Raw genomic sequence first — 56,758 nt, 5'->3', positions numbered from 1 at the left:
GAGGCAGCATTTACCGTTGCCCGCAGCGCCTGGCCGCAATCCACCCACTGGCTGATTTTGTGCGGACACGGCAATAACGGCGGGGACGGCTACGTCGTTGCCCGTCTTGCGGTAACTGCCGGTATTCGCGTTACGCTGCTGGCGCAGGAAAGTGATAAGCCCCTGCCGGAAGAGGCCAGCGCAGCACGGGAGGCATGGCTGAATGCCGGCGGTGTGATTCATGCGCCTGATATTGTCTGGCCGGAGGATGTCGATCTGATTATTGATGGTCTGCTGGGTACCGGCCTGCGCAGTGCTCCCCGCGAGAATATTGCCGCGCTGATTGAACACGCCAACAGACATTGCGCCCCGGTAGTGGCGCTGGATATCCCTTCAGGCCTGAACGCGCAAACCGGCGCGACGCCTGGCGCCGTCATCCAGGCTGCGCACACCGTGACCTTCATTGCTTTGAAGCCGGGTCTGTTAACCGGTAAAGCACGGGATGTGGTCGGCGTATTACACCATAACGCGCTCGGGCTGGAGGGCTGGCTAGCCGGGCAGGAAATGCGCATCGCCCGTTTTGATGCATCGCTGCTGACTGAGTGGTTTCCGCCACGCCGTCCGACATCCCATAAGGGCGACCACGGCAGGCTGGTGATTATTGGTGGCGATCGCGGTACGGCAGGGGCGATTCGCATGACCGGCGAGGCAGCATTACGCAGCGGTGCTGGTTTAGTGCGAATTCTCACTCGTATTGAGAACATTGCACCGCTAATCACAGCCCGACCGGAGCTGATGGTTCATGAGCTTACGCCCCAGACGCTTGAGGAAAGCCTCGAATGGGCGGATGTTGTGGTCATTGGCCCAGGGCTTGGGCAACAGGGATGGGGTAAACAGGCCCTGCAAAAAGTCGAGAATTTTCGTAAACCGATGCTGTGGGATGCCGACGCGCTTAACCTTCTGGCAATAAACCCGGATAAGCGTCACAATCGCATCCTGACGCCACACCCCGGCGAAGCCGCGCGCCTGCTTAACTGCAGCGTCGCAGAAATTGAAAGCGATCGCTTACTTTCTGCTCAGCGTCTGGTAAAACGTTACGGAGGTGTTGCCGTTTTGAAAGGGGCAGGAACCGTCGTTGCCAGTGACGAGGCGCTGGGCATTATTGATGCCGGAAATGCGGGCATGGCGAGCGGCGGTATGGGCGACGTGCTTTCCGGTATCATCGGCGCATTGCTTGGACAGAAACTTCCCCTTTATGATGCAGCCTGTGCGGGCTGCGTGGCCCACGGTGTCGCGGCAGATAAACTGGCGGCGCGATATGGGACACGCGGTATGCTGGCCACCGATCTTTTTTGCACGCTACGGCGTGTTGTTAACCCGGATGTGATTGACGTAGAAAATGACTAATCGAGCGATTCCTTTACCTGATGAACAAGCCACTTTAGATCTCGGCAAGCGCGTGGCGCAGGCCTGTCAGGGGGCAACCGTCATTTATCTGTATGGTGATTTGGGGGCGGGTAAAACCACTTTCAGCCGGGGTTTTTTGCAGGCGTTAGGGCATAACGGGAATGTGAAAAGCCCAACCTACACGCTCGTCGAGCCGTACACCCTCGACAATCTCATGGTGTACCACTTTGATTTATATCGCCTTGCGGATCCTGAGGAGCTGGAATTTATGGGGATCCGTGATTATTTTGCCAATGATGCCATCTGCCTGGTGGAGTGGCCGCAACAAGGTGCGGGTGTGTTACCTGACCCGGATGTCGAAATTCACATAGATTACCAGGCACAAGGGCGTGAGGCTCGCATCAGTGCGGTTTCCTCATCAGGGTGTTCCTTACTGGCGCGTCTCGCCGGTTAAGCGTAGGGATGACGGGATGAAAAATCGCGTTAAAGGTTGGCTGTTAGCTGCTTCGGTGCTGCTGTGCGCGCAGGCCGGGGCGGCAAGCCTTTCGGATATTCAGGTGTCGAACGGCGAAAGCCAGGCCCGGATCACGTTTAGCTTTATGGGTGACCCTGAATACGCTTTTTCACAGCCAGACAGCCACAGCGTGGCGCTGGATATCAAACAGACCGGGGTGATTCAGGGGCTCCCGCTTCGGTTCAGCGGTAACAACCTGGTGAAAAGTATCCGCTCGGGTAACCCACAGGACAGCCAGTCATTGCGCCTGGTGGTGGATCTCACCGAAAAGGGCAAAACGAAAGCGGTTAAGCAGCAAAACGGTGCGAACTATACGGTAGTTTTTACCATCAATGCCGACGTTCCGCCGCCGCCTCCGCCGCCACCGGTTGTCGCGAAACGCGTAGAGGAGCCTGTGTATACTCCGCGTCCATCGGAACCCGCGCGTAATCCGTTTAAATCGCAGAACGATCGCATTACCGCAGCAACCAGCAGCAATACGGTAACGCGTCCGGCGGCCAGTGCGCGCCGCGCGGTCAGCGGTGATAAAGTGATTATCGCCATTGATGCCGGACACGGTGGTCAGGATCCTGGTGCGATTGGCCCGGGCGGCACGCAGGAGAAAAACGTCACAATTGCCATTGCCCGCAAGCTGCGCGCGCTGCTGAATGACGATCCTATGTTTAAAGGCGTGTTAACCCGCGACGGCGACTATTTTATTTCCGTTATGGGCCGCTCAGACGTGGCGCGTAAGCAAAATGCCAATTTCCTGGTCTCTATTCATGCGGATGCTGCGCCAAACCGCAGTGCCACGGGTGCGTCTGTGTGGGTGCTGTCAAACCGCCGGGCAAACAGCGAGATGGCAAACTGGCTGGAAGAGCATGAGAAACAGTCAGAACTGCTGGGCGGTGCGGGTGATGTGCTGGCAAACAGTCAGTCAGACCCGTACCTCAGCCAGGCGGTACTGGATTTACAGTTCGGTCATTCCCAGCGCGTCGGGTATGATGTCGCCACTAACGTGTTGAATCAGCTGCAGGGCATCGGGGCATTGCACAAGCGTCGCCCGGAACATGCGAGCCTGGGCGTGCTGCGTTCGCCGGATATTCCGTCAATTCTGGTGGAGACCGGCTTTATCAGCAACAACGCCGAAGAGCGCCTGCTGGGAAGCGACAGCTATCAGCAGCAAATTGCCGAAGCGATTTATAACGGTCTGCGTAAATACTTTGACGCGCACCCGCTGCAGTCCGCGCCGTCGGGCGGAGCAGGCCAGGTGGCCAACGCTTCACTGCCGGGTGGGATGACCGCGACCAACTAAGGAGACAACATGCCGATTCAGGTTCTACCGCCGCAGCTTGCGAACCAAATCGCCGCCGGTGAGGTGGTGGAACGTCCTGCATCGGTGGTGAAGGAACTGGTGGAAAACAGCCTCGATGCGGGAGCTACCCGCATTGATATTGATATCGAACGCGGCGGGGCGAAACTTATCCGCATTCGCGATAACGGCTGTGGGATAAAAAAAGACGAGCTGGCGCTGGCGCTGGCGCGTCATGCAACCAGTAAAATTGCCTCTCTGGACGATCTTGAAGCAATAATCAGCCTCGGCTTTCGCGGCGAGGCGCTCGCCAGTATTAGTTCGGTTTCCCGCCTGACGTTGACCTCTCGTACCGCTGAACAGCAGGAAGCCTGGCAGGCATACGCCGAAGGACGCGACATGGATGTGACGGTTAAACCCGCGGCGCATCCTGTCGGTACCACGCTGGAAGTGCTGGATCTATTCTACAACACCCCCGCCCGACGCAAGTTTATGCGTACCGAAAAAACCGAATTCGGCCATATCGACGAGATCATTCGTCGTATCGCGCTGGCGCGTTTTGACGTCACCATTAATCTCAGCCATAACGGCAAGGTGATGCGCCAGTATCGCGCGGTGGCGGAAGGTGGGCAGAAAGAGCGCCGTTTAGGGGCTATCTGCGGGACGCCATTTCTGGAACAGGCGCTGGCGATAGAGTGGCAGCATGGCGATCTCGCTTTACGTGGCTGGGTGGCCGACCCGAACGCCAGCAGTGCGGCTTTCTCTGAAATTCAGTATTGCTACGTGAATGGCCGCATGATGCGCGACCGCCTCATTAACCACGCCATTCGCCAGGCCTGTGAAGACAAACTCGGGGCCGATCAGCAGCCAGCTTTCGTCCTTTATCTGGAAATCGACCCCCATCAGGTGGATGTAAACGTTCATCCTGCCAAGCATGAGGTGCGTTTCCACCAGTCGCGTCTGGTGCATGATTTTATCTATCAGGGCGTGCTGAGCGTATTGCAACAGCAGGTTGAGCCTGCATTGCCGCTGGAGAAAGACGATTCCTCACCGCGTCCCATCCCGGAAAACCGTGTCGCTGCGGGCCGCAACCATTTTGCGCAGCCTGCTGTCGCGCGAGAGCCGGAAACGCCTCGATTCTCAACCGGTGCGAGCACGACGCGTCCGACGGGAGCAAACTATCCGAACGCTCAACCCGGCTATCAAAAGCAGCAGGGGGCGTTGTACCGTAAGTTGCTGGAAACGCCTGCTGTTGAGCGCAAAGATCACGTTGCAGTGGCGACACCGTCCCTTGAAGGGCACAGCCAGAGTTTCGGGCGAGTGCTGACGATTATCGCACCGGATATGGCATTGCTAGAACGCGACGGCAAATTGCAGCTTCTGGCGTTACCGGTTGCCGAACGCTGGCTCAAACAGGCGCAACTGACGCCAGGGGAAAATGCGGCCTGTGCGCAGCCGTTATTGATCCCGGTTCGTCTGAAAATATCCGCTGAAGAAACGCGGGTATTGCAGCGTACAGAGGCCCTACTGGCGCAAATGGGCATTGAAATGGTGCTCGAACCACAACATGTGACAATTCGCGCAGTGCCTTTACCCTTACGCCAACAAAATTTACAAAACTTGATTCCTGAACTGATAGGCTACCTGGCGCAGCAAACATCGTTTGAGGCCGCCAACACCGCGCAGTGGATCGCTCGCCATCTGGCCAGCGAACATACACCGTGGAGTATGGCGCAGGCGATTACCGTGCTGGCGGAGGTCGAACGCCTCTGCCCACAGCTGGTGAAAGCGCCGCCGGGTGGGTTATTACAACCTGTTGATTTGAAAACGGCGATGACCGCCCTGAAACATGACTGACGTAAGTAAGGCGAGCCTGCCAAAGGCAATTTTTTTAATGGGCCCAACGGCCTCCGGCAAAACGGCGTTAGCCATTGAGTTACGCAAAGTTTTGCCTGTAGAGTTGATTAGCGTTGATTCCGCCCTCATCTATCGGGGGATGGACATTGGTACGGCGAAGCCTGGCGCAGAAGAACTGCGTGCGGCACCGCACCGTTTGCTGGATATTCTCGACCCGGCAGAGGCTTACTCCGCAGCGGATTTCCGCCGGGATGCCTTAGCCGAGATGGCCGAGATTACGGCGGCGGGACGTATACCGCTGTTGGTTGGCGGCACCATGCTCTACTTTAAGGCGCTGCTGGAAGGATTATCACCTTTACCTTCCGCAGATCCTGACGTGAGAGCAAAGATTGAGCAACAGGCGGCAGAGCAAGGATGGGACGTGTTGCATAAGCAACTGGCAGAGGTTGACCCGGTTGCGGCAGCGCGAATCCATCCAAATGATCCGCAAAGGCTTTCCCGGGCACTGGAAGTTTTTTTCATTTCGGGTAAAACTTTAACGGAACTGACGCAAACGTCAGGAGACGCTCTGCCGTATCAGGTGCATCAGTTCGCCATCGCCCCGGCGAGCCGTGAACTGCTCCATCAACGAATTGAGCAGCGTTTTCATCAGATGTTAGCTTCAGATTTTGAAGCAGAAGTGCGGGCGCTATTTGCCCGTGGAGATTTGCATACGGATATGCCTTCCGTTCGTTGTGTGGGATACCGCCAGATGTGGTCGTATCTTGAAGGTGAGATTTCATACGATGAAATGGTTTATCGAGGTGTTTGCGCCACGAGACAGTTAGCGAAGCGCCAGATCACCTGGTTGCGCGGTTGGGAGGGAGTTCACTGGTTAGACAGTGAAAAACCGCAACAGGCGTTAAACGAGGTGATTGAGGTTGTTGGTGATATCGCCCACTGAATGTGTACAATTGAGACGTATCGTGCGCAATTTTTCAGAATCGCAAGGTTCTAAGTACAAAACAAGCATATAAGGAAAAGATAGAATGGCTAAGGGGCAATCTTTACAAGATCCGTTCCTGAACGCATTGCGTCGGGAACGTGTTCCAGTTTCTATTTATTTGGTGAATGGTATTAAGCTGCAAGGTCAGATTGAGTCTTTCGATCAGTTTGTGATCCTGTTGAAAAACACGGTCAGTCAGATGGTCTACAAGCACGCTATCTCTACTGTTGTTCCGTCCCGTCCAGTCTCTCATCACAGCAATAACGCTGGCGGCGGCACTGGCAGTAACTACCATCATGGCAGCAACGCGCAGGGTTCTTCAACGCCAGCGCAGGACAGCGACGAAACCGAATAAGGTTTCAGCTGTTATCCACACGGGGAGCCAGGGATCCTGCGTTCCCCGCTGATCTTTTTAGAGAGGTTTACGCTTGTTTGACCGTTATGATGCCGGTGAGCAGGCGGTGCTGGTACACATCTATTTTTCGCAAGACAAAGATATGGAAGATCTCCAGGAGTTTGAATCTCTGGTCTCTTCCGCCGGTGTCGAAGCAATGCAGGTGATTACCGGTAGCCGTAAAGCGCCGCACCCAAAGTATTTTGTTGGTGAAGGTAAAGCAGTAGAAATTGTGGATGCCGTAAAAGCAACCGGCGCGTCAGTCGTGTTGTTTGATCATGCGCTGTCTCCAGCCCAGGAGCGCAACCTGGAAGCTCTCTGCGAATGCCGTGTGATCGACCGCACGGGATTGATTTTAGACATTTTTGCTCAGCGTGCACGTACCCATGAAGGGAAATTGCAGGTTGAGCTTGCACAGCTGCGCCATCTGGCGACGCGTCTGGTGCGTGGCTGGACCCACCTTGAAAGACAAAAAGGCGGGATCGGTTTGCGCGGTCCGGGTGAAACCCAACTCGAAACCGACCGTCGTTTACTGCGTGGCCGTATTACCCAGATCCTCTCGCGTCTGGAACGTGTAGAGAAACAGCGTGAACAGGGGCGTCGGGCGAGAACCAAAGCTGACATCCCGACCGTGTCGCTGGTGGGTTATACCAACGCCGGTAAATCCACCCTGTTTAACCAGATAACCGAGGCCCAGGTTTATGCCGCAGACCAGCTGTTTGCGACCCTGGATCCTACGCTGCGTCGTATTGACGTAGCAGACGTGGGTGAAACGGTGCTGGCGGATACCGTAGGGTTTATCCGCCATTTGCCACACGATCTGGTGGCGGCGTTTAAAGCGACGTTGCAGGAGACGCGACAGGCGACCCTGCTGCTGCACGTGATTGATGCGGCTGACGTACGCGTGCAGGAGAACATCGACGCGGTGAACGTGGTGCTGGAAGAGATTGATGCCCACGAAATTCCCACGCTGTTGGTGATGAACAAGATCGATATGCTGGAGGATTTCGAACCGCGTATCGACCGAGATGAAGAGAACAAACCGATTCGGGTCTGGCTTTCTGCTCAGACCGGTATTGGTGTGCCACTGCTTTTCCAGGCTTTGACAGAACGTCTTTCCGGTGAGGTAGCGCAGCACACGCTGCGCCTGCCGCCACAGGAAGGCAGGCTGCGCAGCCGGTTTTATCAGCTTCAGGCGATAGAAAAAGAGTGGATGGAGGATGACGGCAGCGTGGGGATGCAGGTGCGTATGCCGATCGTTGACTGGCGTCGCCTCTGTAAACAAGAACCTGCGCTGGCGGACTATATCGTCTGATCAGAAAGGGGAAGCCTGAAAAATTCGCCCTTGCATAACAAATATGGAGCATATACATGGCGTGGAATCAGCCCGGTAATAACGGACAAGACCGCGACCCGTGGGGAAGCAGCAATAATCAAGGCGGCAACTCTGGGGGAAATGGCAACAAAGGTGGTCGCGAGCAGGGGCCGCCGGATCTGGATGATATCTTCCGCAAGCTGAGCAAAAAGCTTGGTGGCCTGGGCGGAGGAAAAGGTTCTGGCTCAGGGGGTAATTCCACTCAGAGTCCGCGCCCGCCAATGGGTGGCCGCGTAGTGGGCATTGTGGCCGCTGCGGTGGTAATCATCTGGGCAGCCAGCGGGTTCTACACCATTAAAGAAGCAGAACGCGGCGTGGTCACCCGTTTCGGTAAGTTCAGCCATCTGGTTGAGCCGGGCCTGAACTGGAAGCCGACCTTCATTGACGACGTGACAGCGGTAAACGTGGAGTCCGTCCGTGAACTGGCCGCCTCTGGCGTGATGCTGACGTCTGATGAGAACGTGGTACGCGTTGAGATGAACGTCCAGTACCGCGTGACCGATCCTGAACGTTATCTGTTTAGCGTAACCAGCGCCGATGACAGCCTGCGTCAGGCGACTGACAGCGCCCTGCGTGGTGTGATTGGTAAATACACCATGGACCGCATTCTGACCGAAGGTCGTACCGTTATTCGTAGCGATACCCAGCGCGAGCTGGAGGAGACCATTCGTCCGTACAACATGGGTATCACCCTGCTGGACGTTAACTTCCAGGCTGCTCGTCCGCCGGAAGAGGTGAAGGCCGCATTTGATGATGCAATTGCTGCCCGTGAAAACGAACAGCAGTACATCCGTGAAGCGGAAGCGTACACCAACGAAGTTCAGCCACGTGCTAACGGTCAGGCGCAGCGTATTCTGGAAGAAGCACGCGCGTATAAGACGCAGACCATCCTGGAAGCACAGGGTGAAGTGGCTCGCTTCGCGAAGATTCTGCCGGAATATAAAGCAGCGCCAGAAATTACCCGTGAGCGTCTCTATATCGAGACCATGGAAAAAGTGCTGAGCCATACCCGCAAAGTGTTGGTTAACGACAGCAAAGGTGGAAACCTGATGGTGCTGCCGCTGGATCAGATGCTGAAGGGCGGTTCTGCACCGGCCGCGAAAGACACCAGCGGAGCGAACAACCTGCTGCGTCTGCCGCCAGCGTCATCGGGCAGCGCCAGCGCGAACACAACGCCTTCTTCGAACGATGGTGACATTATGGACCAACGCCGTGCTAACGCGCAGCGTAACGACTACCAGCGTCAGGGGGAATAAGGATGCGTAAGTCAGTTATTGCGATCATCGTCATCGTACTGGTCGTGCTGTATACCTCGATCTTTGTGGTGAAAGAGGGCGAGCGTGGGATCAAGTTCCAGTTCAGCAGCGTCGTGCGTGACAGTGACAAACGTCCGGTGATTTACGAACCGGGTCTGCACTTCAAGGTGCCGTTCATTCAGTCAGTGAAAACGCTGGATGCGCGTATCCAGACTATGGATAACCAGGCTGACCGTTTCGTGACCAAAGAGAAGAAAGACCTGATCGTTGATTCCTACATCAAATGGCGCATCAGCGATTTCAGCCGTTACTTCCTGGCCACCGGCGGTGGCGACGTTTCTCAGGCGGAAGTGCTGCTGAAACGTAAGTTCTCTGACCGTCTGCGTTCTGAAATTGGTCGTCTGGATGTGAAAGACATCGTGACCGACTCCCGCGGTCGTCTGACCCTGGAAGTGCGCGATGCGCTGAATTCCGGTACCGCGGGCACGGAAGACGAAGTGGAAACGCCAGCAGCGGATGACGCGATTGCGAAAGCAGCTGAACGCGTTCAGGCTGAAACCAACGGTAAAGTGCCGGTGATCAACCCGAACAGTATGGCTGCGCTGGGTATCGAAGTGGTTGACGTGCGTATCAAGCAGATCAACCTGCCAGCTGAAGTGTCCGAAGCGATCTACAACCGTATGCGCGCCGAGCGTGAAGCGGTAGCCCGTCGCCACCGTTCACAAGGCCAGGAAGAGGCTGAGAAGCTGCGTGCGGCAGCGGACTACGAAGTTACCAAGACGCTGGCGGAATCTGAGCGTCAGGGCCGTATTCTGCGCGGTGAAGGTGATGCGGAAGCGGCGAAGCTGTTCGCTGATGCCTTCAGCCAGGATCCCGACTTCTACGCCTTTATCCGTAGCCTGCGTGCTTACGAGAATAGCTTCCAGAGCAACCAGGATGTGATGGTGCTCAGCCCGGACAGCGATTTCTTCCGTTATATGAAGACGCCGACTAACGCAACACGATAAACTCTGGCACGTTTGAGTATTCAAACCACCGCTCCCTCCGGAGCGGTGGTTTTCTTTTATAAGGAATAAAAATGAATTCAACCATTTGGCTGGCGCTGGCCCTGGTGTTAGTGCTGGAAGGCCTGGGACCGATGCTTTATCCGCGTGCCTGGCGCCGCATGATCGCGACCATGAGCCAACTTCCGGATAATATTTTGCGCCGTTTCGGCGGTGGACTTGTGGTTGCTGGCATCGTGATCTACTACATGTTGAGGAAAACGATTGGCTGATCAAAAAGTGGTCGGATTTGGCGTATTTTGAGGTCAAAAAGTGCTGTATATCTGAAAAAGCGATGGTAGAATCCATTTTTAAGCAAACGGTGATTTTGAAAAAAATGGGTAACAACGTCGTCGTACTGGGCACCCAATGGGGTGACGAAGGTAAAGGGAAGATTGTTGATCTTCTGACTGAACGGGCTAAATATGTTGTACGCTACCAGGGCGGTCACAACGCAGGCCATACTCTCGTAATCAACGGTGAAAAAACCGTCCTCCATCTTATTCCATCAGGCATTCTTCGCGAAAACGTCACCAGCATCATCGGTAACGGCGTTGTGCTGTCTCCCGCTGCGCTGATGAAAGAGATGAAAGGTCTGGAAGACCGTGGTATCCCTGTTCGTGAGCGTCTGCTGCTCTCCGAAGCCTGCCCGCTGATCCTGGATTATCACGTGGCACTGGACGTCGCGCGTGAGAAAGCACGTGGTGCGAAAGCGATCGGTACGACCGGTCGTGGTATCGGCCCGGCTTATGAAGATAAAGTGGCACGTCGCGGTCTGCGCGTGGGCGATCTCTTCGACAAAGCCACCTTCGCTGAAAAACTGAAAGAAGTGATGGAATATCACAACTTCCAGCTGGTGAACTTCTACAAAGCTGACGCTGTTGACTACCAGAAAGTGCTGGATGACGTCATGGCGATTGCAGACATTCTGACCGGTATGGTTGTTGATGTGTCCGATCTGCTGGACCAGGCGCGCAAGCGTGGCGATTTCGTTATGTTCGAAGGTGCGCAGGGTACGCTGCTGGACATCGACCACGGTACCTATCCGTACGTAACCTCTTCTAACACCACCGCAGGTGGCGTGGCGACCGGCTCTGGCCTGGGTCCACGTTATGTGGATTACGTTCTGGGCATCATCAAAGCTTACTCCACGCGTGTGGGGGCAGGTCCATTCCCGACCGAGCTGTTCGATGAAACCGGCGAGTTCCTCTGCAAGCAGGGTAACGAGTTTGGCGCGACCACCGGTCGTCGTCGTCGTACCGGCTGGCTGGACGCGGTTGCTGTGCGTCGTGCCGTGCAGATCAACTCCCTGTCTGGCTTCTGCCTGACCAAGCTGGACGTGCTGGACGGCCTGAAAGAAGTGAAAATCTGCGTCGGCTACCGTATGCCAGACGGCCGTGAAGTGACCACGACTCCGCTGGCCGCTGATGACTGGGAAGGCATTGAGCCAATTTACGAAACCATGCCGGGCTGGTCTGAGACCACTTTCGGTGTGAAAGAGCGTAGTGGCCTGCCACAGGCGGCGCTGGATTACATCAAGCGTATTGAAGAACTGACCGAAGTGCCGATCGATATTATTTCTACCGGCCCGGATCGTACTGAAACGATGATCCTGCGCGACCCGTTCGACGCATAATCTTCGTGAATGCTGGCCTGCGGGGAAACTCGTAGGCCGGATAAGCGTAGCGCCATCCGGCGACCGCTCCTGGATCTCCGCTTTTTCGCCCCGTCTGTCAAATAAATTAGCCGCTATCTATCTGGCTGGTTTATCATCATTAATGAATATCTCTGCGGTTTGACCGCGTTTTCCCTTTTTCCTGAGGTTGATGTGCAGTTAACAAGTTTCACCGATTACGGCTTACGTGCGCTGATTTACATGGCGTCGTTACCCGATGGGAAGATGACCAGTATCTCTGAAGTGACGGAGGTATACGGCGTATCTCGTAATCATATGGTCAAAATAATCAATCAACTTAGTCGTGCCGGATACGTTGCTGCCGTCCGCGGGAAGAATGGGGGGATCCGTCTCGGTAAACCGGCGCAGAGTATTCGCATCGGGGATGTGGTACGCGAACTGGAGCCCTTGTCTCTGGTGAACTGCAGCAGTGAGTTTTGCCACATTACACCCGCTTGCCGCCTGAAACAGGCGCTTTCTAAGGCTGTGCAAAGTTTTCTCAAGGAACTGGATAACTACACGCTGGCCGATTTGGTTGAAGAGAATCAACCGCTTTATAAATTATTGCTGGTGGAATGAAGAAAATTTCCACCGGAGCTGACAACGGAGGAACCGACATGTCACAAGATCCTTTCCAGGAACGCGAAGCCGAAAAATACGCGAATCCTATCCCCAGCCGCGAGTTCATCATTGAACACTTAACAAAACGCGAAAAACCCGCCAATCGTGAAGAACTTGCCGTTGAATTAAATATTGAAGGTGAAGAGCAAATTGAAGCCCTTCGCCGTCGCCTGCGTGCCATGGAGCGCGACGGGCAACTGGTCTTTACCCGCCGCCAGTGCTACGCGCTGCCTGAACGCCTCGACTTGCTGAAAGGCACCGTGATTGGGCACCGTGATGGCTTTGGCTTCCTGCGCGTGGAAGGCCGCAAAGATGACCTGTATCTGTCATCTGAACAGATGAAAATGTGTATCCACGGCGACCAGATCCTGGCGCAGCCGCTGGGTGCTGACCGTAAAGGTCGCCGGGAAGCGCGCGTGGTGCGCGTACTGGTGCCAAAAACCAGCCAGATTGTTGGCCGTTACTTCACTGATGCGGGTGTGGGCTTTGTGGTGCCGGACGACAGCCGTCTGAGCTTTGACATCCTGATCCCGCCTGAAGAGGTGATGGGCGCACGCATGGGCTTTGTGGTTGTGGTAGAACTCACTCAGCGCCCAACGCGTCGCACCAAAGCGGTTGGTAAAATCGTGGAAGTCCTGGGCGATAACATGGGCACTGGCATGGCCGTTGATATGGCATTGCGCACCCATGAGATCCCCTACATCTGGCCGAAAGCGGTTGAAGATCAGATCGAAAGTCTGCGTGAAGAAGTGCCGGAAGAGTCCAAAGTGGGCCGCGTGGATCTGCGCTCCCTGCCGCTGGTCACCATTGATGGCGAAGATGCCCGCGACTTCGATGATGCCGTTTACTGTGAGAAAAAACGCGGTGGCGGATGGCGTCTGTGGGTGGCGATTGCGGACGTGAGCTACTATGTGCGCCCGCACACCCCGCTGGATAACGAAGCGCGCAGCCGTGGTACCTCGGTGTATTTCCCCTCTCAGGTAATACCGATGCTGCCGGAAGTGCTCTCTAACGGCCTGTGCTCCCTGAACCCGCAGGTTGATCGCCTCTGTATGGTGTGTGAGATGACCATCTCCACCAAAGGGCGCTTAACCGGCTACAAGTTCTATGAAGCGGTCATGAGTTCCCATGCGCGTCTGACCTATACCAAGGTCTGGCATATGCTGCAGGGCGACCAGGATCTGCGCGAACAATACGCGCCGCTGGTCAAGCATATTGAAGAACTGCATAACCTCTACAAAACGCTGGATCAGGCACGCGAAGAGCGCGGCGGGATCTCGTTCGAGAGCGAAGAAGCGAAGTTTATCTTCAACGCAGAGCGTCGCATTGAGCGTATCGAGCAGACCCAGCGTAATGATGCGCACAAGCTGATCGAAGAGTGTATGATCCTGGCGAACATCTCGGCAGCGCGTTTCGTTGAGAAAGCCAAAGAGCCGGCGCTGTTCCGTATTCACGATAAGCCGTCAACGGAAGCCATCACCGCGTTCCGTTCAGTACTGGCGGAACTGGGTCTGGAGCTGCCTGGCGGCAACAAGCCTGAACCGCGCGATTACGCCGAGCTGCTGGAGTCCATTGGCGACCGTCCTGACGCAGAAATGCTGCAGACGATGCTGTTGCGTTCGATGAAGCAGGCGATTTACGATCCGGAAAACCGGGGACACTTCGGCCTGGCGCTGCAGTCTTACGCGCATTTCACCTCGCCGATCCGTCGCTATCCTGACCTCTCTCTGCACCGCGCGATCAAGTATCTGCTGGCGCAGGAGCAGGGCCATAAAGGGAACACTACCGAAACCGGCGGTTATCACTATTCGATGGAAGAGATGCTGCAGCTCGGTCAGCACTGTTCCATGACCGAGCGTCGTGCTGATGAAGCCACGCGCGACGTAGCGGACTGGCTGAAGTGTGACTTTATGCTGGACCAGGTGGGCAACGTCTTTAAAGGCGTGATTGCCAGCGTGACCGGCTTTGGTTTCTTCGTGCGTCTGGACGAGCTATTTATCGACGGTCTGGTGCACGTCTCCAGCCTGGATAACGACTACTACCGCTTCGACCAGGTTGGTCAACGCCTGATTGGCGAATCGGGCGGCCAGACCTACCGTCTGGGCGACCGTGTGGAAGTGAAAGTTGAAGCCGTGAATATGGACGACCGTAAAATCGACTTCAGCCTCATCTCCAGCGAGCGTGCGCCGCGTAACGTCGGTAAAACCGAGCGTGAACGGGCGAAAAAAGGCGGAAACGGTAAACCGGGCGGCGGTAAACGTCGTCAGGCGGGTAAGAAGGTAAACTTCGAGCCAGACAGCGCGTTCCGCGGCGAGAAGAAGCAAAAGCCGAAGGCGGCGAAGAAAGACGCTCGCTCAGCGAAAAAACCTTCTGCGAAGACGCAGAAAATCGCTGCTGCCACTAAAGCAAAACGTGCAGCGAAGAAAAAACAGGCGGAGTAAGTTCCGCCCCTCACCCTGACCCTCTCCCCAGTGGGGAGAGGGGAAAGAACAGTCATAATGAGAACCATCAATGAGTGAAATGATTTACGGCATCCACGCGGTGCAGGCCCTTCTCGAGCGCGCACCGGAGCGTTTTCAGGAAGTGTTTATTCTGAAAGGGCGTGAAGACAAACGTCTGATGCCGCTGATCCACGCGCTGGAAGCGCAGGGCGTGGTGATCCAGCTGGCGAACCGTCAGTACCTGGATGAGAAAAGTGAAGGCGCGGTCCACCAGGGCATTATTGCGCGCGTGAAGCCGGGCCGTCAGTATCAGGAAAACGATCTGCCGGATCTTATTGCCGCACTGGATAACCCGTTCTTCCTGATCCTTGATGGCGTAACCGATCCGCACAATCTCGGCGCATGCCTGCGTAGCGCGGATGCGGCAGGTGTGCATGCTGTGATTGTACCGAAAGATCGCTCCGCGCAGCTGAACGCGACAGCGAAGAAAGTGGCCTGCGGCGCAGCGGAAAACGTTCCGCTGATCCGCGTAACCAACCTGGCGCGTACCATGCGTCTGCTGCAGGAAGAGAATATCTGGATCGTCGGTACCGCGGGTGAGGCAGATCATACCCTGTACCAGAGCAAAATGACCGGACGTCTGGCACTGGTGATGGGTGCGGAAGGTGAAGGTATGCGCCGTCTGACGCGCGAGCACTGCGACGAGCTGATCAGCATCCCGATGGCGGGCAGCGTGTCATCCCTGAACGTATCTGTGGCGACGGGCATCTGCCTGTTTGAAGCGGTGCGTCAGCGCGGAGAATAAACAGCAAGGCCGTCCAAGGACGGCCTTTAGTGTTTTCTCCCTCTCCCCGTGGGAGAGGGCCGGGGTGAGGGCACCAGACGGTGACAAACTCACTCCTCTAACGACCGCAAATGGTCATCCTTTCGCAGCGTCATCAGCGCGAAAATACTCACTACCGCCGTTGCCATCACATAATATGCCGGAATATCCAGGTTGCCCGTCTCTTTAATTAATCCGGTAATAATCAGTCCCGCACAGCCCGAGAAGATCGCGTTTGACAGGGAATACGCCAGCCCCAGGCCGGTATAACGCACGCGCGTCGGGAACATTTCAGACAGCATTGCCGGCCCCGGTCCTGCCAGCATCCCCACCAGTCCGCCCGCAATTAGCACCACCATCGCTTTAACGGCCAGCGGGGCGGACTCAGCCTGCAACATTTTCAGCAGCGGCAGGGCGAGGATCAGCAGCAGGGCGGTGGCAATCATCATCACCGTGCGGCGGCCAATCTTGTCGCTCAGGATACCCGAGGGAATGATGGTCAGCGCAAAGCCGATATTCGAAATCACCGCTATCAGCAGTGCCTGATTAAACCCGGTGTGTAGCGCCGACTGGAGATAGGTCGGCATAATCACCAGGTAGGTATACCCTGCCGCCGACCAGACCATGACCCGGCAAATGCCCATCAGAATCGTTTTGAGCGTGGCGGAGGTGCTGGCCTGAGCCACAACCGGTTTTTCCTTCTGCTGCACAAAGCTCGGCGTCTCTTCCATACTCACACGCAGCCATAACGCGACAGCCCCCATCGGCAGCGCAAGGAAGAATGGAATACGCCAGCCCCAGTCATGTAATGCCTCAGGCGTGAGAAGGGCGGAGAGCAGTGCCACAATCCCCGCGCCCGCTAGCAGCCCGAGCGCCACGGTAAAGGACTGCCACGCGCCATACAGACCGCGCTTGCCGCGTGGAGCGAACTCTGTCATCAACGAAACTGCACCACCGTACTCTCCGCCTGCGAACAATCCCTGCAAAATGCGCAGCAGCGTAACGATCAGGGGTGCGGCAATGCCTATACTGGCGTAGACGGGCACAAGACCAATGGCTGTGGTGGCGAGCGTCATCAGTACCAGCACAATGATCAGCGTCGGTTTCCGGCCAATCCTGTCGCCGATGCGGCCAAATATCACCGCACCCAGGGGACGGAAGAAGAACGCGATAGCAAACGAGGCCCAGGTGAGGATCAGGCTGGTCAGTCCCGCTTCTCCCTCGAGCTGGAAGAAGTTCCTGGCAATCACGGTCGCCATAAAACCGTAGACCGCAAACTCATACCACTCGATGAAGTTACCAATGGAGCCTGCAATTAATGCTCGCTTGTGCGCATCCGGTTGCATAACGATCCTCACTGAAAAGGGTAAGAATAAATTATTCAACAAAAGCGAAGTGATGAAATAGTTTATTCTTATGTTCTGTGAGCTATTTCACGAATGATATCAGCGGGATCGCCAGCTTGTGACCCCCCTCCCATGCAGCGTGCACGCGGCCTGTCCATACTTATCCTCATTGCCACTGAAGGAGGGAGACATCATGCACTGGCAGACCCATACCGTTTTCAATCAACCGGCACCGCTTTCAAACAGCAACCTTTTCCTTTCCGACTGCGCCCTGCGTGACGCGGTTTCCCGCGAGGGGGCCGAGTGGGATAGCGAGCTGCTCGCCAGTATCGGGCAGCAGTTAGGGACCGCAGAGTCGCTGGAGCTGGGCAGGCTGGCCAACGTCAACCCACCGGAGCTGTTACGCTACGACGCCACCGGAGAGCGGCTGGACGATATTCGCTTTCACCCCGCCTGGCATCTGCTGATGCAGGGGCTCTGTGCCAACCGGGTACATAACCTGGCGTGGGAAGAGGAGGCGCGAAGAGGTTCCTTTGTGGCCAGAGCGGCACGGTTTGTTTTGCATGCGCAGGTTGAAGCCGGCACGCTTTGCCCCGTCACCATGACCTTCGCCGCCACGCCGCTGTTGCAACAGTCGCTACCTAAACCGTTTCATGCATGGTTAACGCCGCTGATGAGCGATCGCTACGATCCCCATCTCGTGCCGGGTGGGCAAAAACGCGGGTTGCTGATCGGCATGGGGATGACGGAAAAGCAGGGGGGATCCGATGTCCTGAGCAACACCACCAAAGCGGAAAAATGCAGCGACGGTAGCTACCGTCTGGTAGGCCATAAATGGTTTTTCTCCGTCCCGCAGAGTGATGCGCATCTGGTGCTGGCTCAGGTAAAAGGTGGATTATCCTGCTTTTTTGTCCCGCGCTTTTTACCTGACGGACAACGTAACGCCGTACGGCTGGAGCGCCTGAAGGACAAGCTCGGGAACCGCTCCAACGCGAGCAGCGAGGCGGAGTTTCTTGATGCCTCCGGCTGGCTGCTGGGGGAAGAAGGGGAAGGGGTACGGCAGATCCTCAAAATGGGCGGTCTTACGCGCTTCGACTGCGCGCTGGGCAGCCACGGTTTAATGCGCCGGGCGCTGTCTGTGGCGTTGTATCACGCTCATCAGCGGCAAACCTTCGGTAAAAATCTCATCGATCAGCCGTTAATGCGTGAGGTCTTAAGCCGCATGGCGCTGATGCTGGAGGGGCAAACGGCACTGCTGTTCCGTCTCGCCCGCGCGTGGGATAAACGTGTGGATCCGCAAGAGGCGGCCTGGGCACGGCTGTTTACTCCGGCCGCGAAATTTAGCGTCTGCAAAGCGGGTATCCCGTTTGTGGCAGAGGCGATGGAGGTGCTGGGCGGCGTAGGGTACTGCGAGGAGAGTGAGCTTCCCCGCCTGTATCGCGAAATGCCGGTGAACAGTATCTGGGAAGGCTCAGGCAATATCATGTGCCTGGACGTGCTGCGCGTGCTGACGAAGCAGCCCGGGATCCACGACCTGCTGGCCGATGAGTTTGCGCAGGTCAAAGGGCAGGACAGACACTTTGACCGCAGCTGGCGCCAGCTTCAGCAAAAGCTGCGTAAACCACAGGAGGCGCAGGGGCGGGAGATCGCGCAGCAGCTTTTCTTGCTGGGGGCCGGGAGCCAGATGCTGCGGCACGCATCGCCGCCCGTGGCGCAGGCGTGGTGCCGCATGATGCTGGATACCCGTGGCGGTACGCTGATGAGCGAGCAGGTGCAAAGCGATTTGCTGCTGCGCGCCACGGGCAGGGTTGGCTAGCGTTTAAGCTGGAACAGACTGACCAGTTGGGTAAGATGTAAACCTTTCTCGCGCAGCGTGTGTGCGGTTTGTTCGCTGCGCGAGACGCGATCGGCGTTGATGTGTGACGCTTCACCAATGTGGGTCATGGCGAGATTCACCTGGCCAATCCCCGCGGATTGCTCGCGCGATGCGTGGTTAATTTCGGTGACCAGCTGGCTGATGTTATCGATATGAACGATGATGGAATCCATAGCCAGACGCGTCTGTTCAGACAGCGCGTGACCTTCGCTCACTTTTCTCAGCGTATCGCCAATCAGCTGTTCTATCTCTTTCACCGCGTTGGCGCTCCGGCCCGCCAGCGCGCGAACTTCCTGGGCAACCACCGCAAAACCTTTTCCGTGCTCGCCTGCACGTGCCGCTTCTACCGCCGCATTCAGCGCCAGAATATTGGTCTGAAACGCGATGGACTCAATCACGCGGGTAATATCTTCGATACGTTTTGACGCTTCGCGAATGTCATCCATCGTGGCAACCGCATGGGTTACCGTTTCACCACCCTCGTGAACCGCGCGTGAGGTTTCTCCCACCAGTTGCTGCGTTTGCTCCATGTTGGCGGCATTTTGCTGTACGGTCGCGGCCAGTTGCTCCATGCTGGCTGAGGTCTCCTCCACGCTGCTGGCCTGCTTGTTGATCTGCTCTGAGATCTCGCCGGTATCGGAGGCCAGCGCGTTAGTCCCCGTCTGGATCTCACCTGCTGCCTCGCGAACCTGCAGAACAATTTTTTGCAGCCCGCCGCCAATGCCGTTAATGGCGTCAATCAGCTGTCCGACCTCGTCCCGGCGCGTCACGGGAAGGCTGGAGCGAAGATCGCCGTCGGCATACTGCCGTGCAAGCTGGATCACGTTGCGCAGCGGTTGCGTCAGCATACGGCGAATAAGGACCACGAACAGGCCTGCAAAGAGGACTGACAAGACCACACCGGCCAGCAGGAAGCGATCGCGCATGGCGGTGACGCTTGAAAGCAGCACTGACTTATCCACTTCGCCCACGATAGTCCAGTTCCAGCCGGGTAGCGGGGTATAGGCCATTTTCAGCGTCCGTCCGTCGTCACTTCCGCGCTCCAGGGTGCCGGGTTTATCATCCAGAAGCTGCTGTTGTGTCGCGCTGTCCCACTTCGGCAGTTGTCCCTCTTCCGTGGTGTGGAACAGGTATTGCCCGCGTGTTTTGCCGTTGCTGCGATCCAGCACGAAGAAGTGACCGCTCTCGCCCAGGCGGCGGTTGAGGATTTTCTCGCGCATGACGTTCCAGGAGTGGCTAATGTCCACCCCGACAAAGACGATCGCAATGACCTGACCTTCGGCGTTTTTCACCGGCTGGTACTGGGTGATATAGCGTTTGCCAAACAGCAGCGCCAGGCCACGGTAGACATCACCTTTATTGGCGGCGGCAAAGGCTGGGCTGGAGGTATCCAGAACGGTCCCCATTGCCCGCTCGCCATTCTCTTTACGCAGGGAGGTGGCGACGCGAATAAAGTCGTTACCGCTGCGAACAAATAGCGTGGAGATGGCCCCCGTTCGGTTCAGGAAGTCGTCAGAAAAAGTGGTATTTTCATGGAGTTCCGTTTCCCCGCCTTTCAGCAGAGGAACATTGAGCCCGTTAATTGTCCGGGTCTGAAGCGTATCGACGCTAAATGGCTGGGGCAAAAATGTCGTAAACAGTCTGGTATAGCTTTCGACTTCTTCACTCAGGCTGGTGTTGAACATTTGCACCATATCGACCATACCGGTGGACTGGTTATGCAGGTCTTCTACCGCGAGGGCTTCAAGCTGCTGGCTGGCTTTTTGGCTGAGCAGGAAAGTGAAAAGCAGAAACAGCACGGCAACACTGACGCCCGTCAGCAGCGATAGCTTTGTCCCGAGGCCCGCACGGCGGAAAAGATTGATCATAAATTGCTCATCATTGAAAAGGTATGGTTCTTCAACGGCAGAGCGGGGATTACGTTTACTGAATTAGTGTAACAAAATGTTATTGAGTTGTTTTTATATGGTTTTGTAAAAGATAAAAAATTTGCAAAAACGAAAAGCCACTAAAAATAAGTGGCTTTTATCAGGAAGGTGCTTAGACGTAGAGAATGGCCTGTACCCGCCAGTGGTCGACATGGTTATCTTCCTGCATCTGGATGATGCGATACCATGAGGCACCCTGTTCATCGGCTTTTAATGCCACGATACGTTCAACATCTTGCGGGCTCCCCGAAATGTTATTGACGGAGATGTGGCCTATTTCATTCAGACCTGTTACGCAATCCGCGCTGGCAAATTCTGCTGACTGCGCGGTGGTGCTCACCAGGCCGGCTGAGAGCAACAGAGAGGTCAAAGCAAGAGTTCGTTTCATCGTCAGCTCCATTTCACATATCTCCGGTATCCGCCGGGCAATCCTTCGCGAATAAACTCCTTTCCATTGACGCGGGCATGGAGTTTATTGTGGACAGGAAAATGTCTATGGACGCAAAGCAGTGTAAATGTCGTTCAAAGGAAAACCATTACTGACGGTATAAAATGGCCTGTGAATACCACTGCCCCGTAATGATGGTTTCATCGACCATGATAATGACGTAATAATCTGCTTTGGCGGCGACGGCTTGTGCCTTTATTGCCTCTTCTGCGTCATCCGGAGAACCGCGAACCAGCGCGGAGACGGTGCCCATTCGTTGTAATCCTTCTGTCTGATTACGACGAATCTCCTGCGGGTGATCGGCAACCGGGGGAGCGGGTTGCGGCGTTCCCTGCAGTGCGCTACAGCCACTGAGAAGAAGCACCAGCAATAAAGCTGCAAACCTGTGCATAACCATATCTCTTTTCCTGATAGCCATAGTGTAGTTGTCTGCGAATTTCGTTTTGGGGGAATGTTCCCGAAGTGTTATCTGGGGCGTAATTTTCGAATGAAAATAGCCTGAAACCGTAACCCAGTTCTCAACATTATGAATCATTCATTCGTACAGGGTCGACAATGATTGAAATTGAAATACGCCGTCTCGGCGACCATGAAATTTTACACGCCATGCCGACGGGGAAACGTGATAAACCGCTGCCAGTTGTGGTTTTTTATCATGGATTTACCTCGTCAAAGCTGGTTTACAGTTATTTTGCGGTGGCGCTGGCGCAGGCCGGTTTTCGTGTCGTCATGCCGGATGCCCCCGATCACGGTGCGCGCTTTACGGGGGATGAACAGGCGCGGCTTGGTCAGTTCTGGCCCATTCTGCACGGCAGTCTGACCGAGTTTTCCGGGATGCGCGATGCGCTTTATGACGCAGGGCTGGTGGCCGATAACCGGCTGGCGGTTGCCGGGGCCTCGATGGGCGGCATGACGGCGCTGGGGATTATGACGCATCATCCTGAAGTGAGATCCGTCGCCTGTCTGATGGGCTCCGGCTACTTTACGTCACTGGCGAAGACGCTTTTTCCCCCGCAAGATTTGACGGAAATGACGGCGAGGCTGGCTGACTGGGAAGTGACTCGCGCACTGCCGCGCGTGGCCGATCGTCCGCTTCTGCTGTGGCACGGTGACGCAGATGACGTGGTACCGCCTGACGGCACATTTCGCCTGCAGCAGGCGCTAAAGCGTGAAGGACTGGACGGCAATCTGACCTGTTTGTGGGAATCGGGCGTCCGCCACCGCATTACGCCAGCGGCGCTGGAGGCCACGGTGGCGTTTTTCCGCCAGCACCTTTAAACCCGCAGGATTTTAACGCCCTGATCTTCCAGTTTCTGGAGGATCTCGGGGTTAGCCCCTTTGCCGGTGATCACCATGTCGATCTGTTCTGCGCGGCTAAACAGCATGCCTGCGCGTTCACCGACTTTACTGCTGTCGACCAGCACGACGAGTTTGCCCACAACGTTCAGCATGTTTTGTTCGGCCATCGCAGTCAGCATATCGGTTTTATATAAACCGTCTGCAGTCAGGCCTTTGCCGCTGGTAAACATCCAGTGCCCGGCGTAAAGACTGTTTTCACTGTCCTGGGGGCTAAGGGTGATGGACTGGCTCTTATTGTACTGGCCGCCCATGATCACCACGCTGTCATGCTCCTGGTCGATAAGATAGTTGGCGAGCGGTAGGTAGTTGGTGATGATCTGCACCGGCTTGCCGCACATCTCGCGGCCCAGCAAAAATGCCGTAGACCCGCAGTTGATGACGACGCTCTCACCCGGGTTCACCAGCTGTGAGGCGGCTCTGGCGATCCGCACCTTTTCATCGTGATTCTGCGCCTGATGGATATTCATCGGCGACCAGCGTGGACGCTGCTGGCTGATGGCTTCTGCGCCGTTGCGGACTTTTTTCAGTTTGCCGCTCTCATCCAGCTTGTTAATGTCCCGCCGCGCGGTGGCGGGGGAGATGCCTAAACGTTCGATCACTTTCTCGACGGTGATAAACCCTGTTTGCGCCAGGAGTTCCAGTAAAATTTGATGCCGTTGCGCTTCCGTCATGAGCTATTCCGATAAGAATTGATTTGAAAAGATGATATTTGAAATAGCGTGAAATTACTAAAATAAATATGAAATCGCCAGACTCAGGGTCTGGCGATGTGGCCGGATAATCAGAGGAAGGACTTAAACGGCAGGTCTGGCTCAATAGTAAAGCAATCATCGAAACCGCGTGGGTAGTGGTACTCAAGATTGTCTTTATCCAGCGGCCAGGTGAACTTGCCGCCTACCTGCCAGATAAATGGCTTGAAGCCGTACTTCAGGCGGTCTTTTTTCATCTCCCACAGCACGCGAATTTCCTGCGGATCGGCCTGGAAGTTTGACCAGATGTCGTGGTGGAACGGAATCACGACCTTGGTGTTCAGCGCCTCCGCCATACGCAGCATATCGGCGCTGGTCATCTTGTCGGTAATGCCACGTGGATTCTCGCCGTAGGAGCCCAGCGCCACGTCAATCTGATGCTCATTACCGTGCTTCGCGTAGTAGTTGGAGTAGTGTGAGTCGCCGCTGTGGTACAGGGAACCGCCAGGCGTTTTGAACAGGTAGTTGACGGCGCGCTCGTCCATGCCGTCCGGCAGAACGCCTGCGGCTTTCTGGTCAGCCGGCAGCGTAATCAGTGCGGTACGGTCAAAGGCATCCAGGGCGTGAATTTCAATGTCTTTGATTTTCACCACGTCGCCCGGTTTCATCACGATGCAGCGCTCTTTTGGCACGCCCCAGCCAATCCAGAGATCCACGCAGGTCTGCGGCCCGATAAACGGCACGTCGTCCGCGCAGTTTTGCATTACTGCCGCCGCCACGTTCACGTCAATATGATCGTTGTGATCGTGGGTGGAGAGCACGGCATCGATTTGGCGAATGGCAAAAGGATCGAGCACAAACGGCGTGGTACGCAGGTTCGGTTGCAGTTTTTCCACGCCGGCCATGCGCTGCATCTGGTGGCCTTTTTTCATCAACGGATTGCCGTGGCTCTGTTTGCCTGTGCCGCACCAGAAATCGACGCAAATATTGGCGCCACCCTCGGATTTCAGCCAGATACCGGTGCAGCCCAGCCACCACATGGCAAAAGTACCAGGAGCAACCTGTTCCTGTTCGATCTCTTCGTTCAGCCAGCTACCCCACTCCGGGAAGGTGCTCAGAATCCATGATTCACGGGTGATGGTGTTCACTTTACTCATCGTTTTGACTCCTGGTTTTAATCAAAAGTAATCATATGGTGATTTGTTGTGATTAACTCTGGCACCATTTGACGTGCTTTGCAATGACAAAAGTGCGTAATTTTAACTGTGCGATATCACAGATACTTCGCTTTATCCTTGTTAGACTATCCGCTGTTAATGATTAATTGCATGAATTATAAAGAATAATTCATTTTGTTTGTGCGGTAGTGAAAATCATTACTAACACCATGGAAATAATTTGCGTGATGCGTCACAAATAATCAAATTCAATCTTGTGATGATTATTTGTGATTACTAGAGTGATGACACCAACCACACAGGGATTGCCCCTCGTGTTCTCATTTCTGGAGAGAGTTATGGAGATCCTCTACAACGTCTTTACCGTTTTCTTCAATCAGGTAATGACCAACGCCCCGCTGCTGCTGGGTATCGTGACGTGCCTGGGTTACATCCTGCTGCGTAAAAGCGTCAGCGTGATCATCAAAGGCACGATTAAGACCATTATCGGTTTTATGCTGTTGCAGGCGGGGTCAGGCATCCTGACCAGCACGTTTAAGCCAGTCGTCGCCAAAATGGCGGAGGTCTACGGTATAAACGGTGCAATTTCCGATACTTATGCCTCAATGATGGCCACGATTGACCGCATGGGTGACGCCTACAGCTGGGTGGGTTACGCGGTTCTGCTCGCGCTGGCGCTGAACATTATCTACGTGTTGCTGCGTCGCATTACCGGTATTCGCACCATCATGCTTACCGGTCACATCATGTTCCAGCAGGCGGGTCTGATCGCGGTTTCTCTCTATATCTTCGGTTACCCAATGTGGACCACGATTATCTGCACCGCGGTGCTGGTCTCGCTCTATTGGGGCATCACTTCCAACATGATGTACAAGCCGACCCAGGAAGTGACCGACGGCTGTGGCTTCTCCATCGGCCATCAGCAGCAGTTTGCGGCCTGGGTTGCCTATAAAGTTGCGCCATACCTGGGGAAAAAAGAGGAGAGCGTTGAAGACCTCAAGATGCCCGGTTGGCTGAATATCTTCCATGACAACATCGTCTCGACGGCGATTGTGATGACCCTTTTCTTCGGCGCCATTCTGCTCTCCTTTGGCATTGACGTTGTGCAGGCGATGGCGGGCAAAACGCACTGGACGATTTATATCCTGCAGACCGGTTTCTCCTTCGCGGTGGCCATTTTCATCATCACCCAGGGCGTGCGTATGTTCGTCGCCGAGCTCTCTGAAGCCTTCAACGGCATCTCTCAGCGCCTGATCCCGGGAGCCGTTCTGGCAATTGACTGTGCGGCCATCTATAGCTTCGCGCCAAACGCCGTCGTCTGGGGCTTTATGTGGGGCACCATCGGCCAGCTGATTGCGGTGGGTATCCTGGTGGCCTGCGGCTCCTCAATCCTGATTATTCCTGGCTTTATCCCGATGTTCTTCTCCAACGCCACCATCGGCGTCTTTGCTAACCACTTCGGCGGCTGGCGTGCAGCGCTCAAGATCTGCCTGGTGATGGGGATGGTGGAAATCTTCGGTTGCGTGTGGGCGGTCAAGCTCACCGGTATGAGCGCCTGGATGGGCATGGCGGACTGGTCAATCCTGGCGCCGCCGATGATGCAGGGCTTTGCGTCCGTCGGGCTGGTCTTTATGGCCGTCATCATCCTGATTGCACTGGCTTATATGTTCTTCGCTGGCCGTTCGCTGCGAGCAGAAGAAGATGCAGAAAAACAAACAGCAGAAGTTTCTGCTCACTAAGGAGTTTCGATTATGACCGTACGTATCCTGGCTGTGTGTGGCAATGGGCAAGGCAGCTCCATGCTCATGAAGATGAAAGTGGACCAGTTTTTAACCCAGTCAAACATCGACCACACGGTAAACAGCTGCGCAGTGGGTGAATACAAAAGTGAGCTGAACGGCGCAGACATCATCATCGCGTCAACTCACATTGCCGGCGAGATTAGCGTGTCGGGCAACAAATATGTGGTGGGCGTGCGCAACATGCTGTCGCCTGCGGATTTCGGACCAAAACTGCTGGAAGTGATCAAAGAACACTTCCCACAAGACGTGAAGTAAGGACCCGACATGAAACTACGAGATTCGCTGGCAGAGAATGACTCCATCCTTTTGCAGGCTGACGCCAGCACCTGGCAGGAAGCGGTGAAGCTGAGCGTGGATCTGCTGGTTAAGGCGGATGTTGTCGAGCCGCGTTATTACCAGGCCATTCTGGATGGCGTGGCGCAGCACGGCCCCTATTTTGTGATTGCCCCGGGGCTGGCTATGCCGCACGGCCGCCCGGAAGAGGGCGTGAAGAAAACCGGCTTTGCGCTGGTCACGCTGAAAACGCCGCTGGTCTTCAACCATGAAGATAACGACCCGGTCGATATCCTGATCACCATGGCGGCCGTCGATGCCAATACCCACCAGGAGGTGGGCATCATGCAGATCGTCAATCTGTTTGATGATGAAGCCAATTTTGACCGTTTACGCGCCTGCCGTACCGCGCAGGAAGTGCTGGATTTAATTGATAACGCCACTGCGGCGGCCGTTTAAGAGGAATTGAACATGTCATTACCAATGTTGCAGGTTGCGCTGGATAACCAGACGCTGTCCGATGCTTATGAAACCACCCGCCTGATCGCCGAAGAGGTAGACATCATTGAAGTGGGTACCATTCTGTGCGTGGGCGAAGGCGTTCGCGCCGTTCGTGACCTGAAGGCGCTCTACCCGCACAAAATCGTACTGGCTGATGCCAAAATCGCTGACGCGGGCAAAATCCTCTCCCGCATGTGTTTTGAAGCCAACGCCGACTGGGTCACCGTGATCTGCTGCGCGGATATCAATACCGCCAAAGGCGCGCTGGATGTGGCAAAAGAATTTAACGGCGACGTGCAGATTGAACTGACCGGTTTCTGGACCTGGGAGCAGGCACAGGCGTGGCGCGATGCGGGGATCCAGCAGGTGGTGTACCACCGCAGCCGTGATGCGCAGGCCGCTGGCGTGGCGTGGGGCGAGGCGGACATCAGCGCGATTAAACGTCTGGCCGAAATGGGCTTCAAAGTGACCGTGACCGGTGGCCTGGCGCTGGAAGACCTGCCGCTGTTCAAGGGTATCCCGATTCACGTCTTTATCGCGGGTCGTAGCATCCGTGACGCGGCGTCTCCGGTGGAAGCCGCGCGTCAGTTCAAACGCTCAATCGCTCAGCTTTGGGGCTAAGGAGCGGGTATGTTGTCAAAACAGGTTCCGCTTGGCATCTATGAAAAGGCACTCCCTGCGGGGGAGTGCTGGCTGGCGCGGTTACAGCTGGCGAAGCAGCTGGGTTTCGATTTTGTCGAAATGTCAGTGGATGAGACGGATGAACGCCTCTCTCGCCTCGACTGGAGCCGCGAGCAGCGTCTGGCGCTGGTGAGCGCCATCGCTGAAACGGGCGTGCGCGTGCCGTCCATGTGCCTGAGCGCTCACCGTCGTTTTCCCCTCGGCAGCGAAGATGATGCCGTGCGGGCGCAGGGGCTGGAGATCATGCGCAAAGCCATTCGCTTTGCTCAGGATGTCGGTATCCGTGTGATCCAGCTGGCGGGTTATGACGTTTACTATCAGGAAGCCAACGATGAAACGCGCCGTCGTTTCCGTGACGGTCTGAAAGAGAGTGTTGAGATGGCAAGCCGCGCGCAGGTTACGCTGGCGATGGAGATCATGGACTACCCGTTAATGAACTCCATCAGCAAGGCACTGGGTTACGCGCACTATCTGAATAACCCGTGGTTCCAGCTCTATCCGGATATCGGCAACCTGTCGGCATGGGATAACGACGTGCAGATGGAGCTGCAGGCGGGCATTGGGCATATCGTGGCGGTGCACGTCAAAGATACCCGTCCTGGCGTGTTTAAAAACGTACCGTTCGGCACCGGGGTGGTGGAGTTCGAACGATGCTTCGAGACGCTCAAGCAGACAGGGTATTGCGGGCCTTACCTGATTGAGATGTGGAGCGAGACGTCTGACGACCCGGCAGCGGAAGTGGCAAACGCGCGGGACTGGGTGCGCGAGCGTATGGCGCGGGCAGGTTTGCTGGAGGTGGAACATGCTTAAGCTTAAACAGCAGGTCTTTGAAGCCAATATGGATTTGCCGCGCTATGGCCTGGTAACGTTCACCTGGGGTAACGTCAGCGCGATTGACCGAGAGCGCGGCCTCATCGTCATTAAACCCAGCGGAGTGGCGTATGAGACCATGAAGGTCGACGATATGGTTGTCGTGGACCTTGAAGGAAACGTCGTAGAGGGACAGTGGCGTCCTTCTTCGGATACCGCTACCCATCTGGCGCTTTATCGACGTTATCCCTCCCTCGGCGGGGTAGTGCATACCCACTCAACCCATGCCACCGCCTGGGCGCAGGCTGGGCTTGCCATCCCGGCGCTGGGCACGACGCATGCGGACTACTTCTTCGGGGATATTCCCTGCACGCGCGCGTTAACGCAGGCCGAGGTGGACGGCGAGTACGAGCTCAACACCGGCAAGGTGATTATCGAAACGCTGGGTGAGGCAGAACCGCTGCATACGCCGGGAATTGTGGTGTACCAGCACGGTCCGTTCTCCTGGGGTAAAGATGCTCACGACGCGGTGCATAATGCTGTGGTGATGGAAGAGGTGGCCAAAATGGCGTGGATTGCCCGCGACATTAATCCACAGCTTCAGGGGATTGATGATTACCTGATGAACAAGCATTTCATGCGCAAGCACGGCCCGAATGCCTATTACGGGCAGAAGTAAATAAGTGCTCTGGAATACCGAAAAACAGTTGTAACCGGTGGTATTTCAGAGCCATTTACAAAAAAAAAGCCCCCGGGCAGGGGGCAACGTAAACTATGGCTATGTTCTCGTTGTTGGCTTTCCTGGTGCTAGCGTTAAAGCGTTATCGGTAAATGTCTGCACTGGCGTGCATATTGCCGTTGCTGCCGGGCTCACGGATTAGCATCACGTGGTAATAGGTTGCGCCCTGGGCATCGGTCTCTTCATTTAGTGCCTGATCTGCTTCGCTTTCAGTGGCGAAATTATGATTGATATAGATTACGCCTAAGCTTTGCACATCATCCATGTTCCTGGCCTGCCGGCCGTCTATTTTGATGGCTGCCATCGCGTTTGCACTGAGCAAAAGCGCAGCCATAATGGCTAATGCGATTTTTTTCATGATATGCGCTCCACGACTGCGTGCTGTGAGAGAGGGGATACTCCTTCTTTAATTCAGGTGTTCTCTGATTAAAGTGTAATCATTCATACGGCGGGGATGCGTGACCATTTCTGATGCAGTTGTTCAAAAAAACAACGCTTCCTGGTGTGTTCAATTTTAAATCACCCACTTAGACCCGCTTTACGCTTTGTGCGAATTATTTGTGCAATCAGCTTGAGTTTCCAGGGGCGCGCAAGTATTATGACGCGTCAATTTTTCAGCCGACCTTTAACACGTTCCTTGCCTCCCCGGGCCTCGGCTGACCCAGACAGGAGGCTGAATAATCCGTAAGGAGCAATTCGATGCGTCATTACGAAATCGTTTTTATGGTCCATCCTGACCAGAGCGAACAGGTTCCGGGTATGATCGAGCGTTACTCTGCTGCCATCACTGGTGCAGAAGGTACGATCCACCGTCTGGAAGACTGGGGCCGCCGTCAGCTGGCTTACCCGATCAACAAACTGCACAAAGCACACTACGTTCTGATGAACGTTGAAGCGCCGCAGGAAGTGATCGATGAGCTGGAAACTACCTTCCGCTTCAACGATGCCGTTATCCGCAGCATGGTTATGCGTACCAAAAACGCAGTTACCGAAGCATCTCCGATGGTTAAAGCGAAAGACGAGCGCCGTGAGCGTCGCGATGATTTCGCAAACGAAACCGCAGATGATTCTGATGCTGGGGATTCTGAAGAGTAATTTCTGATGACCAACCGTCTGGCGTTGTCCGGCATCGTATGCAGGGCTCCCCTTCGAAAGGTCAGTCCATCAGGAATTCCGCATTGCCAGTTCGTGCTTGAGCATCGTTCTGTGCAAGAGGAAGCCGGGTTTCACCGGCAGGCGTGGTGCCAAATGCCCGTTATTATTAGCGGACACGAAAACCAGGCCATTACTCACAGTTTAACGGTCGGTAGCGCAGTAATCGTTCAGGGGTTCATCTCTTGCCACAAGGCAAAGAACGGCCTGAGCAAAATGGTTCTGCATGCCGAGCAGATTGATTTGATAGATTCTGGAGACTAGCCATATGGCACGTTATTTCCGTCGTCGCAAGTTCTGCCGTTTCACCGCGGAAGGCGTTCAAGAGATCGACTATAAAGATATCGCAACGCTGAAAAACTACATCACCGAAAGCGGTAAGATTGTCCCAAGCCGTATCACCGGTACTCGTGCAAAATATCAGCGTCAGCTGGCTCGCGCTATCAAACGCGCTCGCTACCTGTCCCTGCTGCCGTACACTGATCGTCATCAGTAATCGGGCACGGTCCATTAATACGACTTTAAGAGGATAAGGTAATGCAAGTTATTCTGCTTGATAAAGTAGCAAACCTGGGCAGCCTGGGTGATCAGGTAAACGTTAAAGCGGGTTACGCTCGTAACTTCCTGGTTCCACAGGGTAAAGCTGTTCCAGCTACTAAGAAAAACGTAGAGTTTTTCGAAGCACGTCGTGCTGAACTGGAAGCCAAACTGGCTGACGTTCTGGCGGCTGCTAACGCTCGCGCTGAAGCAATCAACGCACTGGGCACCGTTACCATCGCGTCTAAAGCTGGCGACGAAGGTAAACTGTTCGGTTCCATCGGTACCCGCGATATCGCTGATGCAGTGACTGCAGCAGGCGTTAAAGTGGCTAAGAGCGAAGTTCGCATGCCGAACGGCGTTCTGCGTACCACTGGTGAGCACGAAGTTGACTTCCAGGTTCACAGCGAAGTGTTCGCTAAACTGGTTGTTAACGTTGTAGCTGAGTAATTTTTTACTCTGCTCACGTTGAAGCGCCGGCCTTGTGCCGGCGTTTTGCTTTTTAAAGAACCAGGTCTTTAACGCGCCCGGACAAAACTGCCGTCCGGCTGGCGGGTAAACAGCACCTGCTGACCATTTCCTGTATCAATCGTTAAGCCTGTCACCACACCGCTGGCATTCTGGCGAATCTGTACCATCTGACCATTCTGCAGGTTACTGAGCGGCTTACCCGCACCTTCCACTTTTGCCATGGCATACACGTCAGTCGGCGGCAGGTTGTGATCGCGGAAAAGCTGCGCCAGGGTTTTACCCGGCTCGACGCGATAGGAGCGCCACTGCTGCTCAATGCCCGTAGGCTGCTGAGCCTGCTGCTCTACCGGGGCGGAGGTTTGAGCCTGATCTTCCTGGACGGGTTCCGGTTCAACCGGCGCGACCTGACCCGGATCGTTCGAAGGGGTCACCAGCTGCGTTTGCATCGGCTGTACATCAGGCTGCGGCCGCGTTTGCGACTGAATATCCAGTTGTGCATTGCGGGTGACAGGGGCGGTATCGACATCATCACCGCCGGAAGGAAGCAGGAAGCCCACGATCACCATCAGCGCACCAATGATAATCCCTCTGCGATGCAGAGGAGGCAGCGGGTCCATAATGCGAAAATTGTCCGGCGCCTGCCAGATTTTCGCCAGGGTAGGTTTCAGTTCAAATCGCCCGGGCATGGCTCTCCTCCTGCTCCGCGTCTTTTTTATCCTGTGCATCGAAGTATAGTTTGCTAACTGCCTGAACGGCGTAGCAAACCCGACATCCGTGACATCAGTTCGGGATTAATCCTGGTTGTCTCTATTGTTTCTGTTTCGTCGCGGTTTGTCACCTTAACTTCAGACAAAGTTTTACCCATAAGGGCATGGCTGCTATGCTGCCCGCTACTTTAAATGTGATGGAAGGAAAACCCATGACCACCCCGACTTTTGACACTATCGAAGCGCAGGCAAGTTACGGTATCGGCTTGCAGGTAGGACAGCAGCTGAGCGAATCCGGCCTGGAAGGTCTGTTACCAGAAGCGCTGGTGGCGGGTATCGCTGACGCGCTGGAAGGTAAACAGCCCGCTGTTCCGGTTGACGTTGTACATCGCGCACTGCGTGAAATTCATGAACGTGCTGACGCTGTGCGTCGCGCGCGTTTCGAAGAGATGGCGGCCGAAGGCGTGAAATATCTGGAAGAGAACCGTGAGCGTGAAGGCGTGAACAGCACCGAGTCTGGCCTGCAGTTCCGCGTGATCAACCAGGGCGACGGCGCAATCCCGGCACGTACCGACCACGTTCGCGTACATTATACCGGTAAACTGATCGACGGCACCGTGTTTGACAGCTCCGTGGCGCGTGGCGAACCGGCAGAATTCCCGGTCAACGGCGTGATCGCAGGCTGGATTGAAGCGCTGACCCTGATGCCAGTTGGCTCCAAATGGGAACTGACTATTCCGCACAACCTGGCTTACGGCGAGCGTGGTGCTGGCGCATCCATCCCGCCATTCAGCACCCTGGTATTTGAAGTCGAGCTGCTGGAAATCCTGTAATCGACTTTTCTTATTTCCTCTCTCCGTTCGGGGAGAGGAAAATAGTGATAAAACCTATAGTTACGACGTTATCAATATTTTATCTTGCAAACGAAACTTTTGCGTGTATTTTTGTGAGCTGTTTCGCGCTGTATGAGTGATATGACACTCACTTTCAACATATTATTAACATAATATCTAAATCATAGTATTCATCCCGCCGATTCTTACCTAATATCGATAAGCCCTTACAAGGGGAACGTCATCTTTTGACGTATTTAAAGGCCAGAAGAGCCTTAACAACACAGACAGGCATAAACAGGAAAAATTACATGGTAGATCAGGTCAAAGTCGCCGCTGCAGAAGAGGCGACGTCTGAACAGTCGCTACGGCGCAATCTCACAAACCGTCATATTCAGCTTATCGCCATAGGTGGGGCCATCGGGACCGGGCTGTTTATGGGGTCAGGCAAAACCATCAGTCTTGCCGGGCCGTCGATCATCTTCGTTTATATGATCATTGGTTTCATGCTGTTCTTCGTGATGCGGGCAATGGGTGAATTGCTGCTCTCGAACCTCGAATACAAATCCTTCAGCGACTTCGCGTCTGACCTGCTCGGTCCATGGGCAGGCTATTTCACCGGCTGGACCTACTGGTTCTGCTGGGTTGTTACCGGTATGGCGGACGTCGTGGCGATTACCGCCTACGCACAGTTCTGGTTCCCGGGACTGTCAGACTGGGTGGCCTCGCTGGCGGTTATCGCTTTGCTGCTGAGCCTCAACCTCGCCACCGTAAAAATGTTCGGTGAGATGGAGTTCTGGTTCGCGATGATCAAGATTGTCGCTATCGTGGGGCTGATTGTTGTGGGCCTGGTGATGGTACTGACGCACTTCCAGTCGCCAACCGGCGTACAGGCGTCATTTACCCATCTGTGGAATGACGGCGGCTGGTTCCCGAAAGGCATCAGCGGCTTCTTTGCCGGCTTCCAGATTGCGGTGTTCGCGTTTGTGGGCATTGAGCTGGTGGGAACCACGGCGGCCGAAACTAAAGATCCCGAGAAGTCTCTCCCGCGCGCCATTAACTCGATTCCGGTTCGTATCATCATGTTCTACGTCTTCGCGCTGATCATCATTATGTCCGTGACGCCGTGGAGCTCCGTGGTGCCGAGCAAGAGCCCGTTCGTTGAACTGTTTGTGCTGGTAGGGCTGCCCGCTGCGGCAAGCCTGATTAACTTCGTCGTGCTGACCTCTGCGGCGTCGTCCGCGAACAGCGGCGTGTTCTCAACCAGCCGTATGCTGTTTGGTCTGGCGCAGGAGGGCGTGGCGCCGAGCGCCTTTGCGAAACTGTCTAAGCGTGCGGTACCGGCGAAAGGGCTGACTTTCTCCTGCATGTGCCTGCTGGGCGGCGTGGTCATGCTCTACGTGAACCCAAGCGTGATTGGCGCGTTCACCATGATCACCACGGTCTCTGCGATCCTGTTTATGTTCGTCTGGACCATTATCCTCTGCTCGTACCTGGTGTACCGCAAACAGCGTCCACACCTGCATGAGAAGTCGATCTACAAGATGCCGCTGGGCAAGCTGATGTGCTGGGTGTGCATGGCGTTCTTCGTGTTCGTGCTGGTGCTGCTGACGCTGGAAGATGATACCCGTCAGGCGCTGATTGTTACGCCGCTGTGGTTTATCGCGCTGGGGCTGGGCTGGGTGTTTATCGGTAAGAAACGTATGGCAGGCGTAAGATAAAAGCAAAACGGCAACTTCAGTTGCCGTTTTTAGTTTTTGCACCCTCTCCCTGTGGGAGAGGGCATCAGGCCGCAGCGGTTTTTTTTATTCCCCAGCTAATGCCCGCGGGAACAACACGTTGTTCTCAAGACTGATGTGTTCCATCAGATCATCGATCATCTCGTTAATGCCGTTGTACATCGCTTTCCAGGTGGTGCACGCCTCTGGCGGCGGTGTGACGTTGTGGGTGGTGTGTTTGATCACTTCCAGCAGTTCGCCCGCATCATCATGCTCGCTTTCCATCACGCTAATCGGACCCATTGCCTGGCTGCCCATTCCCTGTTTAATCATCGGGAAAAGGATCTGTTCTTCTTTCATCATGTGGCTGGAAAGCTCTTCATGCAGCATGGTCAGATATTTCGCCAGACCGCGGGGTACGGAAGGTTTGTCAGCATGTACGCGCTCGACTTTGGTCGCCTGCAGGATCAGCTCCGGCAGTTGCTCCCGATGGCGATCGTGGTAACGCACAATGATGTGATCGATGATTTCTGCGAGCGGGGCGGTACGCCAGTCTTTTTCAACAGGCTGTTCGGCCAGTTGTGCCAGCTCTGCTTCAATCACCTCCACATCCAGCTCCTTACGTGAGGCCGCTCGCGCGAGGGTTTGCTTACCGCCGCAGCAGTAATCCATATCGTATTTACGGAACAGCGCAGAAGCGCGAGGGATGGAGAGCGCCAGCTCGCCGAGGGGTTGGTCGCGAAAGGCCATAGCAGTTACCTCGTCATCAAGAATATAAGATGCATATTAAATGCATCTTTAAGGCGACGCTATAACCCTTTAGAGGGAAGGGTAAAAGTGAGACGTAAGTCACAAAAAAATTATCCGGGTTAACGCCCTGAATGGACTCAGGAAAGTTGTTTAGAAAGTTTTTAAAGGTGGAGAAACAGTAAACAACCCGCCTTGCCTGCCGATATATCCACGTCAGACAAACCTGCATATAACAAAGGCAACGTATGTTTAAACGTATAAAAGTTATTACTCTTCTTATTTCGGTGCTGCTTGTACTCGGCATCATGCAAGTGATTTCCGCGGGGATCTTTATCAACGCGCTGAACAACGATAAAGACAATTTCACCGTGTCGCAGCTCTCCAGCAAGAATGTGGCGGAGTTTACCGATGCGTGGATCAGCCTGAACCAGGCGCGCGTGACGCTGAACCGTGGGATGCTGCGTCTGCAAAGCAGCATGGCTTCACAGATTAACGGTGGTCAGCTCAATGAGCTGGTCAACACGGCGAAAAATCTGCTGGCTGATGCGCAGGTCCATTACGATAAATACTATGCCCTGCCGAATACGCCGGGCCTGGACGAGAATCTGGCGAAGCGACTGGAGGAGCAATACCGCATTTACTCCTCAACGCTGACGCAAATGAACGTGCTGCTGAGCCAGGGCAATCTGGAAGACATGTTCAAGCAGAACGCTGAGCAAAAACAGACTGCGATGCAGGCGGTTTATCGCGAGTGGCGCGAAGCACAGGCAACGCTTACCGATAAAGGCATCCAGGACAATGAAAGCGACTACAAACGCATTCTGTGGATCCTCTCTGCGGTAATGCTGCTGGTCATTGTGGTGATTATTTCCAGCTGGATCGCCATGCGTCGCGTGCTGCTGCTGCCTCTGGAAGAGGTGATCAACCATATTCGCGCCATTGCGGCAGGGGACTTAACCCAGCCGATTCAGGCTGACGGTAAGAACGAAATGGCGATCCTGGCGCGCAACGTGCAGGAGATGCAGACCTCGCTGGCGAATACCGTTGGCGTGGTGCGTGAAGGTGCCGACACCATCTACACCGGAGCCGGTGAAATTTCTGCCGGGAGTAACGACCTTTCTTCCCGTACTGAGCAACAGGCGGCTTCCCTGGAAGAAACGGCAGCCAGCATGGAACAGCTGACGGCCACCGTGAAGCAGAATGCCGATAACGCCCGTCAGGCTTCCCGTCTGGCACTGGATGCCTCCTCAACGGCGAAGAAGGGCGGGAACGTGGTGGAAGGTGTCGTGCGCACGATGGACGAAATCGCCACCAGTTCCAGTAAAATTGCGCAAATTACCAACGTAATCGACGGTATTGCTTTCCAGACCAACATTCTGGCGTTGAACGCGGCGGTAGAGGCTGCGCGTGCAGGTGAACAGGGCCGTGGCTTTGCGGTGGTCGCAGGGGAAGTACGTACCCTCGCCCAGCGCAGTGCTCAGGCGGCGAAAGAGATCAAAGCGCTGATCGACGATTCCGGCGAGCGCGTGAACGCCGGCTCGCAGCTGGTTAACGAAGCCGGGGCGACGATGGCGGAGATCGTCAATGCGGTCACCCGCGTGACGGACATTATGGGCGAGATCGCCTCAGCCTCTGACGAGCAGAGCCGCGGTATCGACCAGGTGGGCCAGGCGGTGGCTGAAATGGACCGCGTGACCCAGCAGAACGCCTCGCTGGTCGAGGAATCTGCGGCCGCGGCGGCCGCGCTGGAAGATCAGGCTGCACGCCTGAATGACGCGGTGGCGGTGTTTAAAATTACCCGTAATCAGGCGGTCAAAGCCGCGCCGGTGAAAACCTACGTGCCGAAAGCGCAGCCCGCAGCGAGCGTGCCTGAAGCGAACTGGGAAACGTTTTAACCTGGTGCCGGGTGGCGCTGACGCTTACCCGGCCTACAAAATCGCTCCGTGTAGGCCGGGTAAGGCGTAGCCGCCACCCGGCAAAAATCACACTTCTGATGCTGACACAACCCTCGGTTTTTCCGGCTTCGCTCTCACCGCCATCACCACCCCAACGACCAGCAACACAATCCCACAGGCCGTTAATACAGGCGGTACGCTCTGGCGCATCAGGAAGGTATAAAGCAGCCCGGCCAGGGTTTCGAAAACAATCAGCGGCCCCAGGATCACCGTTGGCAGTTTCTGGCTGGCAATGTTCCAGCACAGCGCGCCCACCCAGGAACACAGCACCGCAATCGCCACCATCAGGGCAACAAATACCCACGGTCTGGGTCCGAAGGGCTGGGCGAAATCGGGCTGTTGATGGCCTAACCAGAGGCACGCCCCAACATATCCCAGCAGTGAAACGGGCAACGTAACCAGGGCCTGAGCCGTCGCCCACATCATCGGATGCTTGTCCGGGTTCTCACGCAGCCAGCGTGCATTGCGCAGGGCATACCATGCCCAACACGCCACGGAAACGAACGCCAGCAGAATGCCGGAGCCGTAACGCCACAGATCAAAGTCCTCCAGCCCATGACGCAGCTCGGCAATATTGACGCATATCAGCCCTACGGCGGTACACAACAGCGCAGGCACCATTTTTGGCCACGCCAGTTTGCCATCGCGGTGGCTATAGAGCAGGTTAGCAAAGATGGGGATGACAACCGGCAGTGTGCCGATAATCATGGTCGAGACCGGGGCCCCGGTGCGTTGAATGGCACTCGCCAGGCAAACGTAATAGATGAGGTTGCCCATCATGGTCAGCGCCAGCGCGGTGCGCCAGTCCTGACGGCTAAGCTGACGCAGGCGCGCGCGTCCCAGCCATGCCAGAGGTAAGGCTATCAGCCCCAGCGCCAGATAACGTCCGGTCGACTGCAGTATTGCCGGGTATTCGGGCACGATCAGCGGGCCAACAAAAATCAGCCCCCACATCATCCCTGCCAGCAGGGCATACAACACGCCACTAATCATTTTTCCATCCCTATTACTTCACGTTGCGCTCAGTGTAGGAGGGGCAAATGCGCGCGTATTGTATGAGATTGCGCATTAGCGCCGGGTGACCTGCTTCTGGTAGCGCACGGGCGTAATGCCGTAGCGGCGGGTAAATGCCCGGGTCAAATGTGACTGGTCGGTCAGCCCGGTCGCCGCAGCGACCTCAGCTGCGGGCATGCCGTGGGTGAGGAACGCTTTGGCGCGCCACAGGCGGATAGCCATCAGCATCTGGTGCGGCGTAACGTGGAAATGGGCTTTGAACTGGCGCTGAAAATGATACGGACTGAGCGAAACGACGTTGGCCAGCTCATCCAGCGTCAGGGCGTGCATATAGTTGTCATGCAGATAGTCGCGCACACGTTCGAAGCGGTGCGCACCTTCCTGAACCACCGGCGCGTGATGGGCCAGGGGCTGAAAGGTCTCAATCAGATCCAGCAATAATCCTTTTTGCGCCAGCGGATCGTCCGTATGCCACAGGCCGTAGATGAGCCTGCCGATTTGCTGCGAGCGATGGGGGTCAAAACGGGTCACCTCGCTGAACCACCAGTGCCGGAGGCCGGTTACCTCTTCCAGCAGATCGGGTTCGATATAGACCATCCGGTAGCGCCAGCCGCCTTCGGTGGCTGATTCCCCGGTGTGGATCTCGTCCGGGTTCATGGTAACGACGGATTTCTCCGGCGCGAGGTGCTGGGTACCGCGATAGCGAAAACGTTCGGCACCGGTTTCAATCGTGCCGATCCCGAAGGCTTCATGGGTGTGAGGCTCAAAGGCGTAGCGGGATATATGCGCGTGATAGAGTTCGATGCCCGGCACCTGCGCCAGATGGCGAAAGCGCGCGCTATCTCTCTCATCAATGAACTGTTCCGGTACGCCTTGCACGTTGAGCCTCCTCGTGGTCATCGCTTCATTATCAGAGATGACCCGAGGGGATGCCACAAAAAATAACCAATCTGTAACAATTACAGAATGGCTTTAATGCTCTCCGCCAGCGGTGTGGTCGGGCGGCCGATCAGTGTGCTCAGGGTATGGCTGTCGTCAAACAGGCCGCCTTTGGATGCACCCACGTCGGAGTCCGCGAGCATATCCGCCAGCCCCGCAGGCAGACCCACCCCCTTCAGCGCGGCGGCAAAATCGGCTTCGCTGAGATTCTGATAGGTCACCGGCTTCCCGCTCTGTTTGCTGAGTTCAGCCGCCAGCTCGCTCAGCGTCCAGCCGTGGTCGCCAGCCAGTTCATATACCTTGCCAGCATGACCCTCTTCAGCGATCACTTTGGCTGCGGCGGCGGCGTAGTCTGCACGGGTTGCAGAGGCAATTTTGCCTTCGCCTGCCGCACCTATAAACACGCCATGCTCAATCGCCGGTGGCGCGCTTGCCAGATAGTTTTCGGTATACCAGCCATTGCGCAGCAGGGCATAAGGAATGCCGGACGCCGCCAGCGCTTTCTCCGTCTCGACGTGTTCAACGTGCAGGCCCAGCGGGGAGCGATCCGCATGCAGCAGGCTGGTGTAGGCGATGAATTTCACGCCAGCGGCTTTGGCGGCGTTAATGACGTTCTGATGTTGGGTTGCACGCTGGCCGACTTCGCTGGAGGAGATCAGCAGCAGCTTATCCACGCCGCTCAGCGCGGCGGTGAAGGCGGCTTCGTTCGTGTAATCCGCCTGACGAACTACAATTCCCTGCTGGCTTAAGGCGTCGGCTTTCGCCGGGTTACGGACAATGGCGACAATCTCGTTTGCCGGAACCGTTTTCAGCAGTTCTTCAATAACGTATTGGCCAAGCTGGCCGGTAGCGCCGGTAATCGCAATCATGATGAATCTCCTTCGTGTTTGTCTGGTGTTATGGCACACTAGCACCATAGCTAACTTTTAGTAAGTACGTACAAAAAGGTAAGTATGAAAACAACGATACCGACACTCAGCGAACAAATGCGCGATGGCAACCTCTTTGCGGAACAGTGTCCTTCCCGGGAGGTGCTCAAACACGTTACCAGCCGCTGGGGCGTGCTGATTCTGCTGGCCCTGCGTCATGGAACGCATCGCTTCAGCGATCTGCGCCGCAAAATGGGCGGGGTAAGCGAAAAGATGCTGTCCCAGTCGCTTCAGGCGCTGGAGCAGGACGGGTTTGTCGATCGCGTGTCATATCCGGTTGTGCCGCCGCACGTAGAGTATAGCCTGACGCCGATGGGGATTGAGGTCAGTGAGAAAGTGGCTGCGCTGGCGGACTGGATTGAGGTGAATACGCCGAAGGTGTTGGCGAATCGGGACGATCGGGCGGCGTGACATGCCGGGTGGCGGCTTCGCCTTACCCGGCCTACCCGATCTCGTAGGTCGGGTAAGCGAAGCGCCACCCGACACAATCACCGCGACTTGCTTAGGTCAACCTGATAAATCGCGAAGCCAATATCATCGGTCGCCACCTTCTTCATCGGATACTGCGCCTTATCCTTAATGAACGCGGCGGCCTTATCGGACGGTGACGTTTCAAAGCGGATATCCAGTTTCGTATCGCTGTGGATCGGTGCCAGGCGCCAGTTGTTATCCACGGCCGGGTGAATTTCGCCCGCCTTCTTCGACTCAGCACTGATCCACGCCGCCAGTACCGAGCGGTTTTCGTCCGGTGAAGCAAAGGCGATGTGGTTATCTCCCGTACCGGCAAACTTACCGCCATAGGCGCGGTAGTTATTGGTTACCACCAGGAAGGTGGCATTCGGATCGATCGCCTTACCGTTGAAGGTCAGGTTTTTGATGCGCTCGGCCTGCGGGTTAATGGCCTGGCACTCGCCGTCATATTTCGCGGGTTGGGTAACGTCAATCTGATAATTCACGCCATCGATCACGTCAAAGTTATAGGTTCGGAAGCCATCCCAGTTAATCAGCGACTGCGGTTTACTGCTCTTCGGATCGATCTGGTTAAACTGCCCGGCAGAGCACTCCAGCCATTCCTTCACTTCTTTACCCGTCGCTTTCACCACCACCAGCGTGTTCGGATAGAGATAGAGATCGGCGGCGTTACGGAACGTCAGCTGGCCTTTCTCAACTTCGACATAGCTTGCCGGGTCGTTCTTACGCCCGCCAACTTTGAATGGCGCAGCGGCAGACAGCACCGGCAGTTTTGCCAGATCCGGATCGCCCTGAACAAAGTGTTCGGCATAGGCCTTCTGCGCCATGTTGACGACCTGAACGGTTGGGTCATCCTGCACCAGCGCCAGGAAGCTATACATATTATCGGCGGATTGGCCGATCGGCTTGCTGACGAATTCGCGGGTGGCGTCGTGATCGTGCTTCAGCACGTCGACCAGTTTTTTATCTTCAGCGACCAGTGATTTTTTAGCCGCAGCGTCGTAAATCGGACGCGCCTCTGCTTTTGACTGAGTGACCTTCCAGCTGCCGCCGTCGTTATTGAGTACCAGATCCACCACCCCAAGGTGGTCGCCCCACATGCCCGGCATCACCGACGGCACGCCATTGAGCGTCCCTTTCTCGATGTCTGCGCCCTTAATGCTGGCAAAGTCCTTACCCGGGAAGACCGCGTGGGCGTGGCCGAACAGGATCGCATCGACGCCCGGGACTTCACTCAGATAATAAACGGAGTTTTCCGCCATGGCCTGATACGGGTCGGCGGAGAGTCCCGAGTGCGCAACCACCACCACCAGATCGGCCCCTTTTTCGCGCATTTCCGGCACGTATTTGCGCGCAGTTTCGGTAATATCGTTAACGGTCACTTTACCGTCGAGGTTGGCTTTATCCCAGGTCATGATTTGCGGCGGCACGAAGCCGATATAGCCGATTTTAAGCGTCTGTTTTTTACCGTCCTGATCGACAACCTCGGTCTCTTTAATCAGATAGGGGGTAAAGAGCGGCTTCTGCGTCTTAACGTCGATGATGTTGGCGTTAACGTAGGGGAATTTTGCGCCAGCCAGCGCATCGTGCAGGTACTTCAGGCCGTAGTTAAATTCGTGGTTGCCCAGGTTGCCGACGGCATAATCCAGCGTATTCATCGCCTTATAAACGGGATGGATCTCGCCTTTCTTTAGACCCTTCGCGGCCATGTAATCCCCGAGTGGACTACCCTGAATAAGATCGCCGTTGTCCACCAGCACGCTATTTTTCACTTCACCGCGCGCGGCATCGATCAAACTTGCCGTGCGGACCAGGCCGAATTTTTCGGTAGGGGTATCTTTGTAGTAATCGAAATCCATTATGTTGCTGTGCAGATCGGTCGTTTCCAGAATACGCAGATCTACCGTCGCCGCCTGCACGCTCGCTGCAATCAGCGTCGCCAGAAGCGTTGCACTAAACTTAATCATCAGAGGAGTCCTTTTTTCGATCCATGCCACAAAAGAGTATGTATCTATAGCGTGTTGCTTACAGAAATGTGAATCCTGACAGAAAAAAGCGTACTGAAACCGGAATTGCTTCACAGATAGCGGAATTGTTCACATTACGATATAACTAAAACAATGAGTTAACCTCACTGCGTTAACAAAGAGGTGGAGAATGCTAGATAAAATTTGTCAACTCGCACGGGATGCGGGGGATGCCATCATGCAAGTGTATGACGGTGCAAAACCGATGGAGGTCGTCAGTAAAGCGGACGACTCCCCGGTCACGGCGGCGGATATCGCTGCGCATAAGGTCATTATGAACGGTTTACAGGCGCTGACGCCGGACATCCCCGTTCTGTCTGAAGAAGCGCCGCAGAGCTGGGATGAACGCCAGCACTGGCAGCGCTACTGGCTGGTCGATCCGCTGGACGGTACCAAAGAGTTCATCAAGCGCAACGGGGAGTTCACCGTTAATATCGCCCTGATTGAAAAGGGAAAGGCGGTGCTCGGCGTGGTTTACGCCCCGGTGATGAAGGTGATGTACAGCGCGGCGGAAGGTAAAGCCTGGAAGGAGGAGTGCGGCGTTCGTAAGCAGATCCAGGTGCGCGATGCGCGCCCACCGCTGGTGGTGATTAGCCGCTCGCACAGCGACAGTGAACTGCAGGTGTACCTGCAGCAGCTGGGGGAACACCAGACGACGTCGATTGGTTCATCGCTGAAATTCTGCCTGGTGGCGGAAGGACAGGCGCAGCTTTATCCGCGCTTTGGGCCGACTAACGTCTGGGATACGGCGGCAGGGCACGCGGTTGCTGCGGCCGCCGGGGCGCATGTTCATGACTGGCAGGGCAAGCCGCTGGACTATACCCCGCGTGAATCCTTCCTCAACCCCGGCTTCCGCGTCTCGATTTATTGAGCCAACAGCTTGTGCAGCAGGGCGACGACCTGCTGCACCTCTTCCTGGGTCAACGCGCCGTCTTTCACCCACTGGACGCGACCTTCCTTATCCAGCACGATAATCGCGGAACTCTCTTCCTCCAGCTGCCAGGCCTTACGGGTGACTCCGTTGCTGTCGACGATAAACTGCGACCACGGATAGAGCTTCTTATTACTCTCAAGGCTTGAACGCACAAACATCCCGGAGCCGGGAATCGCGTCATCGGTGTTCACAATCGTGGTGGTCTGGTAGCGATCGTGCGGGAATTTTGCGGCCTTGATCGCTTCCACCAGGTTGGCATTTTTCTCTTTTGCAGATGTACGACCGGCAATATGTTGTACAACTCTCACTTTGCCTGCGAGCTGCGCGCTATTCCAGGCTTTATAGCTAAACTTATCATTGTCGAGAATCAATTCTCCCCGGTCAGCAATGCCGACTGGCGGGACACGTTGTCCTTTTTCAATGTTGTGAGCGCAAGCCCACAGGGGCAGCAGCAGACAAGCTGCTGCAAGGATGTTACGTAGGGTCATGGCGTTTCCTTATTGTTTGCAGGTGATCCGACCACTTGGTCTTACGCTTTTAATCATAAGTGCGATCAATGTGGTTTTCCCGCAATCCCAATGCCAGTTTGCGGGTGAACGCACATATCCATGAAAAAACGACGGCTTATACTGCTCTCAGTCACGCTTTGCAAAGATTATTCTGAATAATTGTAATCAAACGGTAAATAAACTTATGCACACTGGGTAACACCGTAGTTCTGGTCTATAGTCATTGGGCATCAAAATTTGCGCTCAGGACAGTCGGGCTGATTGTGGCACCGCAAGAGCGTATGATTCGCAGGAGATACAAGAATGAAAATTTTCCAACGCTACAACCCGCTTCAAGTGGCGAAGTACGTGAAGATCCTGTTCCGTGGACGGTTGTACATCAAGGATGTTGGCGCTTTTGAATTTGATAAGGGCAAGATCCTTATCCCAAAAGTGAAGGACAAACAGCACCTGTCTGTGATGTCCGAAGTCAACCGTCAGGTTATGCGTCTGCAAACTGAGATGGCTTAACCAACGTGCTATGCAGTAGTTAAAAAGACGGCTCCCAATGGGAGCCGTTGATGTATATGGGTCTTACGCCGACACCTTATCTTCTGCGTCAGGCATCCGCGGCACCAGCACGGTCGGTTTGTTGTCGATGCGCGTCACCAGCAGCTGGTCGATGCGGTAGTTATCAATGTCCACCACCTCAAACTTGTAGCCGGAGAACTTCACCGAATCGGTACGTTTCGGGATTTTGCGCAGCATAAACATCATAAAGCCGCCGATGGTTTCGTAATTACCGGACTGCGGGAACTCGTCGATGTCCAGCACGCGCATGACGTCTTCAATCGGTGTACCGCCATCAATCAGCCACGAGTTATCGTCACGCTGAACAATCTGCTCCTCCAGCCCCTGGCCCACCAGGTCGCCCATCAGCGTGGTCATCACGTCGTTCAGCGTAATGATCCCCACCACCAGCGCGTATTCGTTCATGATGACGGCGAAGTCTTCCCCGGCGGTTTTGAAACTTTCCAGCGCTTCCGAGAGCGTCAGGGTGTCTGGCACGATCAGGGTGTTGCGGATCTGCACGCCGCTGTTGAGCGCCAGGCTCTGGTTTGCCAGCACGCGGTTGAGCAGGTCTTTGGAGTCGACGTAACCGATGATGTGGTCGATATCTTCATTACAGACCAGGAACTTAGAGTGCGGATGCTGTGCCACTTTGTTCTTCAGGCTCTGCTCATCCTCATGCAAATCGAACCAGATAATGCTTTCACGGCCCGTCATGGAAGAGGGCACGGTACGGGATTCCAGTTCGAATACGTTCTCAATGAGTTCGTGTTCCTGCTTACGCAGCACCCCGGCCAGCGCGCCAGCTTCCACCACCGCATAGATGTCGTCAGAGGTGATGTCGTCTTTACGCACCATGGGCAGCTTGAAGATGCGGAAAATCACGTTTGCCAGGCCGTTGAAGAACCATACCAGCGGACGGAACACGAACAGGCAGAAGCGCATCGGGTTGATGATACGCAAAGCCACAGCTTCTGGCGCAATCATACCGATGCGTTTCGGGGTCAGGTCAGCGAAGAGGATGAACATGCCGGTAACCAGCGTGAAGGAGAGAATAAAGCTCAACTGCTCGGCCAGTTCGGCGGACATGTACTGCACAAACAGGCTGTAAAACGCCGGCGAAAACGCTGCATCGCCCACGATACCGCCGAGAATGGCGACCGCGTTCAGGCCAATCTGCACCACGGTGAAGAAGGTGCCGGGGTTCTCCTGCATTTTGAGAATGCGGGAGGCGTTGATGTTGCCTTCATCAGCAAGCAGCTTCAGTTTGATTTTACGGGAGGCGGCCAGCGAAATCTCCGATATCGAGAAAAATGCACTGACGGCAATCAGACAAAGTATTACTAAAATACTGTTTAACATAGTTTATCCGGCTTCTCGCCAGATCCTCAGAAGGGGAATTGATACCATTTGTGTGAAAACACGTAGAACGTCAGCCCGTAGCGTTGAGCTGATTATTTCAGCGGGTAGTATAGCGTAAAGAGATGTAAATCTGCCAGAGGTCACATTTTGGCATAAAAACAGACCGGACAGTGGAGTGCTGCCCGGTCTGCGCGGTTATTTCACGGGAGATAAATGGGCGCTTCCCACCGTCTGTCGTGTGGCGTCGCCTCCCCACACCTGGTCATACTCGTATCCGGTTAACTGTTTGATGATCACCCGAGTCCTGGCGTCGCAGTCGCGGTAATCTCCGCCCAGTTTCCGTCGGGCAATCTCCTTGAGGAGCAACTTATGCGTCTCGCGGGTGAGCTTAAACTTGTAGGTAGTGAAGAAACTCACCGCCAGAAGCGCCGCGGTGGCAAAAATCATCAGGCCGATAATGGCCCCCAGCGCGCTTTCCGGTTGTGCGCCACTGCCTTTCACGAAACCGGACTCCTGCAGCACCAGACCAATAATCATGATGGCAATAGCCACGGTACTTTTGCGGGTCAGGACCATCACACCGGCAAAAATCCCTTCGCGGCGCTGCTGCGTCACCATCTCGTCGATATCCGGAATGAAGCTGTAGATATTCCACGGAATATAGTAAAGGCCGGAGCGGGCGGCACCCAGCAAGATAAAGACCGCCGAGAACAGCAGCGTCGGCACCTGCGTTTCGGTAAGGTAGACCGTAAACAGGAATACCAGCACGCAGAAAATACAGCCGTAGGAGAGGCGGAGCGCGGCGGAAGGAGTCACATTCAACCGGTTCAGCAACAGCATAAACCCGTACGTGCCCGGCACCGAGGCGAAGGCCGCAATGCTCAGCCAGCCAGATACCGCCGCCGCATCCTGGCTCAGGCAATACACGACATAATAGGTAAAGACCGAACCGAATACGTCCATCGCCGTAAACGAAAAGATATAAATAATGATATGCAGCCGGAACGCGCGAATGCGGAATGAAGAAAAGAGATCCAGAACCAGATATTTCAGGTGATTGAGTATCCCGCTGCTGCGCTGGTTATCCACTTTAAAATCGGACTCTTGCTGCACATCTTTGGCTTCCCAGGTGGTGTACCAGGTAATAAATACCGCAATGCAAAATACGCAGGAAAATATCAGCCCGGTAAGGGTATAGGTAAACGGATTATCTTTACCCGTGAACTGCATAATGACGCCGGGGACGGAAACCGCAAGAAACCCCCCGAGCTGAGAGCAGATCATGCGCACGCCGGAAAGGCGGCTACGCTCTTCATAGCGGTTTGTCATTTCCGCTGCCAGCGTTTCCCACGGGACCAGCACCATCGCCGACAGCAGTTCTATCGAGAGATAGGTGCCCAGATAGTACCAGTAGCCCATGTCCGTCATCCACAGCAGGGCATACAAAAACATGAGCGGTGAGCTGAGTAATAAAAAGAAGCGGCGGCGGCCAAATTTACGTCCGAGCCAGGTATCACCGAAATTATCGGTGACGTATCCCATAATGGGGCTGAGGAGTGCGTCAATAACGCGGGCAATGGCGAATATTGAACCCGCTTCAATCACTGAGAGTCCGCAATAGGTGGTGTAAAAAAAGAGCAGCCAGGTGCCGATAATGGCAAAAGCGCCCCCGCCAAACAGATCGGTTACGCCGTAGCCAAGCGCTACGCCGTAACCAACTCTACGTTCAGTTGGTTTGACCATAATAATATCCAGTGTAGGGTAATGATTAACCTGTGTTTCAGGTCGTTTTTTTATTTACTGCTGGACGACACATTACGTTCTAATTATTGATATCTATCCATTTTCTTAATTGAGATGAGCGATAAAGGGCCTCCACAAGGGTGAGTGATTTCCCGGCAGCATGGATATCGGTGTAGTCCGTTTCCGGGTGATGAATGGCATGATAAAAACGGCGGATCGCCTGCTGGTGTCCCAGCCCCCAGTAGCTTTTGACCGAGCCGTCAGGAGAATCATCGGTTGCCAGCTTGCGACGTTCGCCCGGGGTGATGCGCCAGAGCACGTTGTCATTGAGCAGCAGCGAACCCCGTTCGCAATGGATCTCAAGCCAGAGGGGGGAATCCGTGGTATTGCAGTTGCTGGCATAAAACAGGCCACGCGCGCCGTTAGCAAAGTGCAGCGTCGCCATTGCGCTGTCCTCCCCTTCGGTTACGTCCGCCAGCTCACCGCTCTCCACCACGCCTTTCAGGCGCGTGACCCCGCCGGCGAACCACTGCATCAGGTCGAGGGTATGGATCGCCTGGTTGATCAGCAGACTGCCGCCTTCCGTTGCCAGCCGTCCACGCCACGGACTTTCGGTGTAATAGGCGCCCGACCGCGACCACGTCAGCACCGCTTTCATGCCGAGCATCTTCCCCAGCCCGCCCTCGCTTAACTCCTGTCGGATGCGCAGGCTGGTGGGGTTGAGCCGGTTCTGATAGCAAACGCCGAGCAGACCCGGCGACTGGTCGACGGCCTGGACGATATCGCCGAATTCACTGCTGTTCATCCCCACCGGTTTTTCGCAGAACACATGCTTCCCGGCGGCGAGCGCCGCCAGAATCATACGTTTATGCTCGAAATGCGGCGTACAGATATGGACCACGTCGATGGCATCATCCAGCAGCATTTCCCGGTAATCCTGATAAAAACGGCACTGATAGGCCATCGCCAGCGTCAGTCCTTTAACGCTGTCGATGTCCACCAGCGCGCGCAGCGCGACGTTGGGGATCTGGCGTAATGCATTCACATGGCAGCGGTGAATCGCGCCGGCACCGATAACCGCTGTGTTCAGGATCGTCATCGTTGCCTCCCGTTATGCCGTCGCGTTGGCCAGCATCTGAGCCTTCACGCAAAGCTCCGCCGCCTTGAAGGCGTGCGCCTGCGTCATGGCGTTTTCGGTCCGGTGCAGGCAGTCGAGGATCAGTTCACCAAAGAACGGGAACCCGACCTGCCCGGCGACGGGATAACGGAATTCTCCCTCCTTGTTCACCAGGTAAACCACATCCTGCTCGCCGCGGGTTAAATCGACATATTTGCGGATTTCGATATAGCCTTCGGTGCCGAGCAGGGTCAGACGACCGTCGCCCCACGTTGACAGCCCGTCTGGCGTAAACCAGTCGCAGCGGAAATAGCCGCTGGCACCGTTTTCCCCTTTCAGCATCGCGTCGCCGAAATCTTCGAAGGCGGGATACTGCGGGTGTTTAACGTTGCGAACTTGGCTTGCCACCACCGAGGCGTCGCTGTTGCCGGTATAAAAAAGGAACTGCTCAATCTGGTGGCTGCCGATGTCGCAGAGAATGCCGCCGAAGTCGCGACGATCGTAGAACCACTCCGGACGACCGCTCCCTTCCCGGTGCGGACCGGTTCCCAGGGTTTGCACGACGCGGCCAATCGCGCCCTGCTGCACCAGTTGTCCGGCAAAGACCGCGCTCTCTACGTGCAGACGCTCGCTGTAATACACCGCGTATTTCTTCCCGGTTTGCGCCACCATTGCTTTGGCATCGGCCAGCTGTTCAAGGGTGGTGAGCGGCGCTTTATCCGTGAAATAGTCCTTACCCGCGGCCATCGCTTTCAGCCCCAGTGCACAGCGCCCGGACGGGATGGCGGCACCCGCCACCAGGCGCACCTCGTCGTCGTTGAGTATCACGTCCAGCGACGCCGCCACGTGGGCCTGCGGATATTGCTGGATGAATTTATCCACCTTCGCCGGATCGGGGTCGTACACCCATTTCAGCGTGGCGCCGGCTTCAATCAGGCCGTTGCACATGCCGTAAATATGACCGTGGTCGAGTGCGGCAGCGGCAAAAACAAATTCACCTTCTCGGACAACCGGCTGCGGTTTACCTACCGGGGCGTAGTTCATTCCGTCTTTCTTGTTCATGATGACATTCCTCGATCCAGATCTTTTCCCAGGGGGATGGCACCGACTTCGCTGAAGTTGGCCACGCTTGCGGACTTCTCATAAAAACGGGGGGCGAGGGCGTTCGTCCCGCCGGTACGGTAAAACGGGTCATCGCGCTGAATCGGCAGCGGGACGACGGTGCGGGTAATGGCTGATTTATAAATTGCGGTAATCAGTTCGAGGGAACGCTTGCCCTGCAGGCCATCCACTAACGGTGCCGTGCCGTGCTCAATGGCATAAAGCAGGTCGTTAATCTGCCCGTTGTGTAGCGTCCATTCGAGTTTGCGGGTGTCGTGAAAAACCGCGTTGAGTTGCGCTTCTCGCGGCAGATCGTGGCTTTCCTGTGGGAAGCCGTTATCGGCGCTGACGCTGGCAAAGGCCTGCCACGGCGCGGAGATACGCGCTTTATCGCCCTGAATGATGATTTTCTGATCTTCCCCGTGGTGCACCACCGAGGCGGTAAGCTGCGTGAGCGCGCCGTTCGGGTATTTGAAGATCGCGGCGCTGAGGTCTTCCACCTCGGCATTGTCGTGCGCCACGTTGGTCATCATTGCCACGACCTCCGACGGGAAGCCGAGCATCCACTGGATGGCGTCGATATGATGTACCGCGTGGTTAAGCGTGCAGCCACCTCCCTCTTTTTCCCAGGTGCCACGCCACCACAGATCGTAATAGCAGTGTCCGCGCCACCAGAACGAATCCACCTGCGCATGGCAGATTTTTCCCGCGAGGCCGGAATCCAGTGCGGCTTTTAAGCGCCAGAAAGCATCGGTAAAGCGGTTCTGAGCGATGATGGAGAGCGTTTTACCGCTGGCCTGCTGTGCGGCGATCATCGCGTCGCACTCTTCCAGCGAGGCGGCCATCGGTTTTTCGCACAGCACATGGCACCCCGCGCGCAGGGCATCAATGCTGATCTCCGCGTGAACATAGGGCGGCGTACAGACATCGACGATATCAACATCGGGCTCTGACGCCAGCATCTGCTGGTGGCTTGCGTACACGCGGGCATCCGTCAGGCCGTAGCGTGCTTTTTTCTCGTGGGCTTTTTCCGGGTAGATATCGACCAGCGCGACGATCCGGCAACGCTGACCAAACTGCAAATAGCCCTGAATATGGTTATGCGAGATATTCCCTGTTCCCACGATAGCGACATTTAACATCGTGTTTCTCCGCTGTTACCAGGTGCCAGAGGCGTCCAGCGTGATGCTGGCGGTCTCTTTAGCCACTGAGGTGCTAATACGCTGCTGAAGCAGGCGCAGATACTGTTTCTCATTGAGCGGCAGGTCGACCCAGTCGTCTGTCCAGGTGGAGAGGTGCATGGCGTTGGAAAGCGTAAGCCCGCGGATCCCTTCCAGACCCGGCGCGATCAGCGGCTCGCCGCGCAAAATGGCGGCAGAGAAATTGGCGGTAATAACGTGATGTTCGCTGCATTCCGGGGCGACGGGGATGGAGACCTCCCAGCATTCGGGTTCACCAAAACCGTTTTGCCAGCGGACATTGAAGGCGGTTTCGGATTCACGTAACCGCCAGTAGCGCAGTTTCCCCTCTTCGACGACCACCTTGCCGCGGTCGCCAACGATTTCCAGGCGGTTGGTCCCCGGTGTTTCCGCGACGGTAGTGATAAACACGCCCGTCGCGCCATTGGCGTACTCCGCATAGGCGGTAACCTCGTCTTCCACTTCGATATCGCGATGTTTGCCGAACTGGCAAAACGCGCGCAGACGGACCGGCATTCCGACCAGCCACTGCCAGAGATCGAGCTGATGCGGATCCTGGTTGAGCAAGACGCCGCCACCTTCCCCTTTCCAGGTGGCGCGCCAGCCGCCGGAGTTGTAGTAGCTCTGCGAACGATACCAGTTGGTGATGATCCAGTTGGAGCGGCGGATCTCGCCCAGCTCGCCGCTGTCGATAAGGTCTTTTACCTTCTGATAAAGCGGGTTCGGGCGCTGGTTGTACATGATGCCAAACACCACGTCGCACTCCCGGGCGCAGGCGTTCATCTCCTGCACCTGCGCCGTGTATACCCCCGCCGGTTTTTCACACAGGGTGTGAATGCCGTTGCGCATCGCCAGCATCGACAAGCGCGGATGCTCGTAGTGCGGCGTCGCGACAATCACCGCGTCGATAAGCCCGCTCTGGATCATCTCCTGGGCGTCACTGAACACGGGGAGATTGCCGACCAGCTGGCGAATGGCCGGGTGCTTTTCCGGTGCATTATCGCAAACCGCCGTCAGGCACGCGTCGCTGACCGTACCCGCCAGTAAATAGCGCGCGTGGACCGTGCCGATATTACCTATTCCAATAATGCCAAAACGTACCTTATCCATGTCACACCTTAATTTCTGTTGAAAAGAAGTGATGACCGGAAAATAGGAAAGGCGAGCCGCAGCGACAATGTGTTTTTGTGAGAATACTCGCAAGGTGATTAAGTAATCTCCAGGCTTTCTGAAATTTGGTTTTAAAATCAAAAGGCTGTTTCTGCAAATATTTGCAAAAACTGAATGAGAGCGAGGTCACACTATGCCGGGCAGGTTAAAAATGGAGGAGATTGCGGCCCTGACGGGCTATTCCGTCAGTACGGTATCTCGGGTATTAAGCGGCAAATCGTATACCAGCGATAAAGCCCGGGAGGCGATCGTTCGTACTGCCAGAGAATTAGGCGTACTGGAGTCCATGGCGAGCGGCAGACTGTTAATTAACGGTATCGCTGTTTTTGCGCCAGAAAGAACCTTTCAGGGACGCGGCGATATTTTTTATCTGGAAGTCACAAAAGGGATTACTGAAGCCTGCGCGCGGCACAATGTGTGGGTGAGCTGCTGTGGATTAGAAGAACAGCACGCCGACGTGAAATTATTTATGGAAAAGGCCAGTCAGAAGAATATTAACGCGATAATTATTATTGGGACTGATGATTCCACCATATTTAAACTGGCGAGCACGTTAAATAAGCCCTGCGTGTTAATTAATTCCGTTGATCGGGATCGGGAGCTGGATGCCGTGTCACCCGATCACCGGGCGATTGGGTTTACCGCCATGCAGTATCTTTTTGAGCAGGGACATCGGCGTGTGCTCACGCTCACCTGCCTGCGGCGAGAAACGCTTTACGCGCGTCTGGACGGCATTAAAGAGGCGTACCGCCATTTTCACGTGGGCTTCGATCCCCAGCGTGATTTGCTCGTGACGGAGTGGTTTACCGCTGAAGAGGCTGAGCGGGCTCTGGATGCGTGGCTGATGAGCCATGATAGATCGCAGTGGCCGGAGGTGATTTTCCCGAACAGCACCAGCATGGTGGAAGGGGTAGTCAGGGCGTTAACCCGACACGGGCTGCGCGTTCCGGAAGATATTTCACTGATAACGACCGATTTTGCATGGAACCTGGCGCACCGTCTGGAAAAACCGGTCACGGGCGTGACGGTGCCCTGTCGGGAGCTGGGGATTGAAGCCGTTCACCTGCTGCAAACGCGGCTTAACCGACCGCAGGCGCCGGTCTTTAACCTGCTGTTGCAGGGAAAAGTGATGGATTACGGCTCGGTCTGTAATGCAACGCGCCACGCGGCTCGCGTGGCGCTGGAACGGTGATCAGGCCAGTTGAGGCGGCAGGCAGACGCCGATGCCTCCGATACCGCAGTAGCCGTATGGGTTTTTGTGCAGGTACTGCTGATGATCGTCCTCGGCATAGTAGAACGGTTTCGCGGTGGTGATTTCGGTTGTCACGTCACGCGTATCGCCCGCTTCCCGCATGGCCTGCTGGAAACGCTCAAGGCTGGCGCGGGCGGCAGCATCCTGCTCAGGCGTGAGCGGATAAATGGCCGAGCGGTACTGTGTGCCGTGGTCGTTGCCCTGACGCATACCCTGCGCCGGATCGTGGTTTTCCCAGAAAACCTGCAGAAGCTGCTCGTAGCGAATCACCGCAGGGTCGTACACCACGCGAACCGCTTCCGCATGGCCGGTCTCGCCGGAGCAGACTTCGCGGTAGGTTGGGTTAGGCGTGTAGCCGCCGGTGTAGCCAGCAGCGGTGCTGTATACGCCGGGCAGCTGCCAGAAGAGGCGCTCAACGCCCCAGAAGCAGCCCATGGCGAACAGGGCGATCTCCATTCCATCCGGCACGTTAGTCATCGAATGGCCATTCACGGCGTGTAAGGTCGCCACAGGCATAGGGGTGTTGCGTCCCGGTAATGCATCAGCTTGTGAAACCAGATGCTTTTTGTCGAATAAACTCACGATGGGGCCTCCCGGGGTGCGATGTTTCGGTTAAGGTTGTCACGACGCGTTTAATTGAACACAATAAATGCGCTGAATGAGTCTAGATTTAATCATAAGAAATATTTGGGTGTTACACCCATTTTCAACCCGTGATGTGGGTTTTTGGCTAACAGGCCGTATTTTGCCGCGGAGCGGCACTGCATTTGCTTCCAGGGTGGAAACAGGGATATTCAGGAGAAAACGTGACAAAAATCCGCCAGTTATGTTTGGTCAGTGTGTTGCTGACAAGCGGGGTTGCCAGCGCGGCGAATGTCCGTTTGCAGGTTGAGGGGCTTTCCGGAGCGCTGGAAAAAAACGTGCGTGCGCAGCTGTCGACCATCCAGAGTGATGAGGTGACGCCGGACCGGCGTTTTCGCGCGCGCGTGGATGACGCGATCCGTGAAGGGCTGAAAGCGCTGGGTTATTACGAACCCACCATTGATTTCGATCTCCGTCCGCCGCCAAAGAAGGGGCGTCAGGTGCTTATTGCCCGCGTCTCGGCGGGGGAGCCGGTACGGATTGGTGGCACGAACGTCGTCCTGCGCGGCGGGGCGCGTACCGACCGGGATTACCTGGATCTGCTCAGCACGCGGCCGAAGATCGGCACCGTGCTTAACCATGGCGATTACAACCATTTCAAAAAAGAGCTGACGAGCGTTTCCCTGCGTAAGGGCTACTTTGACAGCCAGTTCAACAAAAGCCAGCTGGGCATCGCGCTGGCGCGACGCAAGGCCTTCTGGGACATCGACTACGACAGCGGGGAGCGCTACCGCTTTGGCGACGTGACGTTTGAAGGTTCGCAAATTCGTGAAGAGTACCTGCAAAACCTCGTGCCGTTTAAAAAAGGCGACTACTACCAGTCGAGCGACCTGGCGGAGCTAAACCGTCGTCTCTCCGCCACCGGCTGGTTTAACTCGGTGGTTGTCGCGCCGGAATTTGATAAGTCTCGCAAAACCAAGGTGTTGCCGCTGCATGGCGTTGTCTCGCCGCGCACCGAGAACACCATTGAGACCGGTGTTGGCTATTCGACCGACGTCGGCCCGCGCGTGAAGGCCACCTGGAAAAAGCCGTGGATAAACTCATACGGCCACAGCCTGACGACCAGCGCCAGTATCTCTGCACCGGAGCAGCAGCTTGATTTCAGCTATAAAATGCCGCTGCTGAAAAATCCGCTTGAGCAGTACTATCTGGTCCAGGGGGGCTTTAAGCGCACCGACCTGAACGATACAGAGTCCGATTCCACCACGCTTGCGGTATCCCGCTACTGGGATCTCTCCAGCGGCTGGCAGCGCGCCATTAACCTGCGCTGGAGCCTGGACCACTTTACCCAGGCCAACGTCACCAACACCACCATGCTGCTCTATCCTGGGGTGATGATCAGCCGCACCCGCTCGCGCGGCGGCCTGATGCCAACCTGGGGGGATTCCCAGCGTTACTCCATCGATTACTCCAACACGATGTGGGGTTCTGACGTGGATTTCTCGGTGATTCAGGCGCAAAACGTCTGGATCCGCACGCTGTATGACAAGCACCGCTTTGTCATGCGCGGCAACCTCGGCTGGATTGAAACCGGCGATTTCGACAAAGTCCCGCCGGACCTGCGTTTCTTCGCCGGGGGCGACCGCAGCATCCGCGGCTACAAATACAAATCTATCGCGCCTAAAGACGATGACGGCAAGCTGATCGGGGCCTCCAAGCTGGCCACTGGCTCGCTGGAGTACCAGTACAACGTCAGCGGAAAATGGTGGGGCGCCATGTTCGTTGATGGCGGCGAGGCGGTGAGCGATATCCGCCGCAGCGACTTTAAAACTGGCGCAGGTGTAGGCGTGCGCTGGCAGTCACCGGTCGGGCCCATCAAGCTTGATTTCGCCGTTCCGGTCGGCGACAAAGAAGAACATGGATTACAGTTTTACATCGGTCTGGGGCCTGAATTATGAGTTTATGGAAGAAAATAAGCCTCGGGGTGCTGATTTTTATCGTGCTGCTGCTCGGTACGGTGGCGTTTCTGGTGGGGACGACGACCGGGCTGCATCTGCTGTTTAACGCGGCGAACCGCTGGGTGCCGGGGCTGGAGATAGGTCAGGTGACCGGCGGCTGGCGCGACCTGCGTCTGAAGAACATCCGCTATGAGCAGCCAGGCGTGGCGGTGAATGCCGGGGAATTTCACCTCGCGGTGAAGCTGGGCTGTCTGCGTGACAGCAAGCTGTGCGTTAACGATCTGTCGCTAAAAGACGTTAACGTGGCGATAGATTCGAAGAAAATGCCGCCGTCTGCGCCGGTGGAAGAAGAGGATAGCGGCCCGCTGAATCTCTCCACGCCGTACCCGATTGCGCTCTATCGGGTGGCGCTCGATAACGTCAATATTAAAATCGACGACACCACCGTTTCCGTCATGGATTTCACCTCCGGCCTGCGCTGGCAGGAG

At 55.6% G+C, this 56,758-nt stretch carries 56 protein-coding genes (2 of these 56 only partly in view); 35 read left to right on the top strand and 21 right to left on the bottom strand.

All coding sequences use genetic code 11. From position 1 onward, the window contains the following. The 14 genes from nnr to rlmB all read left to right on the top strand — a co-directional run. Positions 1-1,386, top strand: partial view of a bifunctional ADP-dependent NAD(P)H-hydrate dehydratase/NAD(P)H-hydrate epimerase gene (nnr, locus tag O1723_RS19615; protein ID WP_014882223.1) — the 3' portion only. It extends 138 nt beyond the left edge of the window; only the last 1,386 of its 1,524 coding nucleotides appear in the window; its start codon lies beyond the left edge, outside the window; it ends in the stop codon at positions 1,384-1,386. Next, positions 1,379-1,840 carry a tRNA (adenosine(37)-N6)-threonylcarbamoyltransferase complex ATPase subunit type 1 TsaE gene (gene tsaE / locus O1723_RS19610; protein ID WP_014882224.1) on the top strand — a complete coding sequence of 154 codons (462 nt, stop codon included), beginning with the start codon at positions 1,379-1,381 and terminating at the stop codon, positions 1,838-1,840. Before nnr ends, tsaE begins: the two co-directional genes overlap by 8 nt. 16 nt (positions 1,841-1,856) lie before the next feature. Further along, on the top strand, positions 1,857-3,194 hold the full coding sequence (amiB, locus tag O1723_RS19605; protein ID WP_014882225.1) for an N-acetylmuramoyl-L-alanine amidase AmiB: 1,338 nt from the start codon (positions 1,857-1,859) through the stop codon (positions 3,192-3,194). A gap of 9 nt (positions 3,195-3,203) precedes the next feature. Beyond that, positions 3,204-5,048 (top strand): DNA mismatch repair endonuclease MutL, encoded by a 1,845-nt coding sequence (gene mutL, locus O1723_RS19600; protein WP_014882226.1) that lies wholly within the window; start codon positions 3,204-3,206, stop codon positions 5,046-5,048. Next, positions 5,041-5,991, top strand: coding sequence for a tRNA (adenosine(37)-N6)-dimethylallyltransferase MiaA (gene miaA, locus O1723_RS19595; protein ID WP_014882227.1), 951 nt, complete (start codon positions 5,041-5,043; stop codon positions 5,989-5,991). Before mutL ends, miaA begins: the two co-directional genes overlap by 8 nt. A gap of 85 nt (positions 5,992-6,076) precedes the next feature. Further along, entirely contained in the window at positions 6,077-6,388 is a 312-nt protein-coding gene (gene hfq, locus O1723_RS19590; protein WP_008502919.1) for an RNA chaperone Hfq, read from the top strand. Between the two features lie 73 nt (positions 6,389-6,461). Then, the gene (gene hflX / locus O1723_RS19585; RefSeq protein ID WP_248191065.1) at positions 6,462-7,742 is read left to right on the top strand and encodes a ribosome rescue GTPase HflX; all 1,281 of its coding nucleotides are present in this window, start codon (positions 6,462-6,464) and stop codon (positions 7,740-7,742) included. Between the two features lie 56 nt (positions 7,743-7,798). Beyond that, the gene (hflK, locus tag O1723_RS19580; protein ID WP_014882229.1) at positions 7,799-9,058 is read left to right on the top strand and encodes an FtsH protease activity modulator HflK; all 1,260 of its coding nucleotides are present in this window, start codon (positions 7,799-7,801) and stop codon (positions 9,056-9,058) included. Between the two features lie 2 nt (positions 9,059-9,060). Continuing rightward, a complete protein-coding gene (gene hflC, locus O1723_RS19575) occupies positions 9,061-10,065 on the top strand; it encodes a protease modulator HflC (protein WP_013095290.1) in 1,005 nt (334 codons plus the stop codon). Between the two features lie 71 nt (positions 10,066-10,136). Beyond that, positions 10,137-10,334, top strand: a complete 198-nt coding sequence (locus O1723_RS19570; protein ID WP_003855996.1) for a DUF2065 domain-containing protein — start codon at positions 10,137-10,139, stop codon at positions 10,332-10,334. 104 nt (positions 10,335-10,438) lie between these two features. Next, positions 10,439-11,737 carry an adenylosuccinate synthase gene (locus O1723_RS19565; protein ID WP_006178975.1) on the top strand — a complete coding sequence of 433 codons (1,299 nt, stop codon included), beginning with the start codon at positions 10,439-10,441 and terminating at the stop codon, positions 11,735-11,737. A gap of 192 nt (positions 11,738-11,929) precedes the next feature. Beyond that, positions 11,930-12,355 (top strand): nitric oxide-sensing transcriptional repressor NsrR, encoded by a 426-nt coding sequence (nsrR, locus tag O1723_RS19560; protein ID WP_014882230.1) that lies wholly within the window; start codon positions 11,930-11,932, stop codon positions 12,353-12,355. A gap of 38 nt (positions 12,356-12,393) precedes the next feature. Beyond that, complete coding sequence (gene rnr, locus O1723_RS19555) at positions 12,394-14,838, top strand: ribonuclease R (protein ID WP_014882231.1); 2,445 nt, start codon at positions 12,394-12,396, stop codon at positions 14,836-14,838. A 70-nt stretch (positions 14,839-14,908) separates the two neighbouring features. Next, the gene (gene rlmB / locus O1723_RS19550; protein WP_014882232.1) at positions 14,909-15,643 is read left to right on the top strand and encodes a 23S rRNA (guanosine(2251)-2'-O)-methyltransferase RlmB; all 735 of its coding nucleotides are present in this window, start codon (positions 14,909-14,911) and stop codon (positions 15,641-15,643) included. 89 nt (positions 15,644-15,732) lie between these two features. On the opposite strand, the gene O1723_RS19545 is transcribed toward rlmB, so the two are convergent. Beyond that, complete coding sequence (locus tag O1723_RS19545; RefSeq protein WP_014882233.1) at positions 15,733-17,007, bottom strand: MFS transporter; 1,275 nt, start codon at positions 17,005-17,007, stop codon at positions 15,733-15,735. A 193-nt stretch (positions 17,008-17,200) separates the two neighbouring features. On the opposite strand from O1723_RS19545, the gene O1723_RS19540 reads away from it, so the two are divergent. Beyond that, entirely contained in the window at positions 17,201-18,823 is a 1,623-nt protein-coding gene (locus tag O1723_RS19540) for an isovaleryl-CoA dehydrogenase (protein ID WP_014882234.1), read from the top strand. Here the strand turns inward: O1723_RS19540 and O1723_RS19535 are convergent. The 3 genes from O1723_RS19535 to bsmA all read right to left on the bottom strand — a co-directional run bounded on the left by O1723_RS19535 (position 18,820) and on the right by bsmA (position 21,677). Beyond that, positions 18,820-20,751 carry a methyl-accepting chemotaxis protein gene (locus tag O1723_RS19535; protein WP_014882235.1) on the bottom strand — a complete coding sequence of 644 codons (1,932 nt, stop codon included), beginning with the start codon at positions 20,749-20,751 and terminating at the stop codon, positions 18,820-18,822. The genes O1723_RS19540 and O1723_RS19535 overlap by 4 nt on opposite strands. Positions 20,752-20,923: 172 nt before the next feature. Continuing rightward, the gene (gene yjfN / locus O1723_RS19530) at positions 20,924-21,211 is read right to left on the bottom strand and encodes a DUF1471 family protease activator YjfN (protein WP_023331857.1); all 288 of its coding nucleotides are present in this window, start codon (positions 21,209-21,211) and stop codon (positions 20,924-20,926) included. A 136-nt stretch (positions 21,212-21,347) separates the two neighbouring features. Next, positions 21,348-21,677 carry a biofilm peroxide resistance protein BsmA gene (bsmA, locus tag O1723_RS19525; RefSeq protein ID WP_014882237.1) on the bottom strand — a complete coding sequence of 110 codons (330 nt, stop codon included), beginning with the start codon at positions 21,675-21,677 and terminating at the stop codon, positions 21,348-21,350. 137 nt (positions 21,678-21,814) lie between these two features. Between bsmA and yjfP the strand changes: the two genes are divergently transcribed. Beyond that, the gene (gene yjfP / locus O1723_RS19520) at positions 21,815-22,537 is read left to right on the top strand and encodes an esterase (protein WP_014882238.1); all 723 of its coding nucleotides are present in this window, start codon (positions 21,815-21,817) and stop codon (positions 22,535-22,537) included. On the opposite strand, the gene ulaR is transcribed toward yjfP, so the two are convergent. Next, positions 22,534-23,289, bottom strand: coding sequence for an HTH-type transcriptional regulator UlaR (ulaR, locus tag O1723_RS19515; RefSeq protein ID WP_014882239.1), 756 nt, complete (start codon positions 23,287-23,289; stop codon positions 22,534-22,536). The genes yjfP and ulaR overlap by 4 nt on opposite strands. A 110-nt stretch (positions 23,290-23,399) precedes the next feature. Further along, a complete protein-coding gene (ulaG, locus tag O1723_RS19510) occupies positions 23,400-24,464 on the bottom strand; it encodes an L-ascorbate 6-phosphate lactonase (RefSeq protein WP_010427455.1) in 1,065 nt (354 codons plus the stop codon). Positions 24,465-24,823: 359 nt separating this feature from the next. On the opposite strand from ulaG, the gene ulaA reads away from it, so the two are divergent. Genes ulaA through O1723_RS19480 form a run of 6 tightly spaced genes read left to right on the top strand, consistent with a single transcriptional unit; the run spans position 24,824 to position 29,231 of the window. Then, positions 24,824-26,224 carry a PTS ascorbate transporter subunit IIC gene (ulaA, locus tag O1723_RS19505; protein ID WP_014882240.1) on the top strand — a complete coding sequence of 467 codons (1,401 nt, stop codon included), beginning with the start codon at positions 24,824-24,826 and terminating at the stop codon, positions 26,222-26,224. Between the two features lie 12 nt (positions 26,225-26,236). After that, positions 26,237-26,542 carry a PTS ascorbate transporter subunit IIB gene (gene ulaB / locus O1723_RS19500; RefSeq protein WP_163296583.1) on the top strand — a complete coding sequence of 102 codons (306 nt, stop codon included), beginning with the start codon at positions 26,237-26,239 and terminating at the stop codon, positions 26,540-26,542. Positions 26,543-26,551: 9 nt separating this feature from the next. Then, positions 26,552-27,019, top strand: a complete 468-nt coding sequence (gene ulaC / locus O1723_RS19495) for a PTS ascorbate transporter subunit IIA (protein ID WP_014882241.1) — start codon at positions 26,552-26,554, stop codon at positions 27,017-27,019. Positions 27,020-27,031: 12 nt separating this feature from the next. Beyond that, positions 27,032-27,682 (top strand): 3-keto-L-gulonate-6-phosphate decarboxylase UlaD, encoded by a 651-nt coding sequence (ulaD, locus tag O1723_RS19490; protein WP_014882242.1) that lies wholly within the window; start codon positions 27,032-27,034, stop codon positions 27,680-27,682. 9 nt (positions 27,683-27,691) lie between these two features. Further along, positions 27,692-28,552 carry an L-ribulose-5-phosphate 3-epimerase gene (locus tag O1723_RS19485; RefSeq protein ID WP_014882243.1) on the top strand — a complete coding sequence of 287 codons (861 nt, stop codon included), beginning with the start codon at positions 27,692-27,694 and terminating at the stop codon, positions 28,550-28,552. Continuing rightward, entirely contained in the window at positions 28,545-29,231 is a 687-nt protein-coding gene (locus O1723_RS19480) for an L-ribulose-5-phosphate 4-epimerase (protein WP_014882244.1), read from the top strand. Before O1723_RS19485 ends, O1723_RS19480 begins: the two co-directional genes overlap by 8 nt. Positions 29,232-29,373: 142 nt before the next feature. On the opposite strand, the gene yjfY is transcribed toward O1723_RS19480, so the two are convergent. Further along, entirely contained in the window at positions 29,374-29,649 is a 276-nt protein-coding gene (gene yjfY / locus O1723_RS19475; protein WP_014882245.1) for a DUF1471 family protein YjfY, read from the bottom strand. Between the two features lie 341 nt (positions 29,650-29,990). Here yjfY and rpsF point away from each other — a divergent pair, with 341 nt between their 5' ends. The 4 genes from rpsF to rplI are packed head-to-tail and all read left to right on the top strand — an operon-like array spanning position 29,991 to position 31,430. Continuing rightward, on the top strand, positions 29,991-30,386 hold the full coding sequence (gene rpsF / locus O1723_RS19470) for a 30S ribosomal protein S6 (RefSeq protein ID WP_014068637.1): 396 nt from the start codon (positions 29,991-29,993) through the stop codon (positions 30,384-30,386). A gap of 6 nt (positions 30,387-30,392) precedes the next feature. Continuing rightward, positions 30,393-30,707: a primosomal replication protein N gene (gene priB / locus O1723_RS19465; protein WP_008502895.1), complete on the top strand. Its 315-nt coding sequence runs from the start codon at positions 30,393-30,395 to the stop codon at positions 30,705-30,707. A 4-nt stretch (positions 30,708-30,711) separates the two neighbouring features. After that, positions 30,712-30,939 (top strand): 30S ribosomal protein S18, encoded by a 228-nt coding sequence (gene rpsR / locus O1723_RS19460; RefSeq protein ID WP_000135199.1) that lies wholly within the window; start codon positions 30,712-30,714, stop codon positions 30,937-30,939. 41 nt (positions 30,940-30,980) lie between these two features. Then, positions 30,981-31,430, top strand: a complete 450-nt coding sequence (rplI, locus tag O1723_RS19455) for a 50S ribosomal protein L9 (RefSeq protein ID WP_006810372.1) — start codon at positions 30,981-30,983, stop codon at positions 31,428-31,430. Positions 31,431-31,498: 68 nt separating this feature from the next. On the opposite strand, the gene O1723_RS19450 is transcribed toward rplI, so the two are convergent. Then, entirely contained in the window at positions 31,499-32,137 is a 639-nt protein-coding gene (locus tag O1723_RS19450; RefSeq protein WP_014882246.1) for an OapA family protein, read from the bottom strand. Between the two features lie 233 nt (positions 32,138-32,370). Between O1723_RS19450 and bamJ the strand changes: the two genes are divergently transcribed. Then, the gene (gene bamJ / locus O1723_RS19445; RefSeq protein WP_008502892.1) at positions 32,371-32,991 is read left to right on the top strand and encodes a BamJ family beta-barrel-assembly machinery protein; all 621 of its coding nucleotides are present in this window, start codon (positions 32,371-32,373) and stop codon (positions 32,989-32,991) included. Between the two features lie 311 nt (positions 32,992-33,302). Continuing rightward, positions 33,303-34,712 carry a D-serine/D-alanine/glycine transporter gene (gene cycA / locus O1723_RS19440; protein ID WP_014882247.1) on the top strand — a complete coding sequence of 470 codons (1,410 nt, stop codon included), beginning with the start codon at positions 33,303-33,305 and terminating at the stop codon, positions 34,710-34,712. 84 nt (positions 34,713-34,796) lie between these two features. Here the strand turns inward: cycA and ytfE are convergent, their stop codons facing one another. Next, complete coding sequence (ytfE, locus tag O1723_RS19435; protein ID WP_014882248.1) at positions 34,797-35,459, bottom strand: iron-sulfur cluster repair protein YtfE; 663 nt, start codon at positions 35,457-35,459, stop codon at positions 34,797-34,799. 245 nt (positions 35,460-35,704) lie between these two features. Between ytfE and O1723_RS19430 the strand changes: the two genes are divergently transcribed. Continuing rightward, on the top strand, positions 35,705-37,354 hold the full coding sequence (locus O1723_RS19430; RefSeq protein ID WP_014882249.1) for a methyl-accepting chemotaxis protein: 1,650 nt from the start codon (positions 35,705-35,707) through the stop codon (positions 37,352-37,354). Between the two features lie 87 nt (positions 37,355-37,441). Here O1723_RS19430 and O1723_RS19425 read toward each other — a convergent pair whose 3' ends face one another. The 3 genes from O1723_RS19425 to O1723_RS19415 all read right to left on the bottom strand — a co-directional run bounded on the left by O1723_RS19425 (position 37,442) and on the right by O1723_RS19415 (position 40,236). Next, positions 37,442-38,407 (bottom strand): DMT family transporter, encoded by a 966-nt coding sequence (locus O1723_RS19425; protein ID WP_014882250.1) that lies wholly within the window; start codon positions 38,405-38,407, stop codon positions 37,442-37,444. A 75-nt stretch (positions 38,408-38,482) separates the two neighbouring features. Further along, positions 38,483-39,307: an AraC family transcriptional regulator gene (locus O1723_RS19420; RefSeq protein WP_014882251.1), complete on the bottom strand. Its 825-nt coding sequence runs from the start codon at positions 39,305-39,307 to the stop codon at positions 38,483-38,485. Between the two features lie 80 nt (positions 39,308-39,387). Beyond that, positions 39,388-40,236 carry an SDR family oxidoreductase gene (locus tag O1723_RS19415; RefSeq protein WP_014882252.1) on the bottom strand — a complete coding sequence of 283 codons (849 nt, stop codon included), beginning with the start codon at positions 40,234-40,236 and terminating at the stop codon, positions 39,388-39,390. Between the two features lie 84 nt (positions 40,237-40,320). Between O1723_RS19415 and O1723_RS19410 the strand changes: the two genes are divergently transcribed. Beyond that, positions 40,321-40,707, top strand: a complete 387-nt coding sequence (locus O1723_RS19410) for a winged helix-turn-helix transcriptional regulator (protein WP_248191066.1) — start codon at positions 40,321-40,323, stop codon at positions 40,705-40,707. 77 nt (positions 40,708-40,784) lie between these two features. On the opposite strand, the gene O1723_RS19405 is transcribed toward O1723_RS19410, so the two are convergent. Beyond that, the gene (locus tag O1723_RS19405; RefSeq protein ID WP_014882254.1) at positions 40,785-42,734 is read right to left on the bottom strand and encodes a bifunctional 2',3'-cyclic-nucleotide 2'-phosphodiesterase/3'-nucleotidase; all 1,950 of its coding nucleotides are present in this window, start codon (positions 42,732-42,734) and stop codon (positions 40,785-40,787) included. Positions 42,735-42,924: 190 nt separating this feature from the next. Between O1723_RS19405 and cysQ the strand changes: the two genes are divergently transcribed. Next, complete coding sequence (gene cysQ, locus O1723_RS19400) at positions 42,925-43,665, top strand: 3'(2'),5'-bisphosphate nucleotidase CysQ (RefSeq protein ID WP_038421314.1); 741 nt, start codon at positions 42,925-42,927, stop codon at positions 43,663-43,665. Here the strand turns inward: cysQ and O1723_RS19395 are convergent. Next, the gene (locus O1723_RS19395) at positions 43,659-44,216 is read right to left on the bottom strand and encodes a YtfJ family protein (RefSeq protein WP_014882256.1); all 558 of its coding nucleotides are present in this window, start codon (positions 44,214-44,216) and stop codon (positions 43,659-43,661) included. The two genes, cysQ and O1723_RS19395, sit on opposite strands and share 7 nt — an antisense overlap. A gap of 324 nt (positions 44,217-44,540) precedes the next feature. Between O1723_RS19395 and O1723_RS19390 the strand changes: the two genes are divergently transcribed. Next, entirely contained in the window at positions 44,541-44,747 is a 207-nt protein-coding gene (locus O1723_RS19390; RefSeq protein ID WP_003856054.1) for a DUF1107 domain-containing protein, read from the top strand. A 63-nt stretch (positions 44,748-44,810) separates the two neighbouring features. On the opposite strand, the gene paeA is transcribed toward O1723_RS19390, so the two are convergent. The 6 genes from paeA to O1723_RS19360 all read right to left on the bottom strand — a co-directional run bounded on the left by paeA (position 44,811) and on the right by O1723_RS19360 (position 52,418). Further along, on the bottom strand, positions 44,811-46,148 hold the full coding sequence (gene paeA / locus O1723_RS19385; protein ID WP_014882257.1) for a polyamine export protein PaeA: 1,338 nt from the start codon (positions 46,146-46,148) through the stop codon (positions 44,811-44,813). Positions 46,149-46,343: 195 nt separating this feature from the next. Continuing rightward, positions 46,344-47,891 carry an MFS transporter gene (locus O1723_RS19380; RefSeq protein WP_014882258.1) on the bottom strand — a complete coding sequence of 516 codons (1,548 nt, stop codon included), beginning with the start codon at positions 47,889-47,891 and terminating at the stop codon, positions 46,344-46,346. Positions 47,892-47,970: 79 nt separating this feature from the next. Beyond that, entirely contained in the window at positions 47,971-48,990 is a 1,020-nt protein-coding gene (locus tag O1723_RS19375) for a Gfo/Idh/MocA family protein (protein ID WP_014882259.1), read from the bottom strand. Between the two features lie 12 nt (positions 48,991-49,002). Then, a complete protein-coding gene (locus O1723_RS19370) occupies positions 49,003-50,070 on the bottom strand; it encodes a Gfo/Idh/MocA family protein (protein ID WP_023336687.1) in 1,068 nt (355 codons plus the stop codon). Beyond that, positions 50,067-51,251 (bottom strand): Gfo/Idh/MocA family protein, encoded by a 1,185-nt coding sequence (locus O1723_RS19365; RefSeq protein WP_014882261.1) that lies wholly within the window; start codon positions 51,249-51,251, stop codon positions 50,067-50,069. Before O1723_RS19365 ends, O1723_RS19370 begins: the two co-directional genes overlap by 4 nt. A 15-nt stretch (positions 51,252-51,266) precedes the next feature. Continuing rightward, on the bottom strand, positions 51,267-52,418 hold the full coding sequence (locus O1723_RS19360) for a Gfo/Idh/MocA family protein (protein ID WP_014882262.1): 1,152 nt from the start codon (positions 52,416-52,418) through the stop codon (positions 51,267-51,269). Between the two features lie 193 nt (positions 52,419-52,611). Here O1723_RS19360 and O1723_RS19355 point away from each other — a divergent pair, with 193 nt between their 5' ends. Next, the gene (locus tag O1723_RS19355) at positions 52,612-53,670 is read left to right on the top strand and encodes a LacI family DNA-binding transcriptional regulator (protein ID WP_023331873.1); all 1,059 of its coding nucleotides are present in this window, start codon (positions 52,612-52,614) and stop codon (positions 53,668-53,670) included. Here O1723_RS19355 and msrA read toward each other — a convergent pair whose 3' ends face one another. Then, a complete protein-coding gene (gene msrA / locus O1723_RS19350) occupies positions 53,671-54,312 on the bottom strand; it encodes a peptide-methionine (S)-S-oxide reductase MsrA (RefSeq protein WP_023336688.1) in 642 nt (213 codons plus the stop codon). Between the two features lie 224 nt (positions 54,313-54,536). On the opposite strand from msrA, the gene tamA reads away from it, so the two are divergent. Together tamA and tamB are read left to right on the top strand one after the other, a co-directional pair. Further along, positions 54,537-56,270: an autotransporter assembly complex protein TamA gene (tamA, locus tag O1723_RS19345; protein ID WP_023336689.1), complete on the top strand. Its 1,734-nt coding sequence runs from the start codon at positions 54,537-54,539 to the stop codon at positions 56,268-56,270. Then, positions 56,267-56,758: the beginning of an autotransporter assembly complex protein TamB gene (tamB, locus tag O1723_RS19340; RefSeq protein WP_023336690.1), read on the top strand. It continues 3,285 nt past the right edge of the window; 492 of the gene's 3,777 nt are visible here — the first part of the coding sequence; it begins with the start codon at positions 56,267-56,269; the stop codon falls past the right edge of the window. The genes tamA and tamB overlap by 4 nt, the downstream gene beginning before the upstream one ends.

This window comes from Enterobacter cloacae complex sp. HYC080_NIDB (assembly GCF_056673325.1).
Note: the sequence above shows the minus strand (reverse complement) of the source record. Positions and strands in the feature narration are given on the sequence as shown.

Excerpts from the sequence above, each read along its gene's own strand:
- tsaE (WP_014882224.1), top strand. The coding sequence starts at position 1,379 with ATGACTAATCGAGCGATTCCTTTACCTGATGAACAAGCCACTTTAGAT.
- amiB (WP_014882225.1), top strand. The coding sequence starts at position 1,857 with ATGAAAAATCGCGTTAAAGGTTGGCTGTTAGCTGCTTCGGTGCTGCTG.
- mutL (WP_014882226.1), top strand. The coding sequence starts at position 3,204 with ATGCCGATTCAGGTTCTACCGCCGCAGCTTGCGAACCAAATCGCCGCC.
- miaA (WP_014882227.1), top strand. The coding sequence starts at position 5,041 with ATGACTGACGTAAGTAAGGCGAGCCTGCCAAAGGCAATTTTTTTAATG.
- hfq (WP_008502919.1), top strand. The coding sequence starts at position 6,077 with ATGGCTAAGGGGCAATCTTTACAAGATCCGTTCCTGAACGCATTGCGT.
- hflK (WP_014882229.1), top strand. The coding sequence starts at position 7,799 with ATGGCGTGGAATCAGCCCGGTAATAACGGACAAGACCGCGACCCGTGG.
- hflC (WP_013095290.1), top strand. The coding sequence starts at position 9,061 with ATGCGTAAGTCAGTTATTGCGATCATCGTCATCGTACTGGTCGTGCTG.
- O1723_RS19570 (WP_003855996.1), top strand. The coding sequence starts at position 10,137 with ATGAATTCAACCATTTGGCTGGCGCTGGCCCTGGTGTTAGTGCTGGAA.
- O1723_RS19565 (WP_006178975.1), top strand. The coding sequence starts at position 10,439 with ATGGGTAACAACGTCGTCGTACTGGGCACCCAATGGGGTGACGAAGGT.
- rnr (WP_014882231.1), top strand. The coding sequence starts at position 12,394 with ATGTCACAAGATCCTTTCCAGGAACGCGAAGCCGAAAAATACGCGAAT.
- rlmB (WP_014882232.1), top strand. The coding sequence starts at position 14,909 with ATGAGTGAAATGATTTACGGCATCCACGCGGTGCAGGCCCTTCTCGAG.
- O1723_RS19545 (WP_014882233.1), bottom strand. The coding sequence starts at position 17,007 with ATGCAACCGGATGCGCACAAGCGAGCATTAATTGCAGGCTCCATTGGT.
- O1723_RS19540 (WP_014882234.1), top strand. The coding sequence starts at position 17,201 with ATGCACTGGCAGACCCATACCGTTTTCAATCAACCGGCACCGCTTTCA.
- O1723_RS19535 (WP_014882235.1), bottom strand. The coding sequence starts at position 20,751 with ATGATCAATCTTTTCCGCCGTGCGGGCCTCGGGACAAAGCTATCGCTG.
- yjfN (WP_023331857.1), bottom strand. The coding sequence starts at position 21,211 with ATGGAGCTGACGATGAAACGAACTCTTGCTTTGACCTCTCTGTTGCTC.
- bsmA (WP_014882237.1), bottom strand. The coding sequence starts at position 21,677 with ATGGCTATCAGGAAAAGAGATATGGTTATGCACAGGTTTGCAGCTTTA.
- yjfP (WP_014882238.1), top strand. The coding sequence starts at position 21,815 with ATGATTGAAATTGAAATACGCCGTCTCGGCGACCATGAAATTTTACAC.
- ulaR (WP_014882239.1), bottom strand. The coding sequence starts at position 23,289 with ATGACGGAAGCGCAACGGCATCAAATTTTACTGGAACTCCTGGCGCAA.
- ulaG (WP_010427455.1), bottom strand. The coding sequence starts at position 24,464 with ATGAGTAAAGTGAACACCATCACCCGTGAATCATGGATTCTGAGCACC.
- ulaA (WP_014882240.1), top strand. The coding sequence starts at position 24,824 with ATGGAGATCCTCTACAACGTCTTTACCGTTTTCTTCAATCAGGTAATG.
- ulaB (WP_163296583.1), top strand. The coding sequence starts at position 26,237 with ATGACCGTACGTATCCTGGCTGTGTGTGGCAATGGGCAAGGCAGCTCC.
- ulaC (WP_014882241.1), top strand. The coding sequence starts at position 26,552 with ATGAAACTACGAGATTCGCTGGCAGAGAATGACTCCATCCTTTTGCAG.
- ulaD (WP_014882242.1), top strand. The coding sequence starts at position 27,032 with ATGTCATTACCAATGTTGCAGGTTGCGCTGGATAACCAGACGCTGTCC.
- O1723_RS19485 (WP_014882243.1), top strand. The coding sequence starts at position 27,692 with ATGTTGTCAAAACAGGTTCCGCTTGGCATCTATGAAAAGGCACTCCCT.
- O1723_RS19480 (WP_014882244.1), top strand. The coding sequence starts at position 28,545 with ATGCTTAAGCTTAAACAGCAGGTCTTTGAAGCCAATATGGATTTGCCG.
- yjfY (WP_014882245.1), bottom strand. The coding sequence starts at position 29,649 with ATGAAAAAAATCGCATTAGCCATTATGGCTGCGCTTTTGCTCAGTGCA.
- rpsF (WP_014068637.1), top strand. The coding sequence starts at position 29,991 with ATGCGTCATTACGAAATCGTTTTTATGGTCCATCCTGACCAGAGCGAA.
- priB (WP_008502895.1), top strand. The coding sequence starts at position 30,393 with ATGACCAACCGTCTGGCGTTGTCCGGCATCGTATGCAGGGCTCCCCTT.
- rpsR (WP_000135199.1), top strand. The coding sequence starts at position 30,712 with ATGGCACGTTATTTCCGTCGTCGCAAGTTCTGCCGTTTCACCGCGGAA.
- rplI (WP_006810372.1), top strand. The coding sequence starts at position 30,981 with ATGCAAGTTATTCTGCTTGATAAAGTAGCAAACCTGGGCAGCCTGGGT.
- O1723_RS19450 (WP_014882246.1), bottom strand. The coding sequence starts at position 32,137 with ATGCCCGGGCGATTTGAACTGAAACCTACCCTGGCGAAAATCTGGCAG.
- bamJ (WP_008502892.1), top strand. The coding sequence starts at position 32,371 with ATGACCACCCCGACTTTTGACACTATCGAAGCGCAGGCAAGTTACGGT.
- cycA (WP_014882247.1), top strand. The coding sequence starts at position 33,303 with ATGGTAGATCAGGTCAAAGTCGCCGCTGCAGAAGAGGCGACGTCTGAA.
- ytfE (WP_014882248.1), bottom strand. The coding sequence starts at position 35,459 with ATGGCCTTTCGCGACCAACCCCTCGGCGAGCTGGCGCTCTCCATCCCT.
- O1723_RS19430 (WP_014882249.1), top strand. The coding sequence starts at position 35,705 with ATGTTTAAACGTATAAAAGTTATTACTCTTCTTATTTCGGTGCTGCTT.
- O1723_RS19425 (WP_014882250.1), bottom strand. The coding sequence starts at position 38,407 with ATGATTAGTGGCGTGTTGTATGCCCTGCTGGCAGGGATGATGTGGGGG.
- O1723_RS19415 (WP_014882252.1), bottom strand. The coding sequence starts at position 40,236 with ATGATTGCGATTACCGGCGCTACCGGCCAGCTTGGCCAATACGTTATT.
- O1723_RS19410 (WP_248191066.1), top strand. The coding sequence starts at position 40,321 with ATGAAAACAACGATACCGACACTCAGCGAACAAATGCGCGATGGCAAC.
- O1723_RS19405 (WP_014882254.1), bottom strand. The coding sequence starts at position 42,734 with ATGATTAAGTTTAGTGCAACGCTTCTGGCGACGCTGATTGCAGCGAGC.
- cysQ (WP_038421314.1), top strand. The coding sequence starts at position 42,925 with ATGCTAGATAAAATTTGTCAACTCGCACGGGATGCGGGGGATGCCATC.
- O1723_RS19395 (WP_014882256.1), bottom strand. The coding sequence starts at position 44,216 with ATGACCCTACGTAACATCCTTGCAGCAGCTTGTCTGCTGCTGCCCCTG.
- O1723_RS19390 (WP_003856054.1), top strand. The coding sequence starts at position 44,541 with ATGAAAATTTTCCAACGCTACAACCCGCTTCAAGTGGCGAAGTACGTG.
- paeA (WP_014882257.1), bottom strand. The coding sequence starts at position 46,148 with ATGTTAAACAGTATTTTAGTAATACTTTGTCTGATTGCCGTCAGTGCA.
- O1723_RS19380 (WP_014882258.1), bottom strand. The coding sequence starts at position 47,891 with ATGGTCAAACCAACTGAACGTAGAGTTGGTTACGGCGTAGCGCTTGGC.
- O1723_RS19375 (WP_014882259.1), bottom strand. The coding sequence starts at position 48,990 with ATGACGATCCTGAACACAGCGGTTATCGGTGCCGGCGCGATTCACCGC.
- O1723_RS19370 (WP_023336687.1), bottom strand. The coding sequence starts at position 50,070 with ATGAACAAGAAAGACGGAATGAACTACGCCCCGGTAGGTAAACCGCAG.
- O1723_RS19365 (WP_014882261.1), bottom strand. The coding sequence starts at position 51,251 with ATGTTAAATGTCGCTATCGTGGGAACAGGGAATATCTCGCATAACCAT.
- O1723_RS19360 (WP_014882262.1), bottom strand. The coding sequence starts at position 52,418 with ATGGATAAGGTACGTTTTGGCATTATTGGAATAGGTAATATCGGCACG.
- O1723_RS19355 (WP_023331873.1), top strand. The coding sequence starts at position 52,612 with ATGCCGGGCAGGTTAAAAATGGAGGAGATTGCGGCCCTGACGGGCTAT.